The organism is Candidatus Methylacidiphilales bacterium, assembly GCA_028713655.1.
Lineage (GTDB): Bacteria > Verrucomicrobiota > Verrucomicrobiia > Methylacidiphilales > JAAUTS01 > JAQTNW01.
On sequence record JAQTNW010000023.1, the window covers coordinates 1 to 52,184 of the forward strand.

Annotated in this window: 49 protein-coding genes; 24 read left to right on the top strand and 25 right to left on the bottom strand. The window is 54.5% G+C overall.

Features of this window, described 5'->3' with window-relative positions; all coding sequences use genetic code 11:
• The first annotated feature begins 238 nt into the window (after positions 1-238).
• The 3 genes from PHD76_08825 to mnmG all read left to right on the top strand — a co-directional run bounded on the left by PHD76_08825 (position 239) and on the right by mnmG (position 4,690).
• Positions 239-2,008 carry an ABC transporter ATP-binding protein gene (locus tag PHD76_08825; protein MDD5261934.1) on the top strand — a complete coding sequence of 590 codons (1,770 nt, stop codon included), beginning with the start codon at positions 239-241 and terminating at the stop codon, positions 2,006-2,008.
• A 15-nt stretch (positions 2,009-2,023) separates the two neighbouring features.
• Positions 2,024-2,605: a mechanosensitive ion channel gene (locus PHD76_08830; protein ID MDD5261935.1), complete on the top strand. Its 582-nt coding sequence runs from the start codon at positions 2,024-2,026 to the stop codon at positions 2,603-2,605.
• 204 nt (positions 2,606-2,809) lie between these two features.
• On the top strand, positions 2,810-4,690 hold the full coding sequence (gene mnmG / locus PHD76_08835; GenBank protein ID MDD5261936.1) for a tRNA uridine-5-carboxymethylaminomethyl(34) synthesis enzyme MnmG: 1,881 nt from the start codon (positions 2,810-2,812) through the stop codon (positions 4,688-4,690).
• 96 nt (positions 4,691-4,786) lie between these two features.
• On the opposite strand, the gene PHD76_08840 is transcribed toward mnmG, so the two are convergent.
• Positions 4,787-5,509: a hypothetical protein gene (locus PHD76_08840; protein MDD5261937.1), complete on the bottom strand. Its 723-nt coding sequence runs from the start codon at positions 5,507-5,509 to the stop codon at positions 4,787-4,789.
• Between the two features lie 265 nt (positions 5,510-5,774).
• Here PHD76_08840 and PHD76_08845 point away from each other — a divergent pair, with 265 nt between their 5' ends.
• The gene (locus PHD76_08845) at positions 5,775-6,326 is read left to right on the top strand and encodes a hypothetical protein (GenBank protein ID MDD5261938.1); all 552 of its coding nucleotides are present in this window, start codon (positions 5,775-5,777) and stop codon (positions 6,324-6,326) included.
• Positions 6,323-7,324, top strand: coding sequence for a glycosyltransferase family 9 protein (locus PHD76_08850; protein MDD5261939.1), 1,002 nt, complete (start codon positions 6,323-6,325; stop codon positions 7,322-7,324). Before PHD76_08845 ends, PHD76_08850 begins: the two co-directional genes overlap by 4 nt.
• Positions 7,325-7,616: 292 nt before the next feature.
• Here the strand turns inward: PHD76_08850 and PHD76_08855 are convergent, their stop codons facing one another.
• Positions 7,617-8,063 (bottom strand): hypothetical protein, encoded by a 447-nt coding sequence (locus tag PHD76_08855; GenBank protein MDD5261940.1) that lies wholly within the window; start codon positions 8,061-8,063, stop codon positions 7,617-7,619.
• A gap of 433 nt (positions 8,064-8,496) precedes the next feature.
• On the opposite strand from PHD76_08855, the gene PHD76_08860 reads away from it, so the two are divergent.
• Positions 8,497-9,345, top strand: a complete 849-nt coding sequence (locus PHD76_08860; GenBank protein ID MDD5261941.1) for an SDR family oxidoreductase — start codon at positions 8,497-8,499, stop codon at positions 9,343-9,345.
• Between the two features lie 12 nt (positions 9,346-9,357).
• Here PHD76_08860 and PHD76_08865 read toward each other — a convergent pair whose 3' ends face one another.
• Together PHD76_08865 and PHD76_08870 are read right to left on the bottom strand one after the other, a co-directional pair.
• On the bottom strand, positions 9,358-10,407 hold the full coding sequence (locus PHD76_08865; GenBank protein ID MDD5261942.1) for a hypothetical protein: 1,050 nt from the start codon (positions 10,405-10,407) through the stop codon (positions 9,358-9,360).
• Positions 10,408-10,414: 7 nt separating this feature from the next.
• The gene (locus PHD76_08870; GenBank protein ID MDD5261943.1) at positions 10,415-11,467 is read right to left on the bottom strand and encodes a GTP-binding protein; all 1,053 of its coding nucleotides are present in this window, start codon (positions 11,465-11,467) and stop codon (positions 10,415-10,417) included.
• A 173-nt stretch (positions 11,468-11,640) separates the two neighbouring features.
• On the opposite strand from PHD76_08870, the gene PHD76_08875 reads away from it, so the two are divergent.
• Positions 11,641-12,786 carry a glycerate kinase gene (locus PHD76_08875; protein ID MDD5261944.1) on the top strand — a complete coding sequence of 382 codons (1,146 nt, stop codon included), beginning with the start codon at positions 11,641-11,643 and terminating at the stop codon, positions 12,784-12,786.
• A gap of 18 nt (positions 12,787-12,804) precedes the next feature.
• On the opposite strand, the gene larA is transcribed toward PHD76_08875, so the two are convergent.
• Positions 12,805-14,097, bottom strand: coding sequence for a nickel-dependent lactate racemase (gene larA, locus PHD76_08880; protein MDD5261945.1), 1,293 nt, complete (start codon positions 14,095-14,097; stop codon positions 12,805-12,807).
• 145 nt (positions 14,098-14,242) lie between these two features.
• On the opposite strand from larA, the gene PHD76_08885 reads away from it, so the two are divergent.
• A complete protein-coding gene (locus tag PHD76_08885) occupies positions 14,243-16,732 on the top strand; it encodes a serine hydrolase (protein MDD5261946.1) in 2,490 nt (829 codons plus the stop codon).
• A gap of 145 nt (positions 16,733-16,877) precedes the next feature.
• Here the strand turns inward: PHD76_08885 and PHD76_08890 are convergent, their stop codons facing one another.
• The 7 genes from PHD76_08890 to PHD76_08920 form a co-directional block, all read right to left on the bottom strand.
• Positions 16,878-17,195 carry a hypothetical protein gene (locus PHD76_08890; GenBank protein ID MDD5261947.1) on the bottom strand — a complete coding sequence of 106 codons (318 nt, stop codon included), beginning with the start codon at positions 17,193-17,195 and terminating at the stop codon, positions 16,878-16,880.
• A 75-nt stretch (positions 17,196-17,270) separates the two neighbouring features.
• Positions 17,271-17,624, bottom strand: coding sequence for a hypothetical protein (locus PHD76_08895; protein ID MDD5261948.1), 354 nt, complete (start codon positions 17,622-17,624; stop codon positions 17,271-17,273).
• Positions 17,621-18,025: a hypothetical protein gene (locus tag PHD76_08900; protein MDD5261949.1), complete on the bottom strand. Its 405-nt coding sequence runs from the start codon at positions 18,023-18,025 to the stop codon at positions 17,621-17,623. Before PHD76_08900 ends, PHD76_08895 begins: the two co-directional genes overlap by 4 nt.
• 13 nt (positions 18,026-18,038) lie before the next feature.
• Complete coding sequence (locus PHD76_08905) at positions 18,039-18,614, bottom strand: hypothetical protein (protein MDD5261950.1); 576 nt, start codon at positions 18,612-18,614, stop codon at positions 18,039-18,041.
• Between the two features lie 278 nt (positions 18,615-18,892).
• On the bottom strand, positions 18,893-19,891 hold the full coding sequence (locus tag PHD76_08910; protein ID MDD5261951.1) for a DUF4126 domain-containing protein: 999 nt from the start codon (positions 19,889-19,891) through the stop codon (positions 18,893-18,895).
• Positions 19,888-20,061 carry a hypothetical protein gene (locus PHD76_08915; protein ID MDD5261952.1) on the bottom strand — a complete coding sequence of 58 codons (174 nt, stop codon included), beginning with the start codon at positions 20,059-20,061 and terminating at the stop codon, positions 19,888-19,890. Before PHD76_08915 ends, PHD76_08910 begins: the two co-directional genes overlap by 4 nt.
• A 63-nt stretch (positions 20,062-20,124) precedes the next feature.
• Positions 20,125-20,331 (bottom strand): hypothetical protein, encoded by a 207-nt coding sequence (locus tag PHD76_08920; GenBank protein ID MDD5261953.1) that lies wholly within the window; start codon positions 20,329-20,331, stop codon positions 20,125-20,127.
• Between PHD76_08920 and PHD76_08925 the strand changes: the two genes are divergently transcribed.
• Genes PHD76_08925 through rpiB form a run of 4 tightly spaced genes read left to right on the top strand, consistent with a single transcriptional unit; the run spans position 20,330 to position 25,930 of the window.
• Positions 20,330-21,223, top strand: a complete 894-nt coding sequence (locus tag PHD76_08925) for an MBL fold metallo-hydrolase (GenBank protein ID MDD5261954.1) — start codon at positions 20,330-20,332, stop codon at positions 21,221-21,223. The genes PHD76_08920 and PHD76_08925 overlap by 2 nt on opposite strands.
• On the top strand, positions 21,220-22,494 hold the full coding sequence (purD, locus tag PHD76_08930; GenBank protein MDD5261955.1) for a phosphoribosylamine--glycine ligase: 1,275 nt from the start codon (positions 21,220-21,222) through the stop codon (positions 22,492-22,494). The genes PHD76_08925 and purD overlap by 4 nt, the downstream gene beginning before the upstream one ends.
• Before the next feature lie 17 nt (positions 22,495-22,511).
• Entirely contained in the window at positions 22,512-23,708 is a 1,197-nt protein-coding gene (locus tag PHD76_08935; GenBank protein MDD5261956.1) for a S41 family peptidase, read from the top strand.
• A gap of 47 nt (positions 23,709-23,755) precedes the next feature.
• Positions 23,756-25,930 carry a ribose 5-phosphate isomerase B gene (gene rpiB, locus PHD76_08940; protein ID MDD5261957.1) on the top strand — a complete coding sequence of 725 codons (2,175 nt, stop codon included), beginning with the start codon at positions 23,756-23,758 and terminating at the stop codon, positions 25,928-25,930.
• Positions 25,931-25,959: 29 nt separating this feature from the next.
• Here the strand turns inward: rpiB and PHD76_08945 are convergent, their stop codons facing one another.
• Complete coding sequence (locus PHD76_08945) at positions 25,960-26,307, bottom strand: phenylpyruvate tautomerase MIF-related protein (protein MDD5261958.1); 348 nt, start codon at positions 26,305-26,307, stop codon at positions 25,960-25,962.
• Positions 26,308-26,401: 94 nt separating this feature from the next.
• On the opposite strand from PHD76_08945, the gene PHD76_08950 reads away from it, so the two are divergent.
• A complete protein-coding gene (locus tag PHD76_08950) occupies positions 26,402-28,648 on the top strand; it encodes a DUF1736 domain-containing protein (protein ID MDD5261959.1) in 2,247 nt (748 codons plus the stop codon).
• On the opposite strand, the gene PHD76_08955 is transcribed toward PHD76_08950, so the two are convergent.
• Complete coding sequence (locus PHD76_08955; protein MDD5261960.1) at positions 28,641-29,738, bottom strand: serine hydrolase; 1,098 nt, start codon at positions 29,736-29,738, stop codon at positions 28,641-28,643. The two genes, PHD76_08950 and PHD76_08955, sit on opposite strands and share 8 nt — an antisense overlap.
• 125 nt (positions 29,739-29,863) lie before the next feature.
• Here PHD76_08955 and PHD76_08960 point away from each other — a divergent pair, with 125 nt between their 5' ends.
• Positions 29,864-31,156, top strand: coding sequence for an NAD(P)/FAD-dependent oxidoreductase (locus tag PHD76_08960; GenBank protein ID MDD5261961.1), 1,293 nt, complete (start codon positions 29,864-29,866; stop codon positions 31,154-31,156).
• Here PHD76_08960 and PHD76_08965 read toward each other — a convergent pair.
• The gene (locus tag PHD76_08965; GenBank protein MDD5261962.1) at positions 31,110-31,472 is read right to left on the bottom strand and encodes an arsenate reductase family protein; all 363 of its coding nucleotides are present in this window, start codon (positions 31,470-31,472) and stop codon (positions 31,110-31,112) included. The genes PHD76_08960 and PHD76_08965 overlap by 47 nt on opposite strands.
• A gap of 80 nt (positions 31,473-31,552) precedes the next feature.
• Between PHD76_08965 and mnmA the strand changes: the two genes are divergently transcribed.
• Positions 31,553-32,635, top strand: a complete 1,083-nt coding sequence (gene mnmA, locus PHD76_08970) for a tRNA 2-thiouridine(34) synthase MnmA (GenBank protein MDD5261963.1) — start codon at positions 31,553-31,555, stop codon at positions 32,633-32,635.
• Positions 32,636-32,828: 193 nt separating this feature from the next.
• Here mnmA and PHD76_08975 read toward each other — a convergent pair whose 3' ends face one another.
• On the bottom strand, positions 32,829-33,692 hold the full coding sequence (locus PHD76_08975) for a methylated-DNA--[protein]-cysteine S-methyltransferase (GenBank protein MDD5261964.1): 864 nt from the start codon (positions 33,690-33,692) through the stop codon (positions 32,829-32,831).
• A 193-nt stretch (positions 33,693-33,885) separates the two neighbouring features.
• Between PHD76_08975 and PHD76_08980 the strand changes: the two genes are divergently transcribed.
• From PHD76_08980 to PHD76_08995, 4 genes are all read left to right on the top strand, one after another.
• The gene (locus PHD76_08980) at positions 33,886-34,137 is read left to right on the top strand and encodes a type II toxin-antitoxin system prevent-host-death family antitoxin (protein ID MDD5261965.1); all 252 of its coding nucleotides are present in this window, start codon (positions 33,886-33,888) and stop codon (positions 34,135-34,137) included.
• The gene (locus tag PHD76_08985; GenBank protein ID MDD5261966.1) at positions 34,134-34,571 is read left to right on the top strand and encodes a type II toxin-antitoxin system VapC family toxin; all 438 of its coding nucleotides are present in this window, start codon (positions 34,134-34,136) and stop codon (positions 34,569-34,571) included. The genes PHD76_08980 and PHD76_08985 overlap by 4 nt, the downstream gene beginning before the upstream one ends.
• Positions 34,572-34,740: 169 nt before the next feature.
• Positions 34,741-35,496, top strand: coding sequence for an exodeoxyribonuclease III (locus tag PHD76_08990; GenBank protein MDD5261967.1), 756 nt, complete (start codon positions 34,741-34,743; stop codon positions 35,494-35,496).
• Positions 35,497-35,514: 18 nt separating this feature from the next.
• Positions 35,515-35,748, top strand: coding sequence for a DUF3820 family protein (locus tag PHD76_08995; GenBank protein MDD5261968.1), 234 nt, complete (start codon positions 35,515-35,517; stop codon positions 35,746-35,748).
• Positions 35,749-36,117: 369 nt separating this feature from the next.
• On the opposite strand, the gene PHD76_09000 is transcribed toward PHD76_08995, so the two are convergent.
• The 5 genes from PHD76_09000 to PHD76_09020 all read right to left on the bottom strand — a co-directional run bounded on the left by PHD76_09000 (position 36,118) and on the right by PHD76_09020 (position 41,725).
• The gene (locus PHD76_09000; GenBank protein ID MDD5261969.1) at positions 36,118-36,867 is read right to left on the bottom strand and encodes a phage Gp37/Gp68 family protein; all 750 of its coding nucleotides are present in this window, start codon (positions 36,865-36,867) and stop codon (positions 36,118-36,120) included.
• On the bottom strand, positions 36,867-37,718 hold the full coding sequence (locus PHD76_09005) for a three-Cys-motif partner protein TcmP (GenBank protein MDD5261970.1): 852 nt from the start codon (positions 37,716-37,718) through the stop codon (positions 36,867-36,869). Before PHD76_09005 ends, PHD76_09000 begins: the two co-directional genes overlap by 1 nt.
• Positions 37,719-37,880: 162 nt before the next feature.
• Positions 37,881-38,300, bottom strand: coding sequence for a secondary thiamine-phosphate synthase enzyme YjbQ (locus tag PHD76_09010; protein ID MDD5261971.1), 420 nt, complete (start codon positions 38,298-38,300; stop codon positions 37,881-37,883).
• A gap of 29 nt (positions 38,301-38,329) precedes the next feature.
• A complete protein-coding gene (locus tag PHD76_09015; GenBank protein MDD5261972.1) occupies positions 38,330-39,310 on the bottom strand; it encodes an OmpA family protein in 981 nt (326 codons plus the stop codon).
• A gap of 48 nt (positions 39,311-39,358) precedes the next feature.
• Positions 39,359-41,725, bottom strand: coding sequence for a tetratricopeptide repeat protein (locus PHD76_09020; protein MDD5261973.1), 2,367 nt, complete (start codon positions 41,723-41,725; stop codon positions 39,359-39,361).
• A gap of 110 nt (positions 41,726-41,835) precedes the next feature.
• Here PHD76_09020 and PHD76_09025 point away from each other — a divergent pair, with 110 nt between their 5' ends.
• Together PHD76_09025 and PHD76_09030 are read left to right on the top strand one after the other, a co-directional pair.
• Positions 41,836-42,612 (top strand): enoyl-ACP reductase, encoded by a 777-nt coding sequence (locus PHD76_09025; protein ID MDD5261974.1) that lies wholly within the window; start codon positions 41,836-41,838, stop codon positions 42,610-42,612.
• Positions 42,613-42,770: 158 nt separating this feature from the next.
• Entirely contained in the window at positions 42,771-43,487 is a 717-nt protein-coding gene (locus PHD76_09030) for an HAD family hydrolase (GenBank protein ID MDD5261975.1), read from the top strand.
• A 311-nt stretch (positions 43,488-43,798) separates the two neighbouring features.
• Here the strand turns inward: PHD76_09030 and PHD76_09035 are convergent, their stop codons facing one another.
• The 4 genes from PHD76_09035 to PHD76_09050 all read right to left on the bottom strand — a co-directional run bounded on the left by PHD76_09035 (position 43,799) and on the right by PHD76_09050 (position 47,654).
• Complete coding sequence (locus tag PHD76_09035) at positions 43,799-44,920, bottom strand: cellulase family glycosylhydrolase (protein ID MDD5261976.1); 1,122 nt, start codon at positions 44,918-44,920, stop codon at positions 43,799-43,801.
• A 663-nt stretch (positions 44,921-45,583) separates the two neighbouring features.
• Positions 45,584-46,351 (bottom strand): hypothetical protein, encoded by a 768-nt coding sequence (locus tag PHD76_09040; protein ID MDD5261977.1) that lies wholly within the window; start codon positions 46,349-46,351, stop codon positions 45,584-45,586.
• A gap of 224 nt (positions 46,352-46,575) precedes the next feature.
• Positions 46,576-47,244: a hypothetical protein gene (locus PHD76_09045; protein ID MDD5261978.1), complete on the bottom strand. Its 669-nt coding sequence runs from the start codon at positions 47,242-47,244 to the stop codon at positions 46,576-46,578.
• A gap of 5 nt (positions 47,245-47,249) precedes the next feature.
• Entirely contained in the window at positions 47,250-47,654 is a 405-nt protein-coding gene (locus tag PHD76_09050; GenBank protein ID MDD5261979.1) for a DUF1232 domain-containing protein, read from the bottom strand.
• Between the two features lie 277 nt (positions 47,655-47,931).
• On the opposite strand from PHD76_09050, the gene PHD76_09055 reads away from it, so the two are divergent.
• The 3 genes from PHD76_09055 (at position 47,932) to PHD76_09065 (ending at position 52,056) form a co-directional block, all read left to right on the top strand.
• The gene (locus PHD76_09055; GenBank protein MDD5261980.1) at positions 47,932-48,837 is read left to right on the top strand and encodes a hypothetical protein; all 906 of its coding nucleotides are present in this window, start codon (positions 47,932-47,934) and stop codon (positions 48,835-48,837) included.
• Positions 48,838-48,961: 124 nt separating this feature from the next.
• Positions 48,962-50,875, top strand: a complete 1,914-nt coding sequence (locus tag PHD76_09060) for a hypothetical protein (GenBank protein MDD5261981.1) — start codon at positions 48,962-48,964, stop codon at positions 50,873-50,875.
• Positions 50,876-51,285: 410 nt separating this feature from the next.
• The gene (locus PHD76_09065; GenBank protein ID MDD5261982.1) at positions 51,286-52,056 is read left to right on the top strand and encodes a class I SAM-dependent methyltransferase; all 771 of its coding nucleotides are present in this window, start codon (positions 51,286-51,288) and stop codon (positions 52,054-52,056) included.
• Positions 52,057-52,184: the final 128 nt, after the last annotated feature.

Sequence of the window (52,184 nt, forward strand, 5' to 3'; positions counted from 1 at the left end):
AAGCTGGAAGAATAGGATCTGTCATGTGTGATGCACCAGACCATCCATGCTATATCGACAAGCCCCACAATAATCAAAACGATGCCAACACGGCGCAAAATGGGCAGATGCTCTTTCATAAATGACTCCACTGTAGTTTGCAAAAGCCGTAATATGCAATCCATCCCTGCGCTCTCCCGAACCGCTGCCATTTGATTCTTTGCGCCTTGGCGGCTTTGCGTTAACATGATTCTTTTGCATGAAGGATCTTAAACGTGTTTTTGGCTATTGCCGCCGCTATCCGATTTTTGCGATCAGCACGCTGGTTTGTGCCGTTTTCTCCACAGGTTTCGCCATTCTGTATCCGAAACTGACCGGATCGATCATCAATGACGCGCTGACGGGCAACCGGTCCGACCGCCTCATCTGGATGGTTTTGGCTGTGCTGGCTTCGTTTTTCCTGCGCGACCTCTTGAATGCGTTTCGCATTATTCTGAACAACACCTTTGAACAGAACGTCATTTTCGATTTGCGCAGCGATCTCTACGCCCATCTCCAACGCCTGCCGCTCGGCTGGTTCGACAACCAGGCCACAGGCGATCTCCTCACCCGGGTGAGCGAGGACGTCACCAACATGGAACGGGTCCTGATCGATGGCATCGAGCAGGGGTCGGTGGCCATCCTGCAAATCGTGGGCGTGGGTGCGTGGCTGTTTTCGATCAATTCCAGACTGGCCTGGCTCGTCATGCTTCCCATGCCGTTTCTGGCTGCGGGAGCCTTGATATTCACGAGGGCCTCGCATCAACGGCATCGCGCCATCCGCCGCGCCACTTCGGCCTTGAATGCCCTCCTGATGGACAACCTGCAGGGAGTGCTGCAAATCAAGTCGTTTGGCCGCGAACAAACCGAGCATGTTCACTTTCGCCAAAAGGCCAATGCGGTGCGGGAAGCCTCGTTGAACTTGATGCGGACCTGGGCCTGCTATTCGCCATCCATGACTTTTCTCTCGGCCACCGGGATTGTTCTGGTGCTTTATTTCGGTGGGCTGGATGTGCTTCATGGCCGGCCCGGGTTCAGGGTCGGCGACCTGATGGCCTTTTTGTTGTATGTGCGGATGTTCCATGAACCGATCGAAAAATTGCACCAGCTCAACCAGCTTTTCCAGGGCGGCCGGGCCGCGGCCGAACGCGTGTTTAAAATTTTGGACACAGCGGTTGAACCCGAGCCTCTTTCGCCGACTCGCCTGCCGGAGCTGCACGGCAGCGCCCGCCGGGTTGAAATTCAGAATGCCGGTTTCGAATATGAGTCCAGCCGAACTGTACTTCATGATATCAACCTGACTGCCGAGGCCGGGCAAACCATCGCTCTGGTCGGGCCGACCGGGGCCGGCAAAACCAGCCTGGTCAGTTTGATCCCGCGCTTTTACCGGGTCAAATCAGGGTCGGTGCGGATCGACGGGGTTCCTGTGCAAGATCTGCTCCTGGAAGATTTGCGGAATCAGATCGGCGTGGTGACGCAGGAGGCTTTTCTTTTCAACACCACGGTCCGGGAGAATTTGTTGTTAGGCAAACCGGAGGCTACGGATGCCGAAATCTGGTCGTCCCTGGAAGCGGCCAATGCGGCCGGCTTTGTGCGGAATTTGCCCAAGACATTGGAAACCAATGTGGGCGAAAACGGGGTCAAACTCAGTGTTGGCGAAAAGCAGCGGCTCTCGATTGCCCGCGCGCTGTTGAAAGACCCCCCGATTTTGATTTTGGATGAAGCCACGGCCAGTGTCGATACGGCCACGGAACGGCTCATCCAGGAAGCTCTCGAACGGCTCCTGCAAAACCGCACTTCCTTTGTGATCGCGCACCGCTTGTCCACGGTGCGGCGCGCCGATTTGATTTGTGTCCTGAAAGAGGGCCGGATTATTGAACGCGGCGGTCACGAAGAATTGCTGGCTTTGGACGGGCTTTATGCGCGCTTGTGCCGGGAGCAAAGCGTGGGTGAAACCATTGAAGAAACGTTTGAACATTTGGTCCGGTAGGAGAATGTAATTGATATGATAATCGCGGATGCCATGACCCTTTCGGATTGGAAGCTTGGGGACTTTCATTACTGGGCGAAGCTGGCCACGGACGTGAGTGTGATCGGCCTGCTCACGGGTTTGTCGCTTGTGCTGGTCGAACACCTGGCGACCCGCCTCGCCAACTCCACCCGTGTTTCGCGGCTGGCGTTGAGGCCCCTGCTGATTTTGGCGCGCGTGGCGGTCCTGACCCTATTTTTGGCAATCCTGCTGAACCGCCTGTTCGAGTTGGATTTTGTCGTCGTTCTGAGCAGTGTCCTCGCGTTGATCGGCGTCGCCTTCGTCGCATTTTGGAGTGTGTTGAGCAGCGTGACCTGCACCTTCCTGTTGATTTTATTCCGCCCGTTCAAAATGGGGGACCATGTGGAAATCAAGGGTGAGGGTGCGGAAGGCGAGGTGTGCGATTTGAATCTTTTGTTCACCACATTGCGCGCGGCGGATGACCGGTTGATTCAGGTGCCTAACAACCTCTTTTTCCAAAAAGTCATCGTCCGCCGCAAAGGAACTGCCGGGAAGTCGCTGGAAGAGCAACTGGCCTCGGGCGGAGAAGGCAAGTAGAGCGTCCCATTCATACCCAGCGGACGGAAGAACCCAACCTTTTTGTGGTTGATTATCATTCATTATAGGGTTGTTTGTCACGTTGCCTGGGTTGGCAGATTTGACACCAGTCACAGCACTGCTAGGCTTTGATCTCTCTTCCTACGGTGAAGATTTTGACTATTTAATACTAGTCGCAACATTCTCGTAGCAAGATACTTGCAAATGTTCACGTATCCCAAAATTTATGATGTCGTGGTGGCCGGCGCGGGTCATGCCGGCTGCGAGGCGGCTTTGGCTGCGTCGCGCATGGGCTGTAAGACCCTGCTGCTGACCATGAACTTGGATACGATTGCGCAGATGAGTTGCAACCCGGCGATAGGCGGTTTGGCGAAGGGTCACTTGGTTCGCGAGATTGATGCGCTGGGGGGTGAGATGGGAATGAATACCGACGCGACGGGAATTCAGTTCCGGATGTTGAATATGAAAAAGGGGGCAAGCGTGCGTGCGCCGCGGGCGCAATGCGACAAGAAGGCGTATCAATTTCGGATGAAAGCCATTTTGGAACGCACCCCGAATTTGGACCTCAAGCAAGGCAACATTGCGGACTTGGAAGTTGAAGGGGATTGTGTTGTGGCGGTGGCTACGAGTTTGGGTGTGAAATATCGGACCAGCTCGGTGGTGATCACCACGGGGACCTTTTTGAAGGCGCTGTTGCATGTGGGGTTGAGGAATGCAGTGGGGGGCCGCATGGGCGATGGGGTCAGCAATTTTTCGGATACATTGAGAAGCTTGGGATTTGAAGTACAGCGATTGAAGACCGGAACGCCGCCCAGGTTGAATGGGCGGACCATCGATTTTTCAAAATGCCAGAGCCAGGAGGGCGACGTTCCGCCGCCGAGGTTTAGTTATGTGGCGGATACAATAGAGAAGGCGAAGGACGATATTTTTACGCTGAACTGCTGGAAGCCTGAAATGTTCCACGTGGAACAACTGCCCTGTTGGATCACCCACACGAACCTCAAAACCGCCGAAATCATCCGGGCCAATCTCGACAAGTCCCCTCTTTACTGCGGCATCATCCAAGGCATTGGACCCCGCTATTGCCCTTCCCTCGAAGACAAAATCGTGCGGTTTGCCGACAAGGAGCGGCACCAGATTTTCCTGGAGCCGGAAGGTCGGCACACGGACGAATATTACGTCAACGGTTGTTCCACCAGCCTCCCCATCGAAACCCAATATGACTTCATCCGTTCCATTGCCGGTCTCGAAGAGGTCGAGATCATGCGGGCGGGCTATGCGGTCGAATACGATTTCTGTCCGCCCACCCAACTCCAGTCCACCCTTGAAACCAAGAAAATCGAAGGGCTCTATTTTGCCGGTCAAATCAACGGGACTTCGGGTTACGAAGAGGCCGCCGCTCAGGGGCTGATGGCGGGGATCAATGCCGCGCTCAAAGTCCAACACAAGGCCCCCTTTATCCTGGGCCGACATGAAGCTTACATCGGCGTGCTGGTCGATGATTTGGTGACCAAAGGCACAAAGGAACCGTACCGCATGTTCACCTCGCGCGCGGAATATCGTCTTTTATTGCGACAGGACAATGCGGATCTTCGCCTGACCCAGCATGGCGCCCAATTGGGCCTGGCCTCAAGTGTGCGTGTTGCGCGGATCAGGGAAAAGCAATCGCGAATTGAAGAAGTCAAACAGCGGCTCAGTCAAATTCGGGTCGATGGCATCCTGCTTCAAGACTGGCTGCGACGGCCGGATTTCATGTGGTCCAACTTGCCCGAGGAATTTCAATCCACCGACAGCGAGGTTGCCGATCAAGTGGAGACAGACCTCAAATATTCCGGCTATGTGGCCCGGGAGCTGGGTCAAATTGAAAAGGCCAGGGAAATGGAAGAAACACTCATTCCCGAGTGGGTGGATTTCAACGAAATCAAGGGGCTGAAAACCGAGGCCCGGATCAAATTGAATGAAATTCGGCCACGTTCCTTCGGCCAGGCGTCACGCATATCCGGGATCAATCCGGCGGATGTCGCGATTCTGTCGATTTGGGTGAAGCGTGGAAAGAGCGCCAGCGGTAAAGCCGCCTCAAAATAAGGCGGTTTTACTTTTAGACCGGATTTCACCCCATTTTGTCCGATCTCTCAGCAAGATATACTACCCGGTTTTTTAGAAGCGTGAGAAAGATCCGGGCTAATTCAAATGCATGGGCTCGGCTTTGATTGCCGAATAAAGAATCGCCTGCTCGCCGTATTCGATCCAGGGGCCATAGGGCACTTCGTCGTTATCGACAAAGCGCCAGGTGGTTTTGTTCATGCCGCTAAGACCAAGATAGTCGCGCACAGCCGGTGAAACATCCAATCCCGCTTTGGTGTAGGTCGTGGGCCGTTCGTCGCCAAAAACATATTTTGCATGGTCGGTACGGAAGGGGCCGACATCTTCCCATTGGGCAAAGCAAGTCTTGCCATTGAATTGAATCATGAGCCAATGGCCCCGGCATTGGGACACATAAGGGTCGCGCTGATGGGCCTTGGCATTCCACCACGGGATATATTTGGCTGCCAATTCCGGATATTTGACATCGTTGAAGGGCAGGGCGACGTAAAAGGGATTGCGGGTGGGGGCAAATTTTTTGGGCAAGGAAACCGTTCCGGCTGAGGAAAAGCTCACGCGTTTTTCGGGGTGATCGACACCGCCAAAACTGCGGGTCCAAGTGTCGTCCCAGGCGCTGGCATAGCTCGTGGTATCATTGTATCCGGTGGAGCCTTCCCCAACCCAGAAGCCGGTGGTGACAATATCATGCTTGGGGAGATAGTTCGAATGAAGCGTTATATCGACGGTGCGGATGAAGGAAGCAGCAGACGCTTCAATGGCCTGCACTGCGGCCGCCGAAGCGAAAAAACACAAAAGCAGCATAGATATGACCCAACGCATGTAGTAGCTTTCTAACGAAAGTCATCAACGAATTCAAGGCTTTTTATGCTGAATAATATAATAATTTAAATATCCCATTGTTATTTGGTGCGATAGCAATTATGGCATAACCCGCTTTGGGCTGTTAGTTCAATTAATTCCAGGCTAAGGCCCTGACGGAGGGCTACATAGAAGCGGGTTACATCAAGGTAAATTAGTTAATGACAAGCTCTTACCCTCTTGCATAACCTGCTCGTCTCGTATTCCTATGATTTATTCGCTTACTCTGCAGCAAGTCGCCATTGCCTTGGGCTTGATTTATATACTGGCCCATGGTTGGGCGCTCTGGAAACCCGAACAAACCCGGCGCTTTTTGCTGGCCGCACCCAGAAATTACCCCTTGGGCGTCTTATTAATGCTGGCCGCAGGCCTCTGGTTTTGCGGATTGATCTTTTACGCCGATTTGATGGATTTTAAATCGTATCAAAATATTTTTCTGCTTTTCGCAGTGGCGATGACCGCAGCCGTGATTTGGTATGTCCGGGAATTCCTGACCGCGCGCGCTTTGGGTGTTTTGCTCCTGCTGCTTGCCAATGTCCTACTCGATGCCGCCTTCCTGCGGAATGAACCCTCCAAGCTGGTGATTACGGTTCTGGCGTATGTCTATGCGGTTGTGGGTATGTTTTTGGTGGGGTCGCCTTATCATTTGAGGGACTTTCTGGGCTGGCTTTATAAAACAGAAAAATGCGCCCGCTGGGCTGCCTGGGGGGGCGTCGCCTTCGGTGTCGTCCTGCTTGGGCTGGGCCTGTTTGTTTATTGAAAGTCCGAATCCTTGTCATCCGCGGCGGCGCTCTGGGTGATTTTATTGTCACTCTGCCGGCCCTGGCATTGCTGCGTAAGACCTGGCCCGGTGCGCAGATCGAAATTCTAGGCAAACCTTCCATCGCCTGCCTCGCCGTGGGGCGTCATTACGCCGATAATTGTCGTTCGATTGAAGATCCTGCCTTCGCCCCGTTTTATCTACCCGGCGTGGAACTGCCCCCGTCCGAGGCCGCGTACTTCAGCTCCTTTCATCTTGTCGTCAGTTGGCTGTCAGACCCTGAACTTGTGTTTCAACACAATCTTCAGCGTTGCGGTTTGGAGCCGTTGGAGCACGGCATCAGCCCTGCTGAAATCGGACGCAAAACACCCGGCTATTATTTGCGGGGCGACAGCCGGATTGTTGCCAGCCCCGCTGCCGCGCAACTTTGCGCGCCGCTCGCCTTGCTTGGACTTTCCACGAGCGATTACCGGAGCAGGGTTTATCCAAATTCCGAAGATCGGGCGGAGGCTTCCAGATTGCTGCCGGACGATGGGCGCAGGACGGTGGCGATTCATCCCGGCAGCGGCAGCCCGCGCAAAAACTGGCCGTTTGAAAATTGGAAAGAATTGATGGAGCGAATGTCGGAAGAATTGGATGTGCGGCTGGTTTTGACCGGTGGCGAAGCCGAGTCGGAACTTTTGCCGCAGTTGAGCTCCGGACTGAAGGTACCTCACACCGTGATTTACAACCAGACACTGCCGGTTTGCGCGGCGGTGCTGGAGCGCTGCAATTTTTTTCTTGGGCATGACTCGGGGATCAGCCATCTGGCCGCGGCCGTGGGGATTCCGTGTCAGCTTTTGTTTGGGGTGACGGATCCAGATGTCTGGGCGCCGCCGGGAGCGCATGTGAAAATCACCCGATCTGTGAAAGGGATGGAATCCATTTCCGTGGATGAAGTTTTAAATCGTCTCCAAAGAAGATTTTTACAAAGAGATTGCGAAGAACGTGAAGAGTGAAGGTTTAAAACCAGCACAGGTTCTCGCGCAAAGACGCGGAGGCGCAGAGGAAATCCTGAAACTGAACACTGAAAACTAGAAACTTAAACAGAACCACGGATAAACACGGATGGACGCGGATTCTGTAATAAGACTACCTAAGAAGTCACAGCTTAAGCCTTCTTGTACTTGGCTTCGAACAGTTCCTTTTCTGCTGGAATGCGGTGAGATACAGCAACGCCAACACGTCCTGCTCGATCTTGTCCTCGTCGAATTCCATGGGGTTATTCCATCAACGTCGGCTCGCCATTATTCATATTTGACCTGGACCGGTCGGTTCGGTCTTGTATTGAATTTCAGCTTCTCTTGCACAGAACCCTTTAAACCAAAATCCGGAAAGACCGTCGTTGGCCAAATAAAAAATAGCACGATAAGTGTGTCCAGAATGACTCAAGAGTAGGCGATTAAATCCTCCGTAAAAACATCCATCCATGTAAGAAAATGCAATACGTGCCAGACAAGGACGAAAGAGAACCGAAGGTAATGCCTCTGAATGAACTATTGCATACTCTGGAAGCTTAAAAAGTGACCAAATGGCGGTTTTATGGTCAGGAGAATATTCGGCTTTCAGTTCTGCTGGGGCGTAAGCAACCAACAAGTTTATAAAATAGTCAACAGTGGAAATGATAATGAGCTCATTTCCTTCGGCCCAAGTTTTAGTGGGTCGTTCTGTAACAATGGGCAATGTGTAAACTTTCATTTATTGACTGAAAGTATAATAGGTTAGATTCAGTATAACACAATACTACCACGACCCTGAAAACTCGTAAAAACAATAAATCCGCCACTTTTTGTAAGCCAAGAAAACCCCCTTGTCTTCCGCCTTATCAGGGGGATGGATACAGTTTGTGCTAACCAAAATGATATTCCTTTGCGTTCGTGACATCAGTGTTTATCCGTGTCCATCTGTGGTTCTCTTCAAGTTTTAAGTTCGCACCCGGTGAATCCGTCCTTTGGCGGATTTTAAGCAGGAGCTTTTAACTCTGTGCAGTTTCTGAATTCTTAATTCTGACTTCTGAATTCTTCATTTCCTTCACGTTCTCCGCGATCTCTTTGTAAAACGGGTTACCCGGTGCCTGCTCTGGATTCGCATTGATCTCGCCTGAATTCATCAGGAGTTCTAAACTTCCGGCATGAAAATTCTCATCGCAGGCGCGGGCTATGTGGGCAGCGCCTGCGTCAGGCGCATGAAAGAACTGGGGCATGAGGTCCTTTGCTGGGTGCGCAGTCCTGAAAGCAGCGCGCGATTGCGCGAGGCGGGTTTTGATTCGCTGGTGGCGGATCTCGCATCGGCTGAAGCCTGGACAAATCTGAACTTCAAACCCGATGCGGTCTTGTATTGTCCCTCAACCCGCGGTGGCGGAGTGGAGGAATACCGGAGCCTGCATCACGACGGCCTGGCTCTTGCAGTCTGGAATTTGCCGCCGCCAACCCGATTTATTTATATTTCGTCCAGTTCGGTCTATGGGCAATCGGACGCATCCTGGGTGGATGAAAGTTCCGAAACAAACCCGCCGAGCGAATCGGGAAAAATTCTGGTTGAAGCGGAAAAAATGGTTGTGCAGGCGGGAGGCGCCGTGCTGCGGCTTGCCGGGATCTACGGCCCGGGCCGCACGGTGTTGCTGGAAAAATTTCTGGAGGGAAAGGCAGTGATGTCGGCGGATCCCAAGCGATTCCTGAACCTGATCCATTTGGAAGATATTGTCACGGCTTTTGAAATGCTCCTGAGCAAAGCTGGAGTTGCGGGAGAAATTTATAACGGGGTGGACGACAACCCCTCGACCTATTCCGAGATTTATAACTGGCTTTCGGAGAAATTCAAAAAGCCCGCGCCGACTTTCGCGCCATTGCGGGCTGCGGGTGCCGGGAAGAAAAGGGGAATCACAAATAAACGTGTCAGCAACGCCAAGCTGCGCGCGTTGGGCTGGCAGCCCCGGTATCCAAGTTTTCGCGAGGGATATGCCCGCTTGCTAAAAACCTAACAAAGTCTGGTTTTAAAAAATAAACACGTCGCCGGAAGCCGTTCCGGCCGCAAGCAGTTTGTCGTCGGGCGACCAGCGGACTGCGCTGATTTCCTCCTTGCCCATGTAAACAGCCAGCGGCTCCTCATTCCCGTCCCCGTTCCACAGCGCCAGTTTCCCATCCTTGCCGCCGGCGGCAAAGAGATGGCCGTGGTGTTGGAATCTGATTACAGTTACCGGCTCGCTATGTAATCCGAACATGGCCGGTTGGCGTCCGCTCGGACCTGCGCCGGAACAATCCCAGAGGAGCACATCGATCCCGTTGCTGGTTGCCATCCATTGCCCGTCGGCACTCCAATCGATCGAACGGATTTTCGATTGATAGCCCGGCATGTGGAAGTGCATTCCGCTTGCGGCGTCCCAGATATGCACCGCGTTTTCCTGGCTGCCGCCGCATACCCAGCGCCCGTCGGGGCTCCAACGGCAATTCCAGATCGCCCCCTTCCATTCAAAGGCCTTGAGCATTTCGGCAGTTTGCCCGTTCCAGGTGCAGAGGCCGCCGTAAGCCGCCGTCACGATTATTGGATCGCCTGGATGCCAGCATAGATCCGCAATCGAACTGCCGAGGGGTTCTCCCTTGGCAACCGCTTCGCCCCTGGCATCCAGAAGATGCAATTCCTTGCCCTGCGCGAAGGCCAGGACGGGTTCGTTGTTGTTCTCCGGACCCGCCGATACCGGGCTCCAGGCCAGACGTTCAATCCACGCGCGACCGGATTGATAGCTCCAAATCGGCCCGGCTTCCGATGGGTTCCAGGCCCGAACCATGCCGTCCTGGCCGGCTGTGGCCAGTGGGCCTCCGTTGGGATGCCATGACAGCGCTCCCATGCCTGCAGTGTGGGCGCTAAAAGCTTTTACCGGGGCGTTGGGTTGTCGTGGGATCAGGCTCACCTGTCCGTCGGCTGTGGCTGCCGCGAGCCAGGCGCCGTCGGGCGACCATTCCAGCGACACGATGAAGTCGCTCAGTTGCGTCTGCCATGCGGGGGGCAGGCGTTTGGTATGAACAGAAGTTTGGGTATCAGGCATGATGGAATCAGGCCAGGCAGCCTTGAAATCCCTTGTTGAGTTCCTCGCGATCCAGATTGCGCCCAATGAAAATCAGGCTGCTTTTCCGGGCCTTGCCTCTTGAGTCCGTTTCGGGCTTTGCATCCAGCATCATGTGAACCCCCTGAAAAACAAGCCGGTTCGGCTGGCCCTTGATGCAAAAAATGCCCTTCATCCGGAAAATGTCCCGCCCTTTGCTTGCCAACAACACGCGGATCCACTCGTTCAGCCTTTCGCCGTGTACTTCCCCTTCATGCTCAATCCCCACCGACTGGATGCTTTCGTCGTGTTCATGATCGTGGTGATGTTCCTCTTCTTTTTCATCGTCGTGATGATGCGTGCAGTCGGGTCCGCATTCGTGTTCTGAATGGTCATGGTGCTGCTCCTCCTCCAAAAAATCGGGTTCGATCTCCATGATGCGGTCCAAATCAAAAGCCCCAACATCAAGAACATACGACAAATCAATCGCGGCATTTTCTGTCCGGTATATTTTCGACAGCTTGTTGATCGAATGAATGCGCTTTTCAAGAGCGTCCGCTTCGGCTGCGTCAACCAGATCCATCTTGTTCAGCAGAATGATATCGGCAAAGGCGATCTGCTCCTTCACTTCGCGGCTGTCATCGATGTGCTGCAAAACATGTTTGGCATCCACCAGCGTGACAACCGAATCCACGAGCAAGGCCTGCTTTAGATCTTCATCGACAAAAAAAGTCTGGATGACCGGGCCGGGATCCGCAAGGCCGGTTGTCTCGATCAGAATGTGGTCGAATTTATTGCGGCGGCGCAGCAGGTTGCCCAGAATGCGGATCAAATCGCCGCGCACGGTGCAACAAATGCAGCCGTTGTTCATTTCAAAAATCTCCTCGTCGGTGTTGATGACGAGTTCGTGATCGATTCCGACCTCGCCATATTCATTTTCGATGACGGCAATGCGCTTGCCGTGCTCTTCGGTCAAAATCCGGTTGAGCAGGGTTGTTTTACCCGCACCGAGAAAGCCCGTCAAAATTGTCACGGGGATACGCTTGGAGGAAGGCTGGGTCATGCGGGGAAAGAATAATGCGTGAACTCAACGGGTGCAAAGATTTAACGCAGACCGCTGTGCATAAAAATGGCGCAGGAGTTCAACTTATGAGCCCGTTCATCACCTGAATCTCGGAAGGCGTATATTTCACAGGACCGTTGCGGTGGAAGATAATCAGGCTAAGACTGGTACCTGTGAAAATCCTGATTGCCCCGGACAAATTCAAAGGATCCCTCCGCGCGGCGGAGGTGGGATCGGCAATCTCCCGCGGATTCCTGGCAGCCTGGCCGGGCGCGGTTGTTGTCCACAAACCGGTTGCCGATGGCGGTGAAGGTTTTGCAGACGCGCTTTCGACGCGAAACACCCCGGTGCGCGCGCATGACGCGCTGGGACGCGAAGTCACCGCAAGTTATGGCTGGTTGGACGAGAGCACAGCCGTGATCGAGATGAGCGCCGCCTCCGGCTTGTGGCGGATCGCGCCGGAAGAACGCAATCCACTGAAGGCCTCCAGCGCCGGCACCGGCGAACTGATTCGCGATGCAATCGCCAGGAGCGCGTGCGACATTTTGATCGGGATCGGTGGAAGCGCGACGAATGATGGCGGCATAGGAATGGCGGGGGTGCTGGGTTACCGGTTTCTGAATCACAATGGCGAGCCGATGGAACCTATCCCGGAAAATCTGCGCCATTTCAAAACCATCAAGGCGCCGGTGCCCGCAAAGCCGTTGCCCAGGATCATCGCCGCATGTGATGTCAATAATCCCCTGCTTGGCGAGCACGGCGCGACGCGTGTTTATGGACCTCAAAAGGGTGCAACTCGGGAGATGATCGGGGTATTGGAAGCCGGTTTGGAGCATCTGGCGGATCTTGTTGCCCGGGATTTGGGCTGTGATTTCCGCAACACACCCGGGAGCGGAGCGGCCGGCGGTTTGGGATTCGGACTGATGAGTTTTTGCGGGGCCGCGATCCGTTCCGGATTCGATCTTGTTGCCGGGTATGCGCGGATTGAAGAGGCGATTGCCGACAGCGATCTTGTCATTACAGGCGAAGGAAAAATCGACGCCCAAACCCTTCACGGCAAAGGCCCCGCCGGGGTGGCGGCCCTTGCGCGCAAGCATAACAAACCGGTCATCGCATTCTCCGGGATCCACGAAAAGGGAGGCCGGGACGGAGTGGCGGATGTTTTTGACGCCGTGTTTGAAATTCATCGTCCCGGACTCACCACCGAAGAGTCGATGAAAAATGCCGCCGCTTTGCTCGAGGCATTGGCGAGGGATGTGGCAACCGAGATCGGTGCCGGAACCATTTTGCCGCAGTTTCGACTGTCTGCCGACGGCTAAGATCGGCGGTGGCTTGAATCAAAGGGCCGACACCGGCACTTCTGCTTCCGGGCGCAAATACGGAATGGTCAACGGACCTTGGGGCAGCACGGCGATACGAGCAGAGGGACCCAGTTTTGCGATCTGTTCCAGGACCAGTCCTGCAATATCCGGGCATGGCACCAGGTGCGCCAGCTTTACCTCTTCCGGATCCAGGCTGCTGTACAAATAAACTTTGGCGTGCCGCTGGATCAACGCCTGTATCTGCGACTGCCATTGTTCGGGAAAGGTGGACTCGGCAATCAGCTCAAGAACGCGTTCCGGCCGACCGGCTTGGCGCAACAGCTTGTAAAACGGAGAGGACGCTGGAATCCCCTCGCGGCATTCCGCAGCCATGATGATGCTCCCACCCTCCTTCACAATACGCGCAGCCGCGCTCATGCCCTTCACCGCCTGGTAAAGATTCAAGTCGAGCGGATAACCGCTGTTTGTGCTAATGACGATTTCAAAAGGCTGTTCGACAGGCTGCATCGCCGAGGCACGGACAAATTCAATACCCTCCGCATGGGCTGCAATCAGGTCGCCTGCAAAAATGCCCGTGATCTCGCGGCGCTCGTTCAGCGCGACGTTGACCAGGAAACTGAAACCCGCCCGCAAGGCGATATCGCGCATCTCCTCCCACACCGGATTTCCCACCGTAATTCCGAAGGCCGCATTTGGGCTGCCAATATTGGCGCGTCCGTGGTTGCTGATCACGGTCTGCAGTCCGGCCACGCCCGGCATGATGCCTTTGGGCCCGCCGCTGAAGCCCGCGAAAAAATGGGGTTCGATGAAGCCGGTGATGATCCTGAGGTCCGCGGCTAGAAGATGTTTGTTGAGCAGAACGGGAACTCCCGCCCTGGTGTGTCCCATCTGCGCCAGGGCTTCTGGATTTTCGGGTTCATGATTGAGGACGCGGTAATGTTCCACGACTCCGGCGGTCAGCATTTTGCACAACTCTTCACGGGTGTTCGGGCGGTGGGTGCCGAGGCCGTTGAGCAGTGTGATTTGATCCCGCTTGACGCCCGCATCCTCAAGATAGGCGAGTATCCACGGAATCAACCGGTCATTGGGAGTCGGCCGGGTGATGTCGGTGAAAACAATGCATATCTTTGTCTGGTTGGTGACCCATTCGCGCAAGGGGGCACAACCGATTGGTCGATCTAATTTTTGGTTCAAGGCGAGCCGCTCATCAGCGAGGCCCGGTTGTTGTGCCGGGGTGATCACGGTTGTGAGATGATCGGGCAGATCAACCAGCAGGTTGCCCTGTCCGTATGCCAAGGGGATTTGCATTTCAATAAATTACCATGATCCGCCGCAGGCAAACGAGCACGGATTTGAAATTTTTCGAATGGCGCTTCGCCGAAAGGGAGAACAAAACTGTCCGTCTTCCGAGTTTTTTCTTTACTCGTTCCCGGATGGGTGTGGAATCCGTCAAATGGCCACTCATTCCATGGGACGGAAACGGGAGGAAGAGGCAACGCCCATCTTCGACATACCGCGCCTTGACAACATCAGCATCGACGGCAAAGCCGATGACTGGGGCGACCGTGGGTTTCGGGTTGAGCTGCTTGGAAACGCGAACGGCAGGGTCAAGCCGGCCTTCGATTTTGACGCCTTGTTTCGCCTCGGGTGGGACGAACGCGGATTGCTGCTGCTGGTCAAGGCCTCTGCCGCCGCCTATGACGAGGCAAAACAGGGCAACGAACTTTGGGAAAAGGATTCCGTCGAAATTTTCTACTCCCCGCAGCGCGGCTCGCCCGATGTCGTTCAACTGGTTGTCAGTCCCGGAGTGGACCCGCAATGCCCCAAACTTCGCTCGATCCTCCAGGACGGACGCAAGTCCGAAGCGCTGAAGAAAACAAAGGTGACTGCCACGGCGCTGCGCACCAAGACCGCGAATGGGTACACATTGGAAGTCCTGCTGCCGTGGGGCAATTTCGGGATCAAGCCCGAAACCGGACGCGAGCTTGCCTTCCAGATTTACATCAACGACACGGGTGGCGCGGAACGTTTTCAAGCGCTCTGGTATCCGATTCCCAACGCCCATGAATCGATAAACATGCATCGTGTCAGGCTTTCCGGGAAACCAAGCCCGCCGGTCAAGGCTGTTGTGTTCGCAGAATACGATCGGTTTCGCAGGGTGCGCGTCGATGTGGCGGGTACGATGGAATTGCTGGGGAAAACAATCACGCTCAAGGGAGACGGGCGCGAATTGGGCAGCGCCCGGACCACGCCTGAAAACGGACGCGCGGGAGCGAAGTTTGTTTTGCCAATGCCCCCGCAGGACAAGGCGTATGGGCCGTTGGACCTTTTTCTGGAAGGGCAATTGCTGAAAACAATCAGCTTGCCGGACCTTCAGCAAGCGCGCGCCAAAGCTTTCATGGAGCAAAGGCTGGATTTCAATCCAAGCGTGTTCCCGGGACCGGGCTTCCCAAAATGCGATTTCGAACAGCCTTCCTATGTGGAGGATTTGATCGGGCCATATACCCTGACAACCACCTTTTATGACGCCGATTACAATCCGGTAGCGACAGCGGAGAAGCCGGGCCGTTACGGCGCCGTTGTTGAGATCAAGACCGGGGACGGAAAAACGTTCCGGCGATTGCGGACCTTGTTTCGAACCCGGGAAAAGCTGGATGGCGGCGCGCGTGAAAACATCACGGGACCCATGCAATTTCCAAAAGAAACGGGGATACATCCCACCGTGGTCAGGGAACAAAAGTTTTCGGTTAACAGTTACCTGAAATCGCTGCTGGACGGCAGCATGTCTCCTTGTATGGCAACGCCCGCGTTGATGGCGGCGCTTTATGAAACCAAGCCGGGCGCGAAAAACGCCGGCGTTTCCGGGGATTTCCTGGCGCGCGACCGCCAGTGGTGGGTCGGCTTGAAGCGCAAGCTTGCCGGAGCGGACAAACTGTATCGCAAGCCGTTTGTCTGTCCGGAAATTGTGAAGGGAAAGCCGGCAACGATGCTTCACAAAGGCACACTGAAGGCAGCGGGGATGAAGCCCGATGCAACGAAAAAAATCGACGCATTGCTCAGGCAATGGTCTGCGGATACCGAGGAGCCGTTTGCCGTTTGTGTCGCGCGCCACGGCGTGATTGTTTTGCACAAGGCCTATGGCCGGCGCAACGGCAAAGCGATGACCGTGGACACAAAAAGCTGGATGGCCTCGATCACGAAAGCCATGTCCGGCACGGTGATGATGATGTTGGTCGATCAGGGTTTGGCAAACCTCGACGACCCTGTGTCGAAATATCTGCCATCGTTTCGTGATGACAAGGTCGCCACGCCGCTGACCATCCGCCACCTCTACACGCACACGACCGGGCTGCAGCGGGATTGCGGCGATGATCCGAGCGACTTCGACGATGTGATTGCCGGTTACTACCCGTACATGCCCGTCGGCAAGCGGCAGGAATATAACAACGCGGGAGCCCCGATAGGCAGCAAGATTGTCGAGATCATCACCGGCGAAGCGTTGCCGCAGTTTTACAAGCGCCATTTGTTAGAGCCGCTCGGTTGCGCCAACACGGACGTGACCAACAGCTCGGGCAGCTATTGGGGCGGCGCCCGCAGCGTGCCGATGGACATTGCGAAATTCGGACAGATGCTGTTGAACCGCGGCAGCTACGGCAACAAGCGGTTCATGAGCGCGGAGACTTTCCAGCAAATGCTGCCTGTGCGATTGACCCGGATCCTCGGCCCGGACACAAGTGTGGAGTGGGGCATTGGCCTCATCTGGTTCGAAGGCGAGGGCCTTGGCAAGGGGAGCTTCGGGCATGGCGCGGCTTCGTCGGCAACCTTGCGGATCGATCCCGAACACGATCTGGTCATCGTCATGTGCCGCAATGGCCCGGGACGGAATTTTGCGAAGTATCACTCGCAGTTCCTCGGCACAATCGTCGAAAACATGGCCGGGTGAGTTTCAGGTTCGTAAAGCTCAGTGGCGCAACGGGGCAAGGCGAAGGCGCGGAGGCTGCGGAAGCAGCATCCGTGACTGAGCCGGTGAAGCCATGACCGTGCTTTTCAACAACCCGCGCTGAGAGCCGTGGGTGTGCAGCGTATGGTTAGCCATTTTTTTGATCCTCCTTCGCGACGAAACCAAAAATTCCTAATTCTGATTTGGTTAGATAAAATCGTTCTGCCGCTGAAGTGCGTGAAAAGTGAAGTGTCGTTGCATCCTTCTGGATAAATAAGTCGTTTGAGCCTTCAAATCGAAATGTAAATTCACCCGCATCTTGGCAGCCGCAAAGAAAGCGATATGCTTCGCTCTCAAGTAATTCCGGATCATGTGGAAGTGCGCGAATAAGGCAATCGCCGGAATCGTCAGCAAAAAGAATGAATCCCAGGTGACCACCGGAGGCCGTTTGGAGTGCAATTATCATATTCTGGCTAGTCGGCGGTGATCTAGCCCCGGAAGCCGCAGGCTGTAGGGGCTTGGGTCAACCGCATGGTTCGATCTATTTTTTGCAAAATTGATCCAAGGCGGATTGTGGAATAGTAATGCCCTTTTCAAACTGGCGGTATTTTATAAATCCCCAAAGAGCCAATAGGGCTACTGAGATTATTCCCAAGAATACAGTTGCCCAAAGTTCTATGGTGGATGGTCCGCCTGTTTTGGAAAGTATTGCTCCTAAAAAAACACCAAAGATAGAAAACGATGTGGAATAAAAAAGAGATAGTATTGTATCAAGGTGAGCTGAGTCAGATCGAACTAATCTTACGCGCATGTCAGAGGGCAAAATTGCCCCTGCTAGCATGGCATTGCCATCTCCTCTCGTTACTTCAAATACAGTATCTGTAGGAATAGTCATTTTCCCTCCTTTGGTTCCAAAGGAGTAGAGACGTGACGCCCCAAATAGATGGAATACATGAGGTCAATTGTAGGTGATTCCGAGGTGAATTTACTGAGGCGGAAGCCTAAAAACAATTCTCTGCCTTGAACAGTTCCGACTGGCTCGGGAGAAAGTGTTCCAAAGGAAAGAGGGGAGGGTGGTATCTGACCGTCAAGTATATATACAAGTCTAAGATTTTTATGGTCGGCCTCCCTCCTTGCTTCAAGTTGCTTTTTAGCATCATTAGAATTAATAAAGCGAAAAGCTAGCGTGACAGCCCCTATCGCTATTTCGGGTTCATCACTACAGCGGGGCTGTAGCCAGCCGCTTTGCAGAAGCTCCTGTTCGCCAGAGCGTGCTTTAATTATTGGTTTATCCATATTTTATCGAACGTCAACCATCAGTCGCGTCGCGTAGCGACGTTGACTGGATGGTCTGGTTAGCAGTTATCTTCTTTAATAACTCAGCAAACAAGCCCTGATAGATTATGGAAAGCAGGAGATACATGCGGTGTGGATGATGCTGCACCGCGATAACTAGATCTTCAGAAATATTATTTGCCTTCCCTTTTTCCCCAACAATTACTTTCATTTTCTCAATTTCAGGTCTTATAAGATCGCTGGATAATGAAACATCAACACGATGTGCAAAATGATTTCTTATCTTTTTCAGGACGCGAATACTTGCTAATTCTGTCTCTGGCAAATATCCCATAAGATGAGCCAATTGAATTTTTGCTCCAAATGTTCCCAGTGGGGCATGGGCAGTTCCGTCCACTCCGAAAAAAGACATCCTTTCACTTTCCGAACCACGTAAAGCGTGAAAAAGTAATTCTGTCAATGCCACGTCAATTAATGCTGAGGATACTATTACCAACTCGCGCTCGGGAAGGTCCCAAAACCGCTTGGTTGTTTCTTCGGTGCCCAAAAAAAGCTCTGAGGAGAGTCTCTCTGCTTTCCAGTTTTTCATAGTTTTATTGCTAACATTATGATTCAGTCGCCGGAGACATTTGTGGGTAAAAAGTCTCGCGCGGCATTTTACCTGCAAAGGTCGCCCGAAAGGACAGGCTTCGTGAATAGCTTTGCATTCCTGGAACTTACACCCGCTTGCGCCATCCAAACAAGATGAAATTGGGTGGAGCCAAAGCATTCAGTTTCGAGCGTACTTTGCGATCTTCCTGTTAAAAACATGCTACTCTCGGAGAGTTGGAGATGGAGTTTGAGCAAGAGTAAGTGGTTCATCCGTACCTATCCGTGTAATCCGTGGTTAAATCTGAGTTCCTCGCGTATTTTTTCAAAATAAGCCCGGTGATTTTTGGCGAAGCGGACGGAATACGCTTTTCGCTTGCCGGCTGGAGAAAACGTCAATTGATCGTAAAGCATGCGGATTTCGGGGGTAATTTCAAGGGAATCGCAGCCAATTAGGATCGGTCGCAGGGTTTTAACGATAAAGACAAGGCGCTTGGAGGGTTCGATGAAGCCCAGATAGCCTTTCCGATTTCGCGGCAGGCCTGGAACCCGCCCGATCACCACCGGCACCGACCAGACCAGAGTTTCACCCTTATCAAGCCTCGATTCAAGCGCCTCCCGGCTTTCGGCGGAAATGATTTCGGGCAGTTGTGAGATGCGCTGTTCCTCGGCTCCGATGCTGCGCAGTTTCAGCAGGATGAAGCGGATGGTGTGATAAATATGGCGGAACAAAAGGGGCGCCAGCCAGAGGAACAAGAAAAATAAACCCAACAGCACTCCAAGCGCGATGAAGGGATGCAGATAAATCAGGCTGAGCCCGCCGACCACAATCAGATCTTCCGTGACACTAACAATTGAATTGGAGAAGGGCTCCGGTGAAGCATTGACCACCAGACGGGTCCCGGCCTTGGCCAGGTGGCTGCTGAGCGTGATGCTGCCGCAAAAGAGCCCGGCCAGGACGGTGATGCGGGGGTCCACCGGAGCAAGGGCGGCAAGCCCGAGGATGACGCCGCCCGCCGGGCGAATGACGGTATGGAAGGCGTCCCACAATGAATCGAACCAGGGCCATTTATCTGCAATAAACTCGATCAGGGTCATGATGCCGGAAACAATGAGGATGGCCGGGTGCGCCATGATATGGAGATGTTCCATGCCGGGCCCGAGGTGGACCCAACCGAGATTCAAGGAAAGGCTCAGGACAAAGACGGTGAGGTAAAGGTTCAGCCCGGCCAGCGCGGACAATCCCATGGCAGTCGCAAGGAGCTGCAGCTCAGTCATGAAACGAGAATAACCTCAAGTATTTCAGATGTCACGCCGGGGCGCCTGGACCGCAATCGATAGCCCAAATAGATTGCCATGCCGGAGATCATCAGAGGGATGATTTTAAATGCGTAGAAGAGACCGAGAGCCAGATTCTGGCCGGATTTGACGGGCGAGGCGTTTTTCATTTGGTTTGAAAAAGTTTTAAGTCTTACGATTTAAGTTTAAAGCTTTTTTTGCGTATTTCGTGGTTAGATTTCAAGAGTTTGAGTCAGAGTAAGAGTAAGATATTTATCAGTGCCCAGGCTGGTATAAATCCGCGCCTTCAGCGCTTCCAGTTTTAAACTTCCTTTATCTTCGCGTGCTTTGTGTAGAAAGCATTTTGCCCCCTGGCCGCTTGAATAATAGGCATCGACGGGCCGTTGGCTTTGTTGAATAATCGCAGCTTCTGCATTCATGCGAACATTTTTGCTGCTTTTTTGCCTGGGCTGTACCGTTCACGTTGTGGCGGCGCAGACGCCTCGCGGGTTGACCCCGGTTGAAAAGCGTCCCGCCGGGCCGCAGGCCGCGCAGACGCCCGCGCAAAACGAGCAACCCTCCCCCTCCCAACAAGCAACGCCGGAACAAACCAAAACAGACAACCCGCCTGCTCCGGTCAAACAGGCGTCCGGGCCTTCCATCCAGACGGATGGAACCAATGTGCGTTATTACGGCCATTCCTTTGTTTATCTCACATCGTCGAGCGGGGTGCGCGTGGCCCTCAATCCATTTTCGGATGAGGCGGGCATGGCCTACAAATTTCCTCCCACCTTGCCGGCTGACATCGTGTTGATCAGCGCCGAAAGCACCGACCTCAACGGCGGGCAGGCTCTGTTTGGATTGCCGCAGGTATTCCGGAGCTTGACGGGACTTGGAGCAAATCGCGCCAATGGGATTCCCTTTCGCGGCATCGCTACTTTCCGCGATGACAAAAACGGCGCCGAATCCGGAGGCAACACGGTTTATGTTGTCGAAATGGACAACCTCCGATTCTGCCATCTTGGCGCCATCGGCCATGTTTTAACCCGCAGCCAGATTCAGGAGATCGGGCGTGTGGATGTGCTCTTTCTTCCGGTTGGAAACCTGGAATTAACCAATTCGGAATTATGGAAACTGGCGGAACAGACAAAGGCAAAGTGGATTGTGCCGGTCGCCTACAAAACCGACAAATCGGGCCCGCTGCAATTGCGTCCCGTCCAGGACTTTGATCCGGGCGCCCATCCTCTCAAAACACTAGCCACCAGCGATTATGTCTTCCGCCCATCCGATGCGCCGTCTGTGCCGACGGTACTGATATTCAAATTGCCATGAAAATTCTGGTTGTGGGAAATGGGGGGCGCGAGCACGCCATCGGCTGGGCCCTGGCTCAGGACGCGCGGGTTTCCGAATTGTATTTTGCCCCCGGCAATGCCGGAACCGGGCAGTTGGGAAAAAATATTCCGGTAAAGACGGACGATATCAAGGGACTCAAGTCCTGGTGCGAAACCGCCCGCCCCGGACTGGTGGTCGCCGGCCCCGAGGCGCCGCTTTGCCTGGGTCTGGCGGATGAGCTGGCAGCCGTTGGAATTCCTGTTTTTGGGCCCGGCAGGTCGGGCGCGCGTCTGGAAGCCAGCAAGATTTTCACGAAGGATCTGCTGGCAAAGGCAAAGATCCCGACGGCGGCGAGCGCCCGGTTTTCGGACCCCGCGCAAGCTCTCGCTTATTGTGAGGGGCAGCCGTATCCGCTTGTGATCAAGGCGGACGGCCTTGCTGCGGGCAAGGGGGTGATCATCGCGCAGACGCGCGCGGAAGCGGAACAAGCCATCCGCCAAATCATGACCGAGAAAGTGTTCGGCGCTTCGGGAGAAAATATTCTGATCGAGGAATTCCTTGAGGGCGAGGAGGCGTCGATCCATGCGGTGACGGACGGACGGGATTATGTGCTGATGCCGAGTTCGCAGGACCACAAGCGGATTTACGACAATGACAAGGGGCCTAACACTGGGGGCATGGGCGCCTATGCCCCGGCGCCTGTCGTGACAAAGGAGCTCCTGTCCCACATTGAGGAAAGCGTCATACGCCCGATGATACGGGTCCTGCGCGACGAAGGAATTCCATATCAAGGCGTGCTGTACGCCGGTATGATGATCACAGCAAAGGGGCCCAAAGTGCTGGAGTTCAATTGCCGCTTCGGCGATCCGGAGACCGAGGTGCTGTTGCCGTTGCTGGAAACACCGTTGCTGGATTTATTGCTGGCCACGGTTGAAGGCAGGATAGGGAAGCTGGATTTTCGCTTGAAAAACGAGCACGCCCTGACAGTGGTGCTGGCGGCGCCGGGTTACCCGGAGCATCCGGTCATTGGACAGGAAATTCATGGGCTGGAGCAGGCCCCTCCTCTTTTGTTTCACGGCGGGACCCTCCGCAAGGACGGCAGGGTGTTCACATCCGGAGGGCGGGTGCTGGCCGCCACGGGCAGGGGCAAAACCCTGTTGGAAGCGAAGGACGCAGCCTATGAGCAGGCGCGGAGAATCCGCTTCGAGGGGGCGCAGTTCCGGAGCGATATCGGCAAAAGAGCCCTCGATTTACCCCAAGCCCGGCGCTAGACTGTGGGATTGATGACATGCGCATACTGAATATCTTTTTATTGGTCGGCATTTCCTTCATTTCGGGAAGCCTGGCAACCTATGTACTGACAGTTGAGTTCCCCCAACTTGGCCGCCACGCGGTCCGGCCTGCCCTCACAGCGGTGAAAAAAAGCCCCGAACCGCGCCAGCAATCGTCCCTGCTGCCGCCCAAGGTGCCTGGCACGGTGTTGGAACCAGACCCCTACGCGCGCACGCCGAAGGCCGAACAGCCGGAGGAGCTGTTGTTGCCGCGGGCCGATGAGGCGTCCGAAGTCATCGACTTGCTCCGCAGCGAATTCATGGACGCCCCCGCTTTGATCAACACCCAGTTGGGCGAGGACACACTCAATGCGCTGATGCAAAAAATCGGCGACAAGGCCAAAATCAGCAATGCTTCCGTGCTGGGGCCGGACCCAAAAACAAAGTCGATCACCGAGGTTCTGCCCAGCGGAATCGGCTATTGGCGCGCGAACGACTTTTCGCAAAAGGAAATCGAATCGTTCCTGAAGGAATGGTCCATCTGGAAAAGCGGCGATCTGCGCGGGCTGATTGTGGACCTGCGGAATTTCCGCGACGGCAACAACCTGCGGGGCGCGGCATCTGTGGCCAGTTTGTTTGTTTCCCCGCAGGAGGCGCTTTTTACCGTGGAGGGGGTGAATTTCCCACAACAGGTCCTCCGCTCGCAACGCCAGCCTCTGGATCTTTCCAAAAATTTTCCCATCATAGTTTTGATCAATGTCGGCACACGGGGGTCCGCCGAGGCATTGGCGGTGGTCTTGAGGCAAAAGGCGGGGGCGATTTTGATCGGGCGGAAATCAGCGGGGGAAGGCGGGCTGTTTGTGGAAAAGCAATTGAAGAGCGGGCGATACCTGAGGCTGGCCACGGCGCGGATCACGGCGGCGGACGGGAGCAACCTGCTCGGAACCCCGCTTGTTCCTGACGTTCCGGTGGATCTTTCAACGGCATCGGACCGCGAGGGATTCAACGCCGCTTACAGGGTTGGAATTTCCGCATTGGCAGCCGTCAGGATGCCGGACCGCAATACCATGAAGGAAAAGGAGGAATTGGATTTGCCCCTTGATAACGCCGGGATAGACTTGAAATCGCCCCGTGATTTGATTCTGAGTGTGGCGAATGATGTGATTTTGGGAATCACGTCCAGCCGGCAGAAGCCGGACGGGAAGAATGGGTGACGCCCCGGCGATTTTGGAGTAAGGATAGTCCAACCGGATTTTAGACCATGCACGTTCTTTTTGTTTGCACCGGCAATATTTGCCGCAGCCCGATGGCGGAAGGCTTGTTCCGTGAAATGGCCAAGCCCGACCGGAGCCTGACGGTTGCGTCCGGGGGAATTGGGGCCGTCGAAGGGCAGGCCCCCAGCGTTCAGGCGATTGCCGTGATGGATGAATTGGGCATCAATATCCGCGCCCTGCGGAGCAAGCCGGTCACTTCGGCGATGGTGGATGCGGCCGACCTCATTTTTGTCATGACCTACGGCCATCTCGATTCCATGTTGATGCTGCATCCGCAGGCGGCTGATAAAGTTTACCTGTTGCGAGAATTTGAATCGGCCAAGGCCGGAGACCTGGAGATTGACGATCCGATCGGGCAATCCGTGGAGATTTATCGCAGATGCCGGGAGCAGATTCGCGCGGCGCTGGTGCCGATTTTGATCATGTTGCGGGCCCGGAAATCGGAGAAGAACAGCCCGCACGGGCGGCCTGAGCAGGTGGCCATCGGGGCCGACCATGGAGGGGTGGAATTGAAGCAGCGCCTCATTCAGGAACTTCTGCGGCAGGGACAACAGGTTACGGACCTCGGCGCGTCCGGGCCGGAATCGGTCGATTACCCGGATTACGCGGCTTCTGTGGCCCGGGAAATCCTCTCGGGACGCGCGACCTGTGGAATTTTGATTTGCAAGACCGGCATCGGCATGAGCATGACGGCGAACCGGTATCCCGGCATACGGGCCGCGCTGGTACACAGCGAGGAAGCGGCGCGAATCAGCCGCGAGCATACCAATGCGAATGTGTTGTGCCTGGCTGCAAATGAGTTGACCTTTGCCGACGCGGTGAGAATTTTAAATGTCTGGTTTAAAACCGGTTTCGAGGGAGGCCGGCATGCCCGGAGAATCAATAAAATGGAAACACTGAAAAAGCAGATTGAAATCGAACCGTTTGGCCCGGCTTTGCCGCAAGCCGATCCGGAAATTTTTAGCGCCATTTCGCATGAAAGGGAACGCCAGCGCCGCAATATCGAGCTGATTGCCTCCGAAAATTTCACCAGCAGGGCCGTGATGGAAGCGCAGGGGTCCTGCCTGACCAACAAGTACGCGGAAGGCTACCCGTCGAAGCGCTGGTATGGCGGGTGTGAAAATGTGGATGTGGTCGAGCAGCTCGCCATTGACCGGGCCAAAAAAATCTTTGGCGCGGAACATGCCAATGTCCAGCCTCATTCGGGTTCGCAAGCCAACATGGCCGTTTATTTTTCCGTGCTGCAACCGGGCGACAAAATCCTGACCATGGACCTGTCGCACGGGGGCCATCTGACCCATGGTCACAAAATGAATTTTTCCGGGCGTCTTTTCGAGGTGTTTCATTATGGAGTCAGCCCTGAGACGGAGGCCCTGGATTATGACGACCTTCAGAAGAAGGCGCGCGAATTCAAGCCGAAGATGATCACAGTGGGCGCATCCGCTTATTCGCGCATCATTGATTTTGCCAGGATGGGTGAAATCGCGCGTTCGGTGGGGGCCTATCTCTTTGCCGATATCGCGCATATCGCGGGACTGGTGGCGACGGGATTGCATCCCTCGCCGGTGCCTCATGCCGACTTTGTCACCACAACCACGCACAAGACCCTGCGCGGTCCGCGCGGCGGGCTGATTCTTTGCCCCGAAAAATACGCCAAAGACATTGATGCGATGGTCTTCCCCGGCTGCCAGGGCGGCCCGCTGATGCATGTGATTGCAGCCAAGGCGGTTTGTTTTGGCGAAGCACTGCAGCCTTCCTTCAAGGAGTACCAGCAGCAGGTGCTGCGGAATGCCAAGGCCCTTTGCGAGAGCATGAAAAAGAACGGCTATCGCATCGTGTCCGGCACGACGGAAAATCATGTCATGCTTGTGGACCTGCAGCCGAAAAACATCACCGGCAAGGAAGTGCAGGAGGCGCTGGACAAGGCGGGCATTACCGTGAACAAAAACGCAATCCCGTTCGACAAGCAGTCGCCCTTCAAGGCGGGCGGGATTCGCCTGGGCAGCCCTGCCGTCACCACGCGCGGGATGAAGGAAGATGAAATGTTCGACATCGGAAACCTGATCCACGAAGGGATTCAGAAACGGGCGGATGACAGGTCGCTTGCGGAATTGCAGGCGCGCGTGTATGCCTTTACCGCGCAGTTTCCCCTGCCGGGGTAAATTTCAAATCCCAAATTTGAGATTTGAAATCAACCGAAGGTCTCTCCATTCCAGCCCCAAAGGTTGGCGGGGTGGCTGGACATTTCGATGTAAATGCGCCGCGGATCGATGTTGAGGGACTCCTTCAACAGGCTGCAGATCATGCTGGAGAGTCGCGGGGCTTTGTCTTCCGGCAGGCCGAGGCTTTTCAGTTCCACAAATGCCGCCGCATCCCCTCCCCCGGCAAACAGCAAATCCTGTCCGGCCTGCAAATGAACCATGACATAGCTTTCCGGCTTCCCCAGTTCCTTTGCCAGGAGGCGCGAAGCCGCCCGGAGAATGTCGGATTTGGCGGAATCTTCCACCGGAACATTGGTCTGGATCTTGAGATAAGGCATGGGCACAGGAATAACGGAAAGGCGGGCCGTCGCCAAGCAGCAAAGCTAAAATTGCGGGCTAGTCATATGCGGATTGTCCCGCTAATGATTTCCCATGGGAAAGAAAAAATCCAAGCACGCTTTCAAACAAGGGGGATTTGCCGCAGGCGGGCAGGCGGCGCCTGTTTCCACCCATGGCATCTCTCAGATCATGCTGCTTGGTTGGGTCGCCGTCGGCCTGGGAATACTCACCCTGCTGACCTACATGAATTCGTTTGGGGCGGAATTTGTCCTGGATAACAAACTCGTATTTTTAATGGATGTCCGGATACGCGAATTGTCCCAACGCAACCTCTATTTGATTTTCACTGAAAACTATTGGTGGCCCTCATTTGTCAGCGATCTCTACCGGCCCATAACCACGCTGACCTATCTCTTTAATTATGCCATTCTTGGAAACGGGCCGAATCCCGCCGGCTATCATGTGGTTAATTTTCTGCTTCATTGGACGAACGCCCTCATGGTTTTTATCCTGCTGCGCCATGTCAGCCGGTCACTCACTGTCGCCTTGATTGCAGCCGCGCTTTTTGCGGTTCATCCGGTCGGCACAGAATCGGTGACGAACCTCGTCGGACGAGCGGATCTCCTGGCGACCGCCTCGATTCTGGCCGCCGGAATCGCCTACATCCGGGCACTCAAATGCACAGGAAAAGCGCGGGTTGCATGGCTGCTGCTTGTGGCCCTCATTTCATTGATTGGGGTGTTTTGCAAGGAAAGCGCGATCATGATTGTCGGGCTTGTTGGCCTTTACGACATGCTTTTCCGCTGGCAGCAGCTCAAGAGCCATTGGGTCGGGGATTTCCTGGAAAATTTTCGCCGCTGGGTCTGGCCCAACTACCTTGCCCTTGTTCCGTGTGTCGTCGGGCTTTTGTGGATGCGTCATATATTAATCCAGGCCTCTCCCGTCTATGGACAGATCTTTATCGACAATCCGATAGCCGATGCAGGTTTTTTCCAGACACAAATGACCGCGCTGAAGGTCATCGGCCTGTATCTCGGCCTTCTGCTGTTTCCGTGGCGTTTGTCATGTGATTATTCGTACAACCAAATCCCGCTTTTTCTGGAACACTCCACCTGGACGGATGATGCCCAGGCGGTATTCGGCGCGCTTGCCGTTGTCTCCCTGCTGGTCGCCGCATTTGCGGCTTGGAGGAGGAGGCCGTTGCTGACTTTTGGCCTTTTGTTTTTCTTTGGCATGTTATTACCGACAGCGAATATGGTCATCCCGATTGGCAGCATCATGGGCGAACGTTTTCTTTATTTGCCGATGATCGGCCTCGCCCTGCCCGCCGGCCTGGCGCTTGACTGGGGAAGAAAAAAAATCACCGGGGTGCTGGCTGCAACGCTGCCGCGCCTGGGCTGGTTGGGATGGACGTTGCCCGTTTCCGCCATCTGTTTGTTGGGCATTCGGGCCTATATCCGCAACGATGACTGGCAAAATGACACCAGCCTCTGGACCAGCGCCACTGAGGTCTGCCCGAACAGTTTTAAAGTCTGGAAGGGCCTCTCCAATGCGGTCCTGGCGAACGAACCAAACGAGAATGGCCTCAGAAAGGCCATTGCGGTTGCAAGCCGGGGACTTTACGTCCTGGATCATCCCCCGCTGCCGATCAATAGACAGGATAACACCTTGTTCTACGACCTGGGTAATTACTATCGCGAATTGGGAGATGTCCTCGCGGCGCGCGGCGCAAAGGATGAAGCCCGGCAAGCCTGGCAGCAGGCGATTGTCATTCTCGACCGGGGCCGCCAGGTTGACACCTATGTGAATCATGCCTCCCGGGAAAAGCGTTTAAGCCGCGGGACGAGGCCTGAAGATATCACCGATGTCGGTAATTACAAAATGCACCAGTCGCTGGGACAAACGTATCTGCAACTGGGCGACTATAAGGAAGCCGAACGCTCCATCCGGTACATGCAACAACTGAACCCAACCGAGCCGACGGGCTGCCTGCTCCTGGCGGAATTGTATTTTAGACAGGGGGATCTGCCTGACACGGCCATTTCACTCATCCAAGCCCTCTTTTTGGATGCAAACAATGAGGCGGCCTGGTCCAACCTGCGTACAGTTTATCAAAAGCTTTTTGTCCAAGGAGTTCCAATCCTATCAATGGACGCAAAAAAGAACGCGCTGGATGACAGCAATCCGGTTGTGCGCCAGGAAATCCAGGAAGCCGCCCTGCGGATGTATTCAACTCTTCAAAAGGCCAATCAAAAGCAGGCAGCCGAGGGCATGCGCAACATGGCCGTCAACCTCTATCACTGTCCTTCCGGAATTTTCCCACCAGCGCCTGCTATGTGAGAGTTGCAAGTCCGAGGTCCAGATAGATGGCGGACAGGGCTTCACGCGCGCGGGTCTGGTGGGCGGCTTCGCCCGGCATCCCGTTGTAGATCAGCACCACAACAAGCTTGTGCTGCGGGTCTGCAAATGCGGCCGAGCATTGGTTGCCACAATGGCCGAAAGTTTCTTCCGACGCAAAACGCCCGTATCCGTAGGGAACTGTTTCCGCGCCGTAACGGTTGGAATTGAGGATTACGCCGAGGCCGGTGTCGAGAACATGCCGGAAGGTATGATCCATCATCCCTTCCCGATGCCGCCGGGTCATGAGTTCCACGGTTTCGGGCTTTAAAATCCCGCGCCCGCCGTCCAGCAATGCTTCATAAAAGCGGCCCAGTTCGGCCGCAGGCCCCAGGCAATTGCTGCCAGGCCTGGGTTGGGCCAATATTTCCGGGCGGCTCCAGATTCTGTGGGGCGAGGGCGGGGGCTTTTCCGTTTGATAAATCAAAACAAGCTTGTCCAGGTTTTGCTTCAGAGCTTCGGCATCCAGGCCGAGAAAGCTGTGGCTCATGCCCAGCGGGTGGAAGATTTTCTCCCGCAGATAATCCCCGAGAGGCAGGCCACTTGCACGCCGCACCACCTCGCCCAACAGATACCAGGTTCCACCGACATGATAAGCCGCTTTTTTACCGGGTACCCAGCCGGGTTCCATCCGGACGCGGCACAGGGCCTTGATGGTGTCGTCCCAGGGCTGCGGCGGAACCAGATCCCCCTGGCGGAGAGGAGCGGTATGCGTCAACAGATGGCGGAGCGTGATGGACTCCTTGCCGTGCTCCGCAAACCCGGGAATAAAACGCACGACCGGATCGTCCACGGAGAGCTTCCCGGCCTCCTGAAGCTGTAAAATGGCGGCAGCCGTAAGAGGTTTGCCTGCCGACATCCAAAGCGACAGCGCATCCGGTGCCATCGGATTTCCGTTTCCAGCGGAGCCGAATGCAAGATCGGCAACGACGTGGTTATTCTGCGAAATGTAAAGCAGCGCGCCGATCTGTTGGCCATTGGCAATGCCCAGATTAATCAGAGCGACAGTCTGCGTTAGCTTGGATTTGGACATACGGGCATGGATGTTACCTTATTCCGCAGAAAATGCCATATCCGGGTCACGTAAAATTTTCCGAGGTACGGGTATCTTTACAATGGAAAAGTTTGAGTTTTGGAAAAAGCAGACGACCTTGAGGTATGAGTGTGCCATCAAAACACATTGTTGTATTGGGCGCCGGCTTTGGAGGCCTGGAATTCTGCAAAGCCTTTCGGCATCCCGATGCGCGTATTACCCTGGTGGATCGGCACAACCATCATTTGTTCCAACCGCTGTTGTATCAGGTGGCAACGGCGGGTTTATCCATGCCGGAAATTGCGCAACCCATCCGCTCCATTCTTTCCGAACGAAGGGATATTACCGTACTGCTTGATGAAGCGACTGACATTCGTCTGGCTGAAAAGGCTGTTGTTCTAAAAAATGAAACGCTGCACTACGATTACCTTTTGCTGGCTCTTGGGGCCGTAACCAGTTATTTCGGACATGAGGAATGGGAGCGGCATGCGCACGGGTTAAAATCATTGGACGATGCTTCCGCCATTCGCAGGGATGTGTTGCTGGCGTTTGAACGCGCGGAATCCTGCAACGATCCGCAAGAACAAAAGAAACTGATGACCTCGGTGGTCATCGGCGGCGGCCCCACCGGGGTCGAGTTGGCGGGCGCCTTTGCCGAATTGACACGGCATGTTTTAAAACGCGATTTCCGGCGGATCAACCCCGCCGAAGCCCGCGTGGTGTTGGTCGAAGCCGCGCCAAAGGTCTTGGTCGGCTTTCCCGACCCTTTGCCGGACAAGGCCCGCAGGCAATTGGAAAAGCTGGGAGTGGAAGTCCGGACTTCCTCGCCCGTAAAGGAAATCGGCCCCGGTTATGTGCGGTTGGAGAATGAAGCATTGTACGCGGCCAATATTGTCTGGGCTGCCGGGGTCATGGCGCATCCGATCACACGCAGTCTCGATGTGGACCTGGACCGTGCAGGACGCATCAAGATCCGGCCCGATTGCAGTCTGCCGGGCTATCCGGAAGCATTTGCCGTGGGGGACATCGCCTGGTTGGTGGATGCCAGGCAACGGACGGTGCCGGGGGTTTCGCCCGCAGCCATGCAAATGGCGCGGCATGTCGCGCGGATTATCAAAACCGAACTCATGGGTGCGCCATGTGTTCCCACGCAACGTCCGGCCTTCAGCTACTTCGACAAAGGCAGCATGGCCACAATTGGCCGCTCAGCCGCTGTCGCCGTAATCGGCAAAATCCAATTGACCGGCTGGTTTGCCTGGCTTGCCTGGTTGTTTGTGCATCTCATCTTTCTTGTGGGGCTGCGCAACAAACTGGCTGTTCTGCTCCAGTGGTTCTATTCCTATGTGCGATACAAACGGGGTGCGCGCATCATCACCGGCGAACTCCCTGACAAGTTTTTTTCCACTCGTCTTCCTTGAAGCCAATCAGGATCTGGCCGTTTCCAATGGCAAACGGGCGTTTGACCAAATTTCCATTTTTCGAAAGTAACGCAAGGGCCTGCTCTTCACTCATGGACGGAAGCCTGGTTTTGAGGTCGAGGGAGCGATAATCGAGCCCTGAGGTATTAAACAGGCGGCGGATACCGCCGGCAGATTGCAGGGCCTTCTTCAGTTCAGCCACGGTCGGCGGTGTTTCACGGATGGGAACAATCGTATGCGCGATTTTCCTGGATTTCAGAAATTGGAGGGCCTTCCGACAGGCGCCGCAATTTTTGTAGGCATAGACTTTGAGCATGAGGATATTTTACAGCAGAGATATGCGGAACATAAAATAAAATCTTTGGGCGCGCGTCTCCCCGGTGCTAATCTTGTTTCATGAAAATCCTGGTGGCGATGTCCGGCGGCGTGGACAGCAGCGTGGCCGCAGCCCTGCTCAAGGAGCAGGGGCACGACATCACGGGCGCCTACATGAAGAATTGGATCAATGAGGAAAATGTCATCGGACATTGCCCCTGGATGCAGGATATTGAAGACGCGTCGTCCGTCGCGGAAAAACTTGGCATTCCCTTCCGGGTGGTGAATTTGATGCAGGAATACCGCGAGCGAGTAGTTAAGTATTTGCTGGAGGGTTACGAAGCCGGAATCACGCCCAATCCCGATGTCATGTGCAATCGTGAAATGAAATTCGGCGTTTTTCTGGACCACGCCCTCGCGAACGGATTCGAGGCCGTGGCCACCGGCCATTACGCCCGGATTCAATGTCATGACGCAGGGACATCGGACATTTTGGAAGGGACCGACAAAAACAAGGATCAATCCTATTTCCTCGCGCTGCTGCGCCAGCAACAAGTGGGCAAGGCTGTCTTTCCCGTGGGAGGGCTGCCAAAACCCGAAGTGCGCAGCATCGCCGAAAAATACGGCTTGGCCACGGCCTCCAAAAAGGACAGCCAGGGCATCTGCTTTATTGGCGAAGTAAAAATGTCGGATTTTTTGAAAAAATTCATTCCTGAAAAGCCAGGCCCGATAATGAATTTGCAGGGCAAAAAACTGGGGGAGCATCGGGGCCTGCATTTTTACACACTCGGGCAGAGAAAAGGCATCCGGGTGCCTTCCAACACCCTGAACCAGGCTTACGTGGTCGTTGAAAAGCGCGCGTCGCGCAATGAGCTGGTGATCGGCTTCGACACCCCGGAAACGCCGGGGCTTTACGCGTCGCGCTGCAGGTTAACTCATGTTTCCTTCACCAACCGGGTGATCGACAGGCCGGTGGACATCGAAGCCAAACCGCGATACCGGGCTCCGCGCCAGGCCGTGCATTACAAGCCGATGGATGGCGCCAAGGCCGAGCTGGAATTCAAACGACCCCAGCGGGCTCTGGCTCCCGGCCAGATCTGCGCCCTCTATGATGGCGAAACCCTTCTCGGTGGCGGCGTTTTTTCAGAAATCAGTTACGGATAAATACACAGGCCCGAAAACCCAAAACTCGTTTCGCGCGCGCGCAAGAGCGCGAAGTTTTTTTTGTTTTAATCCGGAGAATATAATTTTGCCGTTTTTTGCGTCCATGTCGGACTTTGCCGGGCGCGAGAAATGTATTGCTCGCCCTTTCTCCGAATCCCAACGGGATTCCGTTCCCGGGGTTTCACGCCGAAGCCTATGCGAAGGCGGATACCCTGGGTACATGCGCCGATTCCCATGCTATCAAGGCCTGCTTGCGCGCCACGCCCCAGCGGTAACCGCCCAGTGCGCCGGATTCGCGGATCACGCGGTGGCAGGGGATGAGATAAGCCACCGGATTATTTCCGACCGCAGTCCCGAGGGCCCGCACCGCTTTTCGATGGTGAATGGCATCCGCGAGTTTTCCATATGACACAAGACGGCCTTCCGGAATTTTCAGCAAGGCCTGCCAGACCTGAAGCTGAAAATTGGTGCCGCGCAGGTGAAGCCGTAATGCACCGTGTAGCCTAACATTGGGCGAATGGAATATTTTTTTGATCAGTGTTGCGGTTTTGCTCTGATCTTCCCGGAACCGGGCTTGCGGCCATTCCTTGCGGAACTCCACAAACGTTTGCGCGGAAGATTTTCCATCAAGAAAGCGCAGGCAGCAAATTCCCTTGCCGGTTGTTGCAATCAAACAAGGCCCGAACGGGGTTGGATGAAACCCATGTGAAATTTCCACGCCTTTGCCGGAGGATTTATATTCACCGGGAGTGAGTGCCTCGCAGGTCACAAACAAATCATGCAGGCGTCCGGGGCCGGACAATCCGCTTTCAAGGGCCGTGTTCAGAATGCTGTTGCCGTTGCGAAGCAGTTGTTTGGCATGTTCCGCGGTCAGGTACTGCAAAAACTGTTTCGGCGTCGTTCCCGCCCAGCGTTTGAAGAGGCGGTTGAAATGGAATTCGCTCAGATGCGCCTGCCGGGCGACTTCCTCCAGGGAGGGTTGTTCCGACCGGTGTTTCGAAAGAAAAAGGATGGCCTTTTCAATTCTCTGGTAATCCAGTTCCTGCTGCGAACTCACACGGTCAATTTAACGCAGAGGGCCGGGTCAAACCACCCGATTCTTGCTCAGTCTCCAGATTGCCGCGTGCTCCCGTCATCGCGAGAGGCCCATCCTGGGCCGTGGCGATCCATCTTCATCCCCGTAACTTCAAATGCGATTGCTCAGGGGAGTAGGGTTGACGGGGCCTTATTTGTAATACATAATGTGTCACATGAAGACAGCGTCAATCCGCGAAGTTCGGCACGATTTTTCCCGTGTCCTGGAATGGGTGGCAAACGGCGAGGAAGTCGCCATTACCAAGCGCCGTGAAACAGTCGCCCGTCTTTTGCCGGCGAGACAAAAAAAAACCATTCGCGCCAAAATGCCCGATGTGGCCGCCCGTCTTCAAAAAGTTTTTGGAAGAAAAGTCATTTCTGACAAGGCGATGAAGGATATTTTGGAGGAAAGCCGGGGGAATTATTGAAAGTCTATGCCGATTCCAGCTTTATAGTTGCCCTTTATCTTCAGCAACAAAGTTCACCTGTAGCCGCCGCATTTATGCGGCAACAGGGCGTCGCATTGCCTTTTACGCCGTGGCACCGGCTGGAAGTGCGCAATGCAATCCGGCTGTCTGTGTTTCATCGGGTGATTGATTCGTATCAGGCCAAGATACAACTCAGACAAGTGGAGGCGGATTTACGCCAGGGAGTCTTGATCGTTCACGAACCCCTGGATTGGGTCGCGGTATTGCGCACGGCTGAAAAACTGGGGGCCGCACACAATGAATCCATGGGTTGCCGCAGCGCTGATTTATTTCACATCGCCTCGGCAATCGAATGGGAGGCGGATCATTTTTTGACATTCGATGAGCGACAGAAAAAAATGGCAAAGGCAGCGGGGCTCGCGGTCAAGAATTGAGTGCGTATGAGTTTAGTCTGCCAACCTCAAGCCGTGACGTGCTTCGCGCCCTTCCTGTAAAACAATGCTTAGCCTTCACTCTGAATATCCAGTAAATCCTGTTTATCCCTGTTAAATTTCCCGGAATTTGCCCCCTTGGCAATCCCGTGACAGCGGCTACTTTGTGCGAATGAAACTGATCTCCTGGAATGTCAACGGAATACGGTCCTGCCAAAAAAAGGGGTTCGAGGATTTTGTCATCCGTGAAGCGCCGGACATTCTTTGCCTGCAGGAAACCAAGGCTCAGGCCGAGCAGGTATCGCTTGATATTTCTCCAGAATATCATGCCATTTGGAACAGTGCGGAGAAAAAGGGTTATTCCGGTACTGCCGTGTTCACAAAATCAGCCCCGCTTAAAGTCGTGCATGGCCTCGGCTTCGAGGACCACGACAAGGAAGGGCGTGTCATCACATTGGAGCTTCCGGATTACTTTCTTGTGAATGTGTACACCCCGAACTCCAAGGATCAGTTGCAACGCCTGAGTTACCGCCACAAGGAATGGGATGTGCTCTTTTTGAAACACCTCAAAAATTTGGAAAAGACGAAGCCGGTTGTTTTTTGCGGCGATTTGAACGTTGCGCATCAGGAAATCGATCTGGCCCGGCCCAACGACAATCGTTTTTCCGCCGGATTCACCGACGAGGAGCGCGAGGGGTTTTCCAATTATATCCAGGCGGGCTTTATCGACACCTTCCGCGAATTCGAGAAGGGCGGCGGGCATTACAGTTGGTGGAGTTTCCGCACGGCTGCGCGCGAGCGGAATGTGGGTTGGAGGATTGATTACTGGTGCATCTCAGGCGTCCTGCGTCCACGGCTGAAAAAGGGCTGGATCATGCCCGAAGTCATGGGCTCGGACCACTGCCCCGTGGGCATGATTTTGGATTAGCCAGCAAAGGGAACGCAGATGGCTGACGACGAAATCACGCGGAATGCGCGGGTCGACTGGGAAAAGCTCCGCACCTGGCGGATGCCGTTCGGTCGTTACAAAAATTCCCCGCTTTACGATATTCCGGCGGAATATTTGTGCTGGTTTGAACAGCGCGGCTGGCCCGAAGGGGATCTGGGGCGTCTCCTGCGAATCGTGCTGGAAGCAAAACGCGAAGGGGCCGATGAAGCGTTTCGTTCGTTACGAAAATAAATCTCCGGAGAGTCCGACACCTTTATAGTCTAAAAGGCAAACGGGCTTCTTGAGCGTGGAACCTATTTTTAGCCTATAGCGGTGCAGAACTATCTTATTCTACATCTAAAGGCCTAGATGGGCTTTCATTGCTGCTTTCAGGAGTTCTTGAAAGAGTGTCAGACTGATTGATGCAGCCTTTGTGGCGGCCTCATTCTTGGCTTTTGTCCAAATCGTGTTGTCGCGGGCATCATCTAAAAAATCATGACTCTTCATTGTAAGGGAAAGCAAAACCGCTGCATGCGGCTGGCCTCTGTGATCCGTTATGACTTCCCCCACAATGTATCCTGCATCGATCAAAAGTTTTGCGTTGTAGCTAATGTCTGCTGCTCAAGCCACGACTAATAAGGCATCATTTTGAGGCTGTATGGCTTTAGTCGGCATTTCACTCCATGTTTTGCCTTCCAAGACGCGGCCGGCTTTCTTTTTATTAAAGCCTCCCCATTGCTTGAAGAAAAACGCAACCCCGGCCTTGTGGCATTGATCGCGGATGTCGATGACCCATTCCTTTTGCATCGGTCGGGCACGGGGCCCTGATTCACCACCTACAATGGCCCAGTCAATTTTTTTCAATTTCAGCCTGGGCAACGGCCCCAACAAGGGTTCAAGCGAAAGGAATTTGATATGGGCATGGGTCTTGCGCAGGCAATCAATTCTGGAAACCACATCCTCATTTTCAACACTGACTCCCATCCAGATATTGGGCGCCCAATGCAAAGACGGGTCAAGCTCCAGCAATCGCTCGGCCCGCTTGGTCAGGACTTGGAAACGGTGCCAATGGGCCAGCCTCATGACGGCAAAAACCTTCTGGATGAATGAAACAGGGACATCCTTGTGAAACAAATCGCTCATGGAGTTTACAAAAATAGTCTGAGGCTGCTTCCATCCCAAAGGAATGCCCAGTGCGTCTTCGTGAAGAGTCAGGTTGAATCCGTTGGTATAGTTCGCCACGCCCATAGCATGAAGACGCAACGCCATCCGCTCGGCATAGCAGTTCTTACAGCCTGGGCTGATTTTGGTGCAGCCGGTCAGAGGATTCCAGGTGGACTCGGTCCATTCAATGGAGGATTTTGTCGCCATTACGTAACTCCCTGATTTCGGTATTTATTGAAAATATGCTGAACAATCTTGTGTCCTGTGGCATTGGGTGAAGCAAAATAAAGATAATACACAATCGCGTTATTGCTATTCCGCATCGGAATGGGTTTTGGCACATGCTCGAAACCTGCAATATCCTTGAGCCTTTGGCGAAAGGCTTCCGCAATGGTTTCATTATTGTTTTTTGTGGGGTAACCAAAAAGATCTCCCTTGTTGTCGTAAGCGATGTCCAACCAAGAAGCATCCCCCCAAAACGCAGTCATTCGTTCCACCTGATCTGGTTTGACTTTATCCCTGTTGTGCCAAAGCGCATTGCGGTTGATGTCCGCCACGGGAAAATTGAGGAAGATTTCAACCGTACCAAGCTGGCCAGCCTTTTGTATGGATGCCCAATTCAAGTGTAGGCCATATGGGTCAAGAAGGCATAAACCTCTGGTGTGCCGATCCGGGCTGAGCAGCGGAAATACTTCTTCGAGCAGAACCTTGTTGCAGTCATCCTGATAAATTTTAACATTTGGAATATCTTCAGCTATCTTACGAAGATTTTCCGCCTTTCCAGAATCCAAGTCGATCAAATGATATCCGTCAAATGGAGGAGTCGTATTCAAGGCATTCAACGGACTTCCCGCCACAAGCTCTCCGGTGGCCTTGGATATATGAATTCCAGCCCCCGCAAATGCGTCCACGTAATAGTGTCCTTTGCACCATTTTTGATTGGCAAGAATTTTGGAATATTCTTTGGCATAGTCCTTGATAATGTCGAGCTTCACCTCGGACCAATAGCCAATTTCATCAAACTCAAAAGCACTCATGTAGTTGTCGGCGCAAAGCATGAGGCATTGTGGTCTTAAACACAATCCCGGCTAACCTGAAACTTTATCTATTCGTTAAATTCCCAAGACAATTCGCGCCGCTACTGGAATGTCATGGAAGGAATATTCGTTTGGAAATCGAAGCTGTTTAAATTCGGTCGCGCATGTCTCTAGCAAAATGCATCAAACCCCGGTCACATTGAACACGATCGTGCGGGTATGGCTTTGATTGCGGTGCTCGAAGACAAACACGCCCTGCCAGGTCCCCAGGCAGAGTTTTCCCGCGGCAATTGGAATCACCTCTGAAGTCCGGGTCAAAACCATGCGGATGTGCGACGTCATGTCGTCCGGCCCTTCCAGGGTATGCACAAAACCGGGAGTGTCCTCGGGCACGAGGTCTTCAAAATATTTATGCAAGTCGGTGCGAGCCGACGGGTCCGCATTTTCGAAAATAATCAGGCTCGCGCTGGTGTGGGTGATGAAAACCGTGGCGGTACCCTCCCGAACGCCGCTGTCTGAAACCGCCTCCCGTATTTTGTCCGTGATTTCATAGGTGCCTTTTCCTTTGGTGCGGACGGAAAAACTGGAGGTTTTGGAAATCATGGCTCTGGCAACTGATCCCTATTCCGCTGTCAACGCTCTCCTTCGACGCGGATTTCCACGCGGCGGTTGCGGGCCTGTTCCTCGATGCTTCCGCGCGGATTCACGATGGGGCGCGTTTTGCCGAATCCGCGCGAATGAAGGACATCCGGGCCGAGCCCGGATCTTTGTCTGAGCCAGACTGCCACCGCTTCCGCGCGCTGCTCGCTGAGGCGCTGATTGTATTCATCCGTGCCGATGGTGTCGGTGTGGCCTTCAACCATGATTTGCACCTTTTTTGCCTGGGCCAGCACGGCAGCCACCTGTCCGAGGCTCGATTCGGCGTCCGTCTTGAGCCGGGCTGAATCAAATTCAAACAACACATCACTGGAGAGACGGATCAATATCGGCTGGAAACCGGGGCGCTCCAGTGCGCTTGGCGGCCGTAAATTGGCAAGCGAAGAAATTTCGGAAAAGCCGGGAGTTCCCTTGGAGGAGGCCATGGCATCGCCGTTCCCGCCGGGATTGGATTGCGCCAACGCTTTGTTGGCCTCGGCCATTGCGGCGGTTGACGCTTCATTCGCCAGCGCCTGCGCTGCTTCCGGAATCCCGCCTTCAGAATGGATGGGCAATGCGGTAAATGCCTCCGCCGGGAGCGGCGCGGGGCCATTGCCGAGCGGGGCTGTGGGCAGGTTTGTGAGCCGGGGCAGAGGGATGGAAGGCGCTTTGAGCGGACCGTCAAAAGCGGCGATTTTTTCCGTGCTCATTTCCAAAGGCTCGCGTGAATTTTTGGGATTGCTTCCCTGGGTTGGCGGCAGCTCGGGCTCGAGATGTTTGGGATCAATGGTGGCGCGTTCCAGGTGGAATCGGGCCGGCTCAATGGGGTCCACGAGCGGTTTCCCAAAATCCACATACAGGCCGCGGAACAGAATATATAAAGTCCCATGCAACAGCAGCGAGGCCAGGATAGCCAGCAACAGCCAGGCTATGAAGGAAGTGCGTTCGGACCGGTTGGTGGACTCAAATGAGTTCATCTTTTTTGCGATCCTTGATACTAGTGCACTAAACCCCAGGTTAAAAGTTCAATTGGAAGGAGATTTGTAATCCGGATATTGTTTCCTCAGGCGCAAAAGGACTTCATCCGCCTTTTTTTCAGCGCCCGCCACTCGCCAGGCCTTTTCCGCCTTGCCCAGGGCAAGGGGGGTCAAAACCGGGTCGTCGATCAGGAGGGCCACGGCCGAATAGATTTTGCCCGCCTCGTCATAATTGAGTTTCGCCATCGCCACGTCGCCGAGCAAAAGCCTGCCGCGGGCGTTGTATTCGCCTTCCGGATTTTGCTCCAGGATCTGGTCGGCCAGCTTGACCGTGCTGTCGTAATCGGCGGCGCCGAGGCACGCTTTTGCCAGGGGTTCCAGAACCGCGCTGCGATTGGCTTCCTCGGGAAAATTGACACGGTAGATTTTCCATTCACGGATGGCCGCCCCATAGTTTTTGAGTTGCGACATCAACATGGCCAGGCGCAATTGCACGCGTTTGCGCTGGGGGCCATCCTTGCTCCCTGCCAGGACCTTGCGGAAGTAAGACTCGGCGGCCGGGGGATCGCTGCCGTCCATCAACTGCTGTCCGAGCCATTCATAGACGCTTAGCGAAACGGCAGGCGCCTGCGGATTTTTCATGCGCCAGGCATCGTAGGCATCGACTTCCAAGCGCAGGCTTTTCAGGTCCCCATTGTGCAGGACAATCCGGATGATTTGCGGGGTGGCAATGGCATAGTAAGCGGTGGAATCGAGCCGCCGGGCTTCCAGCCAGTGCGGCAGCGCATTCGTATCGTCTCCAGCGGTTTGTCTGGTCAAGGCCAGCCAGTAGTGGGCTTCGGCCGAGTGGGCGGATTTTGGAAATTCCGAGAGCAGCAATGACAGCCATGTTTCAAGCCTGGCGTTGTCCTTTTGTCCGCCTGCGAGCATGGAAGCCTGCCAAAGCAGATTTTCGCGCTGCTCAAATTTTGGCGCGGTCTCGATCAACTGTTGCCAGGATTTGAGGGCGGCGTCGTTTTTCCCGAGTTGTGTTTCGGCAAGCCCCTTCCACCAAAGCGCCTGCGGGCCTGAGGGGTCGCCGGGAAATTTTCCAAGGTACTCCGCAAATCGCGCGGCGGCATTTTCATAATCCTTTCCGTTAAAGTCCGCATAAGCGGAACGGAAATACACCCCCGCCAGCAACTCCGGCTTGAGGCTTTTCAAGGCATCCGGCGCCTTTAACACCTCGGCATACATCCCGGCGGCGGTTTTGTAATCCGACTTCCCGTAAAAACCGTCGGCCCGCATCAATTGTACCAGCGGCAGGCGTTCGGACTTGGGAAATTTTGTGATAAAACGGGCGGTCTCGGGGAGAAAATCCTCCGAGTTTGCGCTTTTTAACAGCAGGATGCGCGCCCACATCGAAGGCTCCGCGACGTTGTCATTTGGAAATTCCTTGAGGATGAACTGGTACAAATCCAGCGCTTCCTGGTTTTTTTGCGTCAGCCGCAAGGCCTCGGCGGTGAGAAACAGGACCTGGGGCCGTGCCACATCGGGAAAAGCGGGGCGCACGTCGTTGAACACCTGGGTGACCGTCGCATAATCGCCCGCCGCAAAATACGACTGGATCAGCCCCAGATGGGCGAGTTTTTTCCAGAAGTCCGGCGCCTCGGTCCTTCGCACCACTTCATAAAAGCCGGCCGCGTCCCGGTAGTTTTTCTGGCTGTACGCCAGATTGCCGGCCCGCACGCCCGCTTCCGCGCGCAACGCGGCGTCATTGGTGGATGCCAGGACGGCTTTCAGCAACGTAGCGGCATGAGCGTTGTTGTTAGACTGGATTTCCAGGCAGGCGAGTTTCAGACGGCCGTAATCGAGCCAGGGATTGTCCTTTTCTTTCCCGGCGAGAAACTCGAGGCTCGGGCGCGCCGGTTCCAGTTGATTGAGATTGTCCGAAACCAGGACCACCAGATAATGCGCCCGCAATTGAACTTCCGGCAGCGTGGCTGAGGTTGCCTTTTGGAGGAAGGGAAGCGACTCCTTCCATTTTTTGTCCGCAGCCAGCATTTCGCCGCGGAGAAGATTGGCGGGGCCGAGCCAGTCGCTTTTGGAAAATTTCTTTTCCAGGAGGTCGAGCGTTTGATGGGCTTCGTCAAAACGGCCGAGGTCGCGGTAGCAAAGCGCCACGCGATAGAGCGCCTCCTCCTGATATTTACCCTCCGGGTAATAGCGCAGGAGATCGCTGAGAATGTTGATGGCCCGACCGGGATTTTTTTGCTGCTGCAGCGCGACCGCTTCATCCAGCAATTCCTTTTCCGGAGGTTGCAGCTTGGATAAATCAATCACAACAGGCTGTTCGGGAACAGGCTGCGGGGCGGCGTTGAGCCCGGCAGGTGAAACGGCCGGCAACAGCAAAATCAGCAGGAAGCGAAGTTTCATAAAAGGCGGTTCCTGCTGTACTACCCGCTTCCGCCGCCAAAAGAAGCAAGAAAACCGGTGAAAACAATCCGCGTGACAAAGGGCATCGGGGTTTGGCACCTTGTTTGCACATGAGCGTAAAACCATTGGAAGGAAAAGTCGGCCTCATTTTTGGGGTGGCTAATAAACGAAGCATTGCCTGGGGGATCGCCCAAGCCTGGGCCCAGGCCGGGGCCAGGCTTATCTTCAATTACCAGGGGGAACGCATCAAGGACAACGTCGAGGAGCTGGTCGGCGAGTTTGGAGCCGACACGCCCCTGCATCCCTGCGATGTGAGCAAGGACGAGGAAATCAAAAGCTTTTTCGACTTTGTCCGCACGAAGACCGACAAAGTCGATCTGGTTCTCCACAGCGTGGCCTATGCGCCCCGTGAAGCGTTGGAAGGCCACTTCGTCAACACCTCGCGCGAAGCATTCCGTGTCGCCCATGACATCAGTTCGTATTCCCTGATTGCCCTCTCCCGTGAAGCGGCCCCACTGATGAGCGATGGGGGCAGCATTATTGCCATGAGCTATTATGGAGCCGAAAAAGTCGTTCCGCATTACAACATCATGGGCGTCGCCAAGGCGTCCCTGGAAGCCTCCGTGCGCTATCTGGCCAATGATCTCGGTACGAAAAAAATCCGCGTCAATGCCATCAGTGCCGGGCCGGTCAATACCCTGGCTGCCCGCGGGATTGCCGGGTTTTCATCCATGATGAAACATTACGAGGAACATGCGCCCCTCAGGCGGAATGTGGAAATGGCCGAGCTTGGCGCCACCGGCGTCTTTTTGGCGAGCCCCGGTTCCGCATCCATCACCGGCCAGACGCTCTATGTCGATTGCGGTTATTCGATCATGGGGATGTGAGCGGTGCAGAGCCACCGCAGGGGGTAGTATAGTCGGATAGTGGGATCGCCTTATGGTCAAATAGTTGAATAGTGGAAGAACAGAGGCAGAATTTTCATGTCACGTATTGAACGTTTTGAGGACTTGCAGGCCTGGCAACTGGCCCGCTCCAAATGACCATGCCACCATCCGACCATCCGAGTATCCCACCAGCAAATGCGAAGCTTTTGCTCTGGGACATCGACGGCACGCTTGTTTCGGTTGGGAAAGCGGGCGAGATTGCTTTGGTCATCGCCATGGAACGGCTTTTCGGCGTTAAAACCGACATTCAAAAAATTGATTTTCGGGGGAGGACGGACACATGGATCGGCGTGCAGCTTTTCAAGCAGGCGGGAATCGAAGAAACCCCCCGGAACATTCACGATTTCAAGGAGGCCTATCTTGCGGTGTTGAAGGAACAACTGCCCATGAGCGTCGGGAAAGTGCATCCGGGCATCCTCGATATTTTGGAACAGGCGCGGCTCCGCCCGGATTGCGTGAATGCGCTGCTCACGGGCAATCTCGAACGGGGCGCCAAAATCAAATTGGAGCATTATGATGTGTGGAGCTATTTCGAGTTTGGCGCCTTTGCCGACGACTCTCAGCTTCGCAACGAGCTGGGACCGGTGGCGCTGAAACGCGCCCTGGAGAAAACCGGGCTGCATTTCAAGCCGGAGCAGGTGTATGTCATCGGCGACACGCCGCACGACATCGAATGCGGCAAGGTGATCGGTGCGAAGACCATTGCCGTGGCCACGGGCGGCTATTCGCGCGTGGAGTTGGAAGCGCATGCGCCGACGGCGCTGTTCGACGACCTACGACACCCTGAGAAATTTTTCAAGCTGCTGGATCCTTAAAACAGCACAGGTTCTCGCGCAAAGGCGCAAATTCGCGAAGAACAAGGAATTAGCGGGATCACTTATCTTTATCCCCCTGATAAGGGGGAAGACAAGGGGGTTTGTGTTTGGTGGCAGATTAAAACGCCGCTTTTCAGCAAATGCGTCCAAAATCCCGTCTGGTGAATCCGCGCCGAATCCACTCACAAAACATGAGAAGACAGTGGGATATGCCGCCAAAAAAATTCATGCGCTTATCAACGAACTAGCGCAATGACCCCCGCCAGCGTGGGCGAGCGCCAATATTGAGTGGGGGGTGGAATTACAAAAGATCATTTAAAAGAAGCGGCTGGTGGCGGTCGGTCTGCCGCGCCTGGTTTCGCCAACTCGCTGATTCCGATCCAGTTTTCCAGCCATTTCCATGTCGAATCCGCATCCTGCATTTGTGGCAAAGTCGCTAAATTGATCTGTTTTGTGTCCACTGCGTTCCGACCACGGTAGGCATCTGCAAGCTCCTTGAACACATGTCCTTGAACCTTGATCTTTTGGTCAAGCGTGATCAAACCGAGCGAATACTCCAGGGGATGAAACGCGTATTGCCTGTCAAGATCGTGACTTGACCACCATGTGAACCAGTTCACGCCGGACTGAATCGCGTTAACCGTGGATTCCTGGAGAAACCGTGGAATATTTTCCGGGTCGGTCCAGTCCTCGGACATTCCATATTCCTGAATCCAAATAGGTTTGCGAGGATTGCCAGAATATGAACGGGCAAGCGCAGCCATGGCCTCCGGCAGGCGCAGGCAGCGGGGATCGAAGCAATTACCACCGGCACGGCCCAATGCTCCGGTGAAGAATGTCCAGCAATGCAGTGGGATAATGCTTTGCGTTGTTGCAAGGCATTGAGGCGAGAAGGTTGCCCGCGTGAACCATGGATTGTGATCGACCCCATTCACATGTGTTCCTCCCGGGAGGCATTTTTCAGAGAGGGCCAGCATTTGGCTGCTCCACCGGTCGCCACAATCGAGATCGTCCGTCTGCCAGCAGCAATTTAACTCATTGCCGAGATCAAACCCCAGGAAGTTGCTATGTTGTGACATGGCTTTTGCGATGCTCGTCACATAGAACTCCTGGATGCTCCTCTCCTCCAAGAGCTGGTAAAAGGAGCTGTCCGGTTGGAAAGGAGGTTTAAAAGCGTAACCTGAAAGCCAGCCAACGAAGAGACTCACACAGACATCAAGTTGCCTTTCCTCCGCCAAATTCATAAGAATCTCAAGACGGTCAAGATGTGCCTTGCTTACAACTTTTGGATTGGGTTGAAAGTATGGCCATATCAGCATAATGCGGATGTGATCGGCGCCAAGTCTGACGATGGCATCCAAGTCCTTAGCGATGGCGTCCGATTGGAAATCGTTCCAGCAGTGCCACCAAGCGCGAGTGGGTGTGTAGTTCACTCCGAAACGATATTGAGTTAATCCAAATCTCATAATTTTCTCCCTGATTGTTACGAGCAGATCGTTACCAGTCAGCAACTCCGAGGACCTGGCATCCGAGGCTGCTGCTTGTCCCGCCGTAGCCTTGCGAAGGCGGACGCAGCCGTAGTGCTGGTGTGTGAAGGGTTGAGGCGGACGGCCTGGTTCGGATTCTTCATGTATTTATTGGAGGTGCTGTTGGTGCAACTCGTGTGCATCGCCAAAATATCAGTCCGAAAACAAGGACACCTAAACCCGTGACACCAATAGATATGCCAACCACCGTGGAAATCATGACGGATGATATATCTGATGACAATTTGTCTGTGTGTGCAATGCCCGACTCGCCAAGTGTGTTAAAACCACCGATCATTCCGATGACTGTTCCCAAAACGCCCAAGGCAGGCCCAGCAAGGGTCATTATACCACCAATAATCATCGTCCACCTTATGACTGGTTTCATATTTTTTAATCCGAACGCACATTAGTTTCGATTCGGTTCTTATTGCAGTAGGTTGTTTTCAACCTATTTCGGGAATTGAAGCGGACTCGTTTCAGAAGCGCCATGCACATGCCATCAGCATGCATGAATTTGGGTTGTGAACAATCAGAGTTTTAAGTTTAAAGCCTTTTTTGCGTGCCGAGTCACGGCAATTTCCATTGCTTCACAAGTTGCTGATAGACTGGCTTGGGCAGCAGGACGTAGAGCGGCTTGGCGGCGGGATCGACCCATGCGATCAGCTCCCGCAATCGTTGTTCCTCCATGGCCGTACAGCCGGTTGTCGGCTTGGCGCCATTCTCGCGCCAGATATGGAAAAAAATCGCGCTGCCCGCCCCGCGTTCTGTCCCCGGCCCGGTATTGTGGCCGATGAATAATTTCAGGCGATGGGCCGGGTCGTCCATCCGCATTTGCTGCCGTTTCTCCCAGTCGTTTTGGGGCCCGCGCCCGGGGAGCCGCAGGTGTTTGTTATAATACGGGGAAGAGCTGTCTTCCACCCACAAATCCTGCTCGGTGACCTGGGTGTAGCCGAGGTTTGGATTTTTTTGAATTTCGGGATCATAACCGTAGGCCTCTCCTATTGCAAAGACCCCGCAGGGCGCGCGGCCATCGCCCTCTTTTTTTACAAGACCGTCCAGGTCCGCGGGATGCAGTCCGCGGCCCCAGGCCAGGCCGTTCTTGCCAAGCCGGACCGGCCAGGGCTGGCCGACCGGATGCCATTCATCGTTGCTGCGCTCAAAGCGCTGGAGAACGCCATTGCTTAAGTTCCAGTCGTCTGTCAGTGTCAGAACCAGTTGCTGGCAGCCGGTGGGAATCGAGAAGGAATCGTCGCAGAGGCCCGCGGATGGAAAGGCGGCCCAGAGCAAAAGCAGACCCAGGCAAAACCGCCTCGCAATGCCAGGTTCCAGTTTCAAATAAGTTCCCATTCAAGAAATATGGTTTTGACCATGGAGCGATATGGAGTGCGGTGGCAAGCCGTAGGCGCGACACCGCTTTGTATCTCCAGCAAAGAACAACTCCGACCGATGTCGCGAGTACAAAGCGCCGTCGCCGCTATGCTCTGCCGGCACACTCCAAGGTTCCCCGTGCTTTCCCGCTGGACTTCGTGTGGCTTTCATAATCAGATGAGGCATCCGGGTTAGGAGTCATCGCCCCGGAATTTTTTCATGCGCCGGCGGGAATCCAAACGCATTTTCCACGATTGAATGGCGCCCGGCCCGACGAACAGGAAGTAACCGGCCATGCTGGCTAGAACCAGCGGCGCCAAAGCCAGGTCAAATATGACCTGGAGCCCCATCATGGCAGCGGAAAAAATGGCGAGGTATTTTATCGGAATCTGGATCGGCAGCGGGAAAATCATGATCGGCAGGTCCGGATAGAGCGTGGCAAACGCGAACAACAGCGAGGCCATGATATAGGTGCTGGGAATCGGCCCCTGATAGAAAAGAACACCCGCCAGCGAGAAAAACAGGACGCTGACCAGCATATAAAAATTTAAAAGAAAGGCGCCCCAGGCGTTTTCCAGTCCCTCGCCGATAAACCAGGTGAAATACATGGAGATCAAAAAAAAGATCATGCCGAAAGAGCCGGGCGCAAAAGCCGGCACCAGCAAAAAGCTGAACACGCGCCAGACCTCTCCGTGCAGCACCGCCTGCGGGTCGAAAAGCAGGCTGTCGTCAAAACCCGGACTCAGGGTCTGAAGCACGAAGGTGAGGCAGTTCAGGATGACGAGGCTGCGGATCAGGTGGGGAATGCCCCAATGTCCAAAACGATTTTCAAGACGGATGAGCCAGGGCGAGATTTCCATGCAGGTCAGGGACTGCTGGTGATCTTGGACCAGTCCATGTGATGTTTTTCGGCGTAGGCCTGAAAATAATGTTCGTGCATGATGAGCACGGAACGCACGACGCTGGAATCGTCCGCATGACCGAGGGAAGGCAGGAAATCCGGGATCAGGTCTGTCCGTTTATGCCCGTAAAAAAGAGCGAAGATGGCTTCCGCGACGGCGTAATAGGGCATTTCATCCGCTTCATTTTCCGCAAAATCCTCAACCACATCCGCTAAAAATGTGAGTTGGTCCACGAGGTGGGGAAATTTGGGCGCATGAATCTGGGTGAATTCGAGCTTGAGCAGCGGCAGTTCATGCAAAAGGCGTTTTAAGGTCACGGGGCTGATCTTGGCGGCTCCCCGGCGGACAAAGTTGGCAATTTCAGGCATAAAACCAACCTGTAATTTTCCAAGGCAAAGACAAGATAATTGCTTCTGTTTGTCCATGATAATGCACATTAAGATCAGGTGGTTGCGGTGGATCGCCACGTCCGGCTTCGCCGGTCTCGCGATGACGAGTTGCCCGAGTCATCATCTTTGTTGGCATAAGGCCATACGCGACCGCGTTCCGCCGCGGCGGACGAGGAGCGTAGCGACGCGGCAATCCATGCAATTGACGCAAAATAATTCTGCTTGGGTCGGTTCCGAAGCACGCTAATATTATTACATGAACTTTTTAAGCGCCGCAGCTCTTCTTCTTGTGGTGGAGGGTGTATCGGTTCAAAGGCCGTTGGTTGATTTTGATCTGGTCGTTGATGCGCTGAAAACCCAGGGAACCTGGGAAGAGAATAAAACAACCAAATTTTTATACCGCCCCAAAGTTGAAAAAGACTGGGCGCCCTATCGCAACGGCCAGTGGATATACACGGACTATGGTTGGACCTGGAAAGGCGCCGACGCCGGTTCGTGGGTGACGTACCATTACGGGTATTGGACCAAACGGGTTGCGGATGGCTGGGTTTGGGTTCCCTCGGGTCATTGGCTGCCATCGACCGTGGACTGGGTCAAAAGCGGCGACTATGTCGGCTGGCGGGCCAGCAAGCTCGATCGTTTCAGCAATACCCAGGAACCGGACAATGTGCGTTACAGCGATCCAAGCGAATGGAATTTTGTACTGTCTGAAAAGTTGCGGGGACCTCTGAAACCGGAGGATTTTGTGACCGGGGAAAAAGCCAAGGATTTGCTCATAAGCGGGCAACCGCTGGATCATATCTTCAAATCGTATCGTGAAATCGGCAGGCCCGGACCCGACCCTGCAATCCTCAAGTCGGGCGAGAAGGACAAACTGTTGATTCCCATAGTACGGGACCTGCAGGACCTGGAAAGCCGGCCCGATAAAGCTGAAGCCACTGACTTTTACGCCTATCGCCCGTCGTTTGCGCAGGATGAAGACGGGATTTTACGCCGGGTGGAACTCTTTTTGCATCCCCGTAAACAGAGCGAGAAGGATGAAGAGCTTAAAAAAGTTCTGGGGCATGACCCGAAGAAGGACGAGGATGCGAAGAAACAGGCCGAAAAGCTGGAGGAACAGATCGAGCGCGAGCGCAAAAATCAGGAAATGCTGTATCGCTGAACTTTAGTTGTGCACGCCCGTGAAGAACACAAATGAACAGTCTTGTGCTAATTCCGAGGCGGCCTAATCTGGCCCCATGCGTTTTCCAATAGCTGCGCATCCTGCAAAATGTGATTCCTGACCTATGAGCGATCCGGTCCAGCATGAATGTGGCGTGGCCCTGGTGCGGCTGCTCAAGCCCCTATCCTATTATTATGAGAAATACAACACGCCGCTTTGGGGCCTGATCAAGCTGTTTCTGTTGATGGAAAAGCAGCACAACCGCGGCCAGGACGGCGCGGGTGTGGCGGCCCTCAAACTCAACGTCAAACCGGGCTTTCCGTACATTTTCCGGGAGCGGGAAATGAAGAGCAACCCACTGGACCGCATTTTCAGCAAATTGTTCAAGGAATACAACAAGCTGGTCAAAGCAGGAACCATCCATCCCGAATTTGCCGTCACGGTGAAGGACAACTTTACGTTTGGCGCCGAGGTTTACCTGGGACACCTGCGTTACGGAACCTCGGGCGGTTACAACATCAGCGCCTGCCATCCTTATTTCCGCCGCAGCAACTGGCCGACGAAAAACCTCATCCTGGCCGGCAACTTCAACATCACCAACGATTCCGAGCTCAACCAGCACCTGATCGATCACGGCCAGCATCCGATCTTCAGCACGGACACGCAAACGCTCCTCGAGGAGATCGGATTCCATCTCGACCAGGAGCACGACAACATTTACCGCCACCTTCGCGACTCGGGGCTTCAGGGCCAGGACATCGCCCATGGAATCAGCCAGAAGCTGGACCTCGTGGAAATCATCAAAAATGCCTCGCGCGGCTGGGATGGGGGCTACGCCTTGGCGGGAGTGGTTGGCAATGGCGATGCGTTTGCCCTGCGCGATCCGAACGGCATCCGGCCGTTGTTCTACTTCAAAAACGACGAGGTGATCGCCGTTGCTTCCGAACGCGCCCCGCTCATGACGGTTTTCGACCTCGAATACAAGGACGTGCGCGAGGTGACTCCCGGCTCCGTGCTGGTGATCAAAAAGACCGGCGCTGTCAGCGAAGGCGCCTTTCACGACCCGGCCCCCCTGAAATCCTGCACCTTTGAACGGATCTATTTTTCGCGCGGCAACGACCAGGATATCTACCGTGAACGGAAGAAACTGGGGGCCTTGCTGGGAGAACAGATTTTGGAGGAGATCCAATCCGATTTCGACCACACACTGTTCAGCTTTATTCCCAATACGGCCGAGATTGCCTACTACGGATTGCTAGAGTCGTTGCGTCTCCGCCGGCGCCTCGAGGTGCGGGATTTGATCCTGAAGGCGGTGCGGCAGGGGGTGATGACGGAGGATTTTCTGGACGAGCTCATCCTGCGCGGCTGGCCGAGGGCCGAGAAGGTGGCGCACAAGGACATCAAGCTGCGAACCTTTATCAGCCAGGAATCGGACCGCAACCAACTGGCTTCCCACATCTACGACATTTCCTACGGCACGATCACGCCGAGCGATACCCTGGTTTGCATCGATGACTCCATCGTGCGCGGCACGACGTTGAAAAATTCGGTCATCAAGATTCTGGCCCGGCTCAATCCGAAAAAGATCGTCATTGCCTCCACCGCTCCCCAGATCCGTTATCCCGATTGTTACGGCATTGACATGTCGCAGCTCGGGAAATTCATCGCCTTCCAGGCGGTTGTGGCGCTGGTGAAGGAACACCATATGGAAGATCTGATCCAGGAAGTGTACCGCGACTGCCTTGCGCAGCAGGACAAGCCGCCGGCCGGCATGCAGAACCATGTCAAACGCCTTTACGACCGCTTTACCACGCAGCAATTATCGGAAAAAATTTCCGTACTGGTGGCGCCCAAGTCCGACACCTGGCAGGGCGAGGTTAAGATTATTTTCCAGACTGTGGAAAACCTGCATAAGGCGCTGCCCGGCCATAGCGGCGACTGGTATTTTACCGGCAAATATCCCACCCCCGGCGGCTATCGCGTCCTGAACCGCGCGTTCATCAATTTTTATGAAAACTCCGACTTGCGGAGTTATTGAGCGGATGCGGGAGGCAAGGTCTCACACGAAGACACGAAGCAAAGGGGTTTGGGTTGCCCGCTAAAAGACGCAAGAGGTTAGCCTGCATATTTCATACTCATTTCAATGGTCAACCTGTTAGCGCCTGGACGTAACTGGGAAAGGCACGAACTGGGCTATGCAGGCTATGTAACCCGGATGTTCCTGCACCCCTATTTCCGCCATACTTTGGAGCAGGACACTTTGCACGGGGTTTCAGAAGCGTGTGAAACATCCGGGCTAGAGCCAGCACATTTTTGGCTTAAAACTTAATTTGGAGTGCGGCGGCAAGCGGATGCGCGACACCGCTTTGTATTTTCCGCAAAAGTGCCAATCTGCGTAATCTGTGGATAGAAATGTGTTCTTTGCCTTAATTCTTTGTACGCTCGCTCATGGACAAATCCTACTGGAACCGCATTGGCAAAAACTACAGCCGGGAAATTTTCCACGCGCTGCACAGCGACCGCAAGGGTTGCCTGCGGCGGTTGTTGAACCGGCTTGCAGGCCCGGACAAGGACGTTATCGATTTCGGTTGCGGCACCGGACAGTTTCTTCCCCTGCTTGCGGAAAAATGCCGGTACGTGCGCGCGCTGGATTTTTCGGCCGGATTGTTGGAGCAGGCGGCGGCCCGGCATCGCCGGTTTGGGAATATTGAATTTTATAATGTCGATCTGAGCCTGCCCCGTTTGAAGTTCGAAGCGGCGGCTTGGGGACTTTGCGTCAATGTCCTGATCATGGAGAATTTTTCGCTTCGCCGCCGCATCCTGCAAACCATCCGGCGCTGCCTGCTTCCCGGCGGAAGGCTTTTGCTGGTGCTCCCTTCCCTCGAATCCGTTTTTTTGACCCAACAACGGTTGATCGAATGGAATTTGCGCGATGGTTTTACCCCTCGTCGCGCGGCGGAGGCCCGCATCCCCGGGCTTTCCAGGCGCGCGTTGGACCGCGTGCATGAAGGCATCTTTCCGGTGGATGGCGTACCCACCAAACATTATTTGAAGGAAGAATTGGAGCTTTTCCTGAGCTCGGGTGGATTTGAAATGGAAAGCATCGAAAAGGTGGAATACGGATGGGAAACCGAATTTGCCGGCCCGCCGCGGTGGATGAAGTCGCCCTATCCCTGGGACTGGGCGGTTGTGGCGCGGAAGAGCCTATCTAAAAAATAGTTAGAGCGTATTCATATTAATCAGCCGCTAAAAGGCTGTACAATGCTTGAGGGATTCCGTACAAGATTGGGATGAAATCCTACAGTGCTGATTTACGGGCCAAGATAGTCAAACGCCGGGAAAAGGGG

Bases quoted from the DNA above. Each gene is read 5' to 3' on its own strand.
- PHD76_08860 (MDD5261941.1), top strand. From the start codon at position 8,497: ATGAAAATTCTCATCGCAGGCGCGGGCTATGTGGGCAGCGCCTGCGTC.
- PHD76_08885 (MDD5261946.1), top strand. From the start codon at position 14,243: ATGGCCACTCATTCCATGGGACGGAAACGGGAGGAAGAGGCAACGCCC.
- PHD76_08900 (MDD5261949.1), bottom strand. From the start codon at position 18,025: ATGGATAAACCAATAATTAAAGCACGCTCTGGCGAACAGGAGCTTCTG.
- rpiB (MDD5261957.1), top strand. From the start codon at position 23,756: ATGCACGTTCTTTTTGTTTGCACCGGCAATATTTGCCGCAGCCCGATG.
- PHD76_09025 (MDD5261974.1), top strand. From the start codon at position 41,836: ATGAGCGTAAAACCATTGGAAGGAAAAGTCGGCCTCATTTTTGGGGTG.
- PHD76_09050 (MDD5261979.1), bottom strand. From the start codon at position 47,654: ATGCCTGAAATTGCCAACTTTGTCCGCCGGGGAGCCGCCAAGATCAGC.
- PHD76_08910 (MDD5261951.1), bottom strand. From the start codon at position 19,891: ATGACTGAGCTGCAGCTCCTTGCGACTGCCATGGGATTGTCCGCGCTG.
- PHD76_08925 (MDD5261954.1), top strand. From the start codon at position 20,330: ATGCGAACATTTTTGCTGCTTTTTTGCCTGGGCTGTACCGTTCACGTT.
- PHD76_08965 (MDD5261962.1), bottom strand. From the start codon at position 31,472: ATGCTCAAAGTCTATGCCTACAAAAATTGCGGCGCCTGTCGGAAGGCC.
- PHD76_08865 (MDD5261942.1), bottom strand. From the start codon at position 10,407: ATGCCTGATACCCAAACTTCTGTTCATACCAAACGCCTGCCCCCCGCA.
- PHD76_08905 (MDD5261950.1), bottom strand. From the start codon at position 18,614: ATGAAAAACTGGAAAGCAGAGAGACTCTCCTCAGAGCTTTTTTTGGGC.
- PHD76_08945 (MDD5261958.1), bottom strand. From the start codon at position 26,307: ATGCCTTATCTCAAGATCCAGACCAATGTTCCGGTGGAAGATTCCGCC.
- PHD76_08920 (MDD5261953.1), bottom strand. From the start codon at position 20,331: ATGAATGCAGAAGCTGCGATTATTCAACAAAGCCAACGGCCCGTCGAT.
- PHD76_08935 (MDD5261956.1), top strand. From the start codon at position 22,512: ATGCGCATACTGAATATCTTTTTATTGGTCGGCATTTCCTTCATTTCG.
- PHD76_08980 (MDD5261965.1), top strand. From the start codon at position 33,886: ATGAAGACAGCGTCAATCCGCGAAGTTCGGCACGATTTTTCCCGTGTC.
- PHD76_09000 (MDD5261969.1), bottom strand. From the start codon at position 36,867: ATGGCGACAAAATCCTCCATTGAATGGACCGAGTCCACCTGGAATCCT.
- PHD76_08950 (MDD5261959.1), top strand. From the start codon at position 26,402: ATGGGAAAGAAAAAATCCAAGCACGCTTTCAAACAAGGGGGATTTGCC.
- PHD76_09030 (MDD5261975.1), top strand. From the start codon at position 42,771: ATGCCACCATCCGACCATCCGAGTATCCCACCAGCAAATGCGAAGCTT.
- PHD76_08830 (MDD5261935.1), top strand. From the start codon at position 2,024: ATGATAATCGCGGATGCCATGACCCTTTCGGATTGGAAGCTTGGGGAC.
- PHD76_09060 (MDD5261981.1), top strand. From the start codon at position 48,962: ATGAGCGATCCGGTCCAGCATGAATGTGGCGTGGCCCTGGTGCGGCTG.
- PHD76_09010 (MDD5261971.1), bottom strand. From the start codon at position 38,300: ATGATTTCCAAAACCTCCAGTTTTTCCGTCCGCACCAAAGGAAAAGGC.
- PHD76_08845 (MDD5261938.1), top strand. From the start codon at position 5,775: ATGATTTATTCGCTTACTCTGCAGCAAGTCGCCATTGCCTTGGGCTTG.
- PHD76_09015 (MDD5261972.1), bottom strand. From the start codon at position 39,310: ATGAACTCATTTGAGTCCACCAACCGGTCCGAACGCACTTCCTTCATA.
- larA (MDD5261945.1), bottom strand. From the start codon at position 14,097: ATGCAAATCCCCTTGGCATACGGACAGGGCAACCTGCTGGTTGATCTG.
- mnmA (MDD5261963.1), top strand. From the start codon at position 31,553: ATGAAAATCCTGGTGGCGATGTCCGGCGGCGTGGACAGCAGCGTGGCC.
- PHD76_08825 (MDD5261934.1), top strand. From the start codon at position 239: ATGAAGGATCTTAAACGTGTTTTTGGCTATTGCCGCCGCTATCCGATT.
- PHD76_09065 (MDD5261982.1), top strand. From the start codon at position 51,286: ATGGACAAATCCTACTGGAACCGCATTGGCAAAAACTACAGCCGGGAA.
- PHD76_08915 (MDD5261952.1), bottom strand. From the start codon at position 20,061: ATGAAAAACGCCTCGCCCGTCAAATCCGGCCAGAATCTGGCTCTCGGT.
- PHD76_09045 (MDD5261978.1), bottom strand. From the start codon at position 47,244: ATGGAAATCTCGCCCTGGCTCATCCGTCTTGAAAATCGTTTTGGACAT.
- PHD76_08895 (MDD5261948.1), bottom strand. From the start codon at position 17,624: ATGACTATTCCTACAGATACTGTATTTGAAGTAACGAGAGGAGATGGC.
- PHD76_08990 (MDD5261967.1), top strand. From the start codon at position 34,741: ATGAAACTGATCTCCTGGAATGTCAACGGAATACGGTCCTGCCAAAAA.
- purD (MDD5261955.1), top strand. From the start codon at position 21,220: ATGAAAATTCTGGTTGTGGGAAATGGGGGGCGCGAGCACGCCATCGGC.
- PHD76_09020 (MDD5261973.1), bottom strand. From the start codon at position 41,725: ATGAAACTTCGCTTCCTGCTGATTTTGCTGTTGCCGGCCGTTTCACCT.
- PHD76_08960 (MDD5261961.1), top strand. From the start codon at position 29,864: ATGAGTGTGCCATCAAAACACATTGTTGTATTGGGCGCCGGCTTTGGA.
- PHD76_08870 (MDD5261943.1), bottom strand. From the start codon at position 11,467: ATGACCCAGCCTTCCTCCAAGCGTATCCCCGTGACAATTTTGACGGGC.
- PHD76_08890 (MDD5261947.1), bottom strand. From the start codon at position 17,195: ATGATAATTGCACTCCAAACGGCCTCCGGTGGTCACCTGGGATTCATT.
- PHD76_09005 (MDD5261970.1), bottom strand. From the start codon at position 37,718: ATGCTTTGCGCCGACAACTACATGAGTGCTTTTGAGTTTGATGAAATT.
- PHD76_08955 (MDD5261960.1), bottom strand. From the start codon at position 29,738: ATGTCCAAATCCAAGCTAACGCAGACTGTCGCTCTGATTAATCTGGGC.
- PHD76_08840 (MDD5261937.1), bottom strand. From the start codon at position 5,509: ATGCTGCTTTTGTGTTTTTTCGCTTCGGCGGCCGCAGTGCAGGCCATT.
- PHD76_09055 (MDD5261980.1), top strand. From the start codon at position 47,932: ATGAACTTTTTAAGCGCCGCAGCTCTTCTTCTTGTGGTGGAGGGTGTA.
- PHD76_08855 (MDD5261940.1), bottom strand. From the start codon at position 8,063: ATGAAAGTTTACACATTGCCCATTGTTACAGAACGACCCACTAAAACT.
- PHD76_08995 (MDD5261968.1), top strand. From the start codon at position 35,515: ATGGCTGACGACGAAATCACGCGGAATGCGCGGGTCGACTGGGAAAAG.
- mnmG (MDD5261936.1), top strand. From the start codon at position 2,810: ATGTTCACGTATCCCAAAATTTATGATGTCGTGGTGGCCGGCGCGGGT.